Consider the following 57,671-nt stretch of genomic DNA (forward strand, 5'->3'; position numbering starts at 1 on the left):
GAAAGGTCAAATTGCCACCAGTGGAGGCCGTGAAAGGCAGAGCGGGGGAAGGCATGATGGTTGTTGTGCCAGCCCTCGCCCATCGCGAGCAAGCCGATCAGCCACTCGTTGCGGCTCTGATCGTTGGTCTCAAACTCGCGTTTCCCGAAGGTGTGGCAGACAGAGTTCACGCTCCAGGTGACATGGTGCGCCAGGAAAATGCGGACCAATCCGCCCCATAACAGTCCGCTCCATCCGCCAATCGCAAAGGGGATAAGCAGTGAGAGCGCAACCCATAAAAGGAATGTACGGCTGACAAACATAACAATGGGATCTTTGAGCAGGTGGCGACAATAGATTTCTGGATCGGCCATTCTATCCTTGAAGAGCCAGCCCAGATGAGCGTGGAAAAAACCTTCTACAGGGCTATGAGGATCGCCTTCACGATCTGATTGAGCATGATGTTTTACATGTGTGGCCGTCCACTCAAGCGCCGGACCTTCCAGGGCCATTGAGCCAAGCACGAGGAAGATAAATTTCACGACCGGGTGAGGTTGGAAACTGCGATGCGTTAACATGCGGTGATAACCAACGGTGACGCCGAGAGCTACGAGGGTATACAACACCAGCATCAGCGTGATGTCTGACCAGTGAACGGCGCGGTTCCAGAGCAGGTAGATTGCGTACATGGTAGCAATCAGGGGACCAACGACAGCCACGAGGACTGCGGCCTTGTAGAGGTTACTCGAATTCATGTAGAAAGCAACACCTTTTCAATTTTAAAGAGGGCGTTGCCTCTCCTTTCTCAATACATTCCATTGTTTTATAGGAGGAGCATAGAGCTGCTCAGACCATACTTGCTGATGTCTGTAATTCCAGTCTGCCTGTTTTCATCGTCATCGTCTGGACTTCTCAGGTTTTCAGCGCGGGAACTCTCGTTTTCCGGCGGTCTGATATATAAGAGAGACGAAGTTTCATTATTGTTTCGTGAATCTGGCGAAATTTTACCTGTGTTGCACGGTCCTGATTCATATATCTGATAGCATGGGTATTTATTTGTAGATCCGTATTTCTGGGTTCCGTAATGTTACTTTGGAAAACACAAGTTTTATGGCGCAACCCACACACGAACAAATCCAGCATCATCAGATGAAGCCATTAGCCTGCCATCAGGCGACCATGCAATATTGTAGATACTACTTTTATGCTCTTTATAAATGAATAGCGTCTTGCCAGTATTAGCCTCAAAAACGTGTACTGTTTGATCTTTGCCTGCCAACGCAACTAGCTTGCCATTGGGCGACCATGCAGCACTGTATATATCGCCCGTTTGTTCTTTGTGGAGCAGTCGTGTTTTGCCTGTGGCGACATCCCATATCATCACTGTTTTGTCACGGCTGGTTAATAGCAAACTGGAGCTATCAGCAGACCATGATAGGCTATTTATCAGATCACTATGCAGGTCATAGACAGAGGCGACATGGTGCGTGGCAGTATTCCAGATCGTTATTTCTACTTGTTGCATATTTTCAATGGCGCTGCTTTCAATGGCGTTGCTTGAGGCTATAAACTTTCCATCGGGGGACCATGCCAGATTACTCGCAAGGGGCTGATAGGAATAGACCTGCTCGCCGGTGGTACTATTCCAGATATGAATCTCTCCCTGTTCATCGAGAGATGCGATATATGCGTTATCGGGGGACCATACCAGATCTGCGACCCCTCCGTGATATTTTGTGGAAACAAGTAATATTTTCTGTGAATGAGCGTCAAGAATATAGGCAGAGGCATCTTGTGATATCGGATAAGAAGTGCCTACCGCAATGCGCTGCCCGTCGTGCGACCAGGCGATTTTGCTTGTAAAGGCGTTTTGAAATCCGCTATACGTGCGTAGCGTCTTTCCTGTCGCCACATCCCATAGCTTGACCACTCCATTAAAGCCTCCCGAAGCTATAGATTTGCCATCCGGGGACCAGGCTGCCGAAAGCGTCGGACCCGCACTACTATCCTTATAGATCATTAGCGTCTTACCGGGAGAGGGAGGCGCAGGTGTTATCTTCGTTCGTGTTGGAGTGGCGGCTGATACCAGGCCTGAACTGATGGGAGAACAGGCCGCAAGTATCAGGAAAACAGCACAACTGAATAAAAGGAAAGGCATATGATAGATGCTTCGTCGATGTTGCATTGCTTTTTGAAATCCTTTCAGGAACACTCAAAACAGAGTGTTGTTTGTTTCTGTCCCCTACTCTATTCAATTGCGATGATTATGACCATACAGAAGTCTCATCATCTTCTCACCGATCACTCATTGTGGTGCGATTGTAGTATGATAGGAAGCGATTTATAGAGTCAGGGATGCAAAAATGTCTGTAGAATGGAGCATCGGCACAGATGAAATTTGCGCAGATTTTGCGGCAGGAGCGAGAGCTACGCGGCTGGTCACAGAGCAGAGCGGCTCAAGAACTTGGCACAACGCCCAATACAGTGAGCGCCTGGGAACGCGATCTCTCTCTTCCTTCTCCCTACTTTCGCGAAAAGCTCTGTATGCTGTTCGGCAAAAATGCTCGTGAGTTGGGGCTGCTGTCTGCAAACGAACAATCTGTTGCATTACAAGTGGAAGAAACAGGCTCTGCACCTTGTACCGATGATAAGATGGCGATACCAACTCAGGAGGAGGCTGTTCTCGCTGAAGTTGACGGGAAGAAGAATGATGTGGTTTCGTCGGCTCAAGCTGTTCCCATCTTTTCAGCCAGCAGGCTTCGTAGTAGGTACAGTATGATATTTCTCCCCTGCCTGCTAGCGTTGCTCATTGGCGGCGTGGTTGTTTCGCTGCTCTGGCCTTTGATCACTGCCCCCAATCCCTATACATCTGGTCGGGGCCGCCTCGCGCTTTTCGATCCCTTGAAAGATCAGGGGCAACATCTCAATTGGCAAGAGGGCTGGAATGAGAATGGAGCCTCCTGCCAGTTCAAGCGCGGTGCCTACTACTCCACGCAGCCCCTTGCAGGCTATTTCCATGCCTGTCTCGCTCAGGCTACCACTTTTCACAATTTTACCTATGAAGTGGAGGCTTTTCTGTATCGTGGAGACTACCTTGGCATTATTTTTCGGGCGACCAGTGGCCTCGATTCTAAATACTACCTCTTTCGTGTCTATAGCGATGGCACCTATATGCTCAAACGCTATATTGACCGCGTTGATGACCATGCTATCCTGCTCGACAGCGGCACAACTGAGCGGTTCCATAAAGGCCCGGGACAAATGAATACGCTGGCCGTCGTTGCGGTAGAGCAGAATATTACGCTCTACGTCAATCGGCAGCAGGTCACTTCTGTTATCGATGGAGCGTATTCTGATGGGCAAATTGGCGTTCTGGCTGGCAACGAGAAGCATCCTCCGGCAGAAGCGGCTTTTCGGAACGTGAAAGTGTGGAGTTTGTGATGTTCTTTATTGTAAGTGGGAGAGATCAATATTGTTCCGTTGTATGCTTGAAAGTGGAGTGACAACGAAAAAGGATCAGTACCTCTTGAGCTATCAGTCTAGCCAGAATTCGGTGTCTGTGGTATGCTTGAGCAGCAATGCCATATATTGCAGTAATGTGTTATACAATCGTAGCGATACTCTTAATGAGCGTTCTTGTTAGTGTTCTAGGGCAAGATTGTGGGAAACGAAGGACAGCAATCACCTTTACCAGAGCAGGGTGCATCTGAGCAACAGGGATTTTATAACTGGCAGTATGATCAGGGAAATGCGCAAGAGGGCGGCCAGCCCTCGCCCGTGTTGCCTCCATCACCTCTGCCATATCATATGCCGTCAGGGCCATTGCAGCCACCGGTTCCGCAGGCTCCTCAATCCCCTCAGTATCCACCTTCTGAGCAGAGCGGACGGCGGGGGAATTTGCCTCCTGGCTATCAGGATCATATTCCTGATATGGGTACTTCGCTTGGCTATGGTCAGGGTATGGAATACCAGTTTTTCGATACTCCCCAACCATCTCAGCCAATGCCGCAGTTGCGACTCGAACGGTTGCAGCAATTGCGAGAGGAGCGTATGCGTCGGCAACAGCGGCGCATGCAATCGGATATTACGACGGTCATTCCCTGGCGAAATAAAGGGCCGGCAAGTACGCCTTCGGGACGGCTCGCTTCTCCCCTGCCACCGCCGAGATCTATCTCTGGCCGGCTCGGCGTTCCTCCCGTTGGTATTCCACCAACACCAGGGGTATCACCTCGTTCAGGGAGCTTACCTGCTGCCGCCCCGGTACAAAATGGGCAGGCGGCACCACAGCTTGCGCCTGCATCAGGACCGGCCCAGGATACCGCGATGATTCAGCGGGTCCGCATCGGTAAAGCCACACTTATTCTTACATTTGCCTTTGTCGCCAGCCGCATTTTAGGCTTGCTTCGTACCTCGATGTTTGCATTTGTCTTCGGTACCAGTGGCACTTCTGATGCATACTTGCAGGCTTTTCTTATTCCCGACCTCATTTTTAATATTGTCGCTGGTGGCGCGCTCAGTTCAGCATTTATCCCCGTCTTCACCAAATATATGGTTGGCGAAAAAGACGAGAAGACAGCCTGGCATATCGCCACTGCTGCCCTCAATCTCGCGATTGCGGTGATGATAGTCCTGGCTTTTGTTGCCATCGTGCTGGCTCGGGTGCTGGTGCCGATCTACAATCCCGGCATTCATGATCCGAAAGAATTGGACCTGATCGCCTCACTGACGCGCATTATGTTGCTACAGGCCATTGTGCTGGGTGCTGGCGTGATGGTGAATGCCGTTCTCAATGCACGAGAAGATTTTCGCTTGCCTGCAATTGGAACGGTGCTCTACAATGTGGGCTTGATTCTCGGCCTGATGCCGGGATTGTTTCTGGCATTTACCAATCAGCGCAATGATAATCTGGCCGTGTATTGTGCTACCTGGGGCGTGGTCCTGGGAGCGGTCCTTCAGGTTGGTATTCAGATACCGGGCCTGCGCAAAGTTGGGATGCACTATTCCTTTAAGAATTTCGACTGGCGGCATCCAGGAGTGATCCAGATCGGACGGCAGATGGTGCCCCGTATTATCAACGCCGCGATGCTCTATACCTCCACATTTGTTGACCGGGGACTGATCCAGCTTCTCGTGGTTGTTGTGGTAGCGAAGGGGGTTGATGGTTTGATTACGCAGTATTATCAATCAATGCAATTGATGCTGCTGCCGCTGGGCATCTTTGGCATGTCCGTCTCGACGGCTGCCTTCCCAACGCTGGCCGAAAATGTGGCGAAAGGGCGTCTGGACCGCGTGCGGAATACGATTCTGGAGACGTTGCGCAGCATTCTGTTTATGTCCGTTCCCTCAAGCGTTGCTCTGATCGTGCTGGGCTTTCCGATCATTCAAGCACTCCTGCAACATGGTCGCTTTAGCCTGAGTGATGCGCAATCAACCGCTGTACCACTGGCCTTTTTCGCTGTGGGGCTGGTCGGACTGGCTGCGGTTGAGATTCTGACGCGCTCCTTCTACGCGCTGCGAGATAGTAAAACGCCTGTGGTGGTGAGCGTGGGACAGTTCATTTTCAAGATTGCCTTGAGCCTGCTCCTGATTAACGCCGCCGTCTGGGGACCGCAATGGGGAGTAGGGGCGCTGGCCTTCTCGACCTCGTTTGCCGGATTGCTCGAAGCTGTGGTACTGTTCTGGCTTCTGTATCAACGCCTGGGCGATATGCAGATCAAAACGCTGTCACTCTTCATTGGACGCGTGCTGGGAGCCGCTGCTGCAATGGGCGTAGCGTTGCTCATCGCGCGCTTTATTATAGACTGGCTGTTCAAGATTTTTGCGCTGGTTCCCTTCCTATCCTGGATGGATACGTTGAGCACTCCATCGCTAGGCTTGATGGGCACGCTGGCAGCTTTCATCAAGTTGCTGATATACATATTCGTGGGTCTCTTTGTGTATATTCGCGGAGCGCGCCTGCTTGGTATTGAAGAACTGGGACCGGTTCGCCGCGTCTTGAATCGCTTCAAATTGTCCTGGATTTAGTTCTTGCCTTCGCCCTCTGCATATCTGTAACGAGGGCGAAGGTAGCAGGCTAGCATCAATCTTAATGACGCCACTGAGTAAAGATGTGTTTGGCCCAATGCCAATCTTCCCCTTTATGATATCGCAGGTCAGGACCCACAAGATCCATGCCTTTCCAGCCCTTATTGATGAGTTGTACTTACTAATGTTGAAAATGTTTCTCGCGCGCTCTATCGCGTAACTGTTTTAGTGCGGTCTCTTCCTCAATTTGTTGGCGCTTTTCTTTGTCGGATAAGGCCCAGTCAATCGCGCGATAGCTGCTGCCAAACACAATCAACCCTCCTATGGTAGAGGTGAGCAGCGTCAAAATCAGGAACACCGACAGATGGGTGATCGTGAAAAGCAGAGCACATAAGATGATGAGTAATATCAGACTGCTAATGATGACAGTTTTGCGATTGAGTGTTGCCCCAAAGTTTGTCCAGAGAAAACGTCGTAATGCGTCCACGGCTTTACCCTTTCACAAATGTTTCTTATCAGGGACTTTCTGACGTATTATCGGCAAGAAGAGCGTTTTTTGATGGAGGAACGCTTCACAAATATCTTACACTTCTTTTCTCATGAGTTCAAGGGACTATCGTTTTTGCCTTTCACATAGATAGACATGTCTGTTGGAAGGAATTTTTGGAATGATGGTTGATTGCCCTCATGTGGGAGCGCAAACATGCATGAGGGCGAGTCCATATGAAGGTGGATGCTACTATGCGCGACTGCCATCACATCGTCGATGGGGAGGGAGAGAAAACACCCTCTGTTAGGAGATACTCCTAGTGTTCGTGATCGGTAAACCCTCTGCCTATCTCGATATCGATGAGCAGTTTTTGTGTCTTGACGATGACAAAATCGACGACATAAACGACCAGAATCATCAAGGCATTGAATACTATGAGGGAGGAAGCAAAATCCAACTGCACCGTCCCCACTGAAAACGACAGATGATTGGACAGGATGGACAGATTGCCAATCATGTCAAAGAATAAGAAGATCACTCGCACAAGCAATTGCGTCATGATATTCACCTCTTCATCGAGTTCCTTATTTCTCTAACCACTAAAACAACGCTGTACTGCGACACAATGCTTTATTATTAGAAACAATAAGATATAGTCATCTCAATTTGCTCATAATTTGCTGGTAAATAATCACAAATATGTATCAACGGCTTCTTCTATTATCAGGCGACCAGGGGGAATAAAAAGCTTGAGGGGTAGCAACTCTTTTTACTTCTCGGTGGACAGCGATCTCAAGACCCTGTATACTGGAGCGACGACCGCGATAACACTATTTGCTATTCTGAATACAGGTTGGTACTATCTCATGAAACATCTACGTCTCTCCCTTGTGGGATTTGGAGTTGTCGGCCAGGGGTTGGCAGAGTTACTGGTCTCGAAGAGAAAGTTACTCATGCAGCATTACGACCTGGATGTGAAGGTCATCAGTGTTGCCACCTCCAGGCATGGCTTTCTCTATCGAGAAGAGGGGCTGAATCTGCCTGCATTGTTAGAGTTGGCAACTCAGAAGCGCCCTCTGACCGAGCATCCCGGGGTGCGGCATTGGGCAAATGTGCTGGAAGGATTGCAAGCGACCGGTGGCGATGTGCTGGCTGAGGCGACGTGGACGAATTTGCGCGACGCCGAGCCTGCTATGAGCCATATTCGCGCCGCCCTCTCTCAAGGGATACATGTAATTACGGCCAACAAGGGGCCAATGGCGCTGGCGGCCAATGAGTTGCTGTTGCTGGCGCAGGAACATAACGTGCAGCTGCGTATGGAGTCAACTGTGATGGCGGGGACGCCGGTGCTGAGTACTGTGCGAGAAGGTCTGGCGGGTGCGCGCGTACGTGCTGTGCGTGGGATTCTCAACGGTACAACGAACTATATTTTGTCGGCAATGGCAGCCGGGCGCGGCTATGCAGAAGTCCTCAAGGAGGCGCAGGAGAAGGGCTATGCGGAGGCTGATCCTACCGCAGACGTTGAAGGTTATGATGCGCTGGCCAAAGCGCTCATCCTTGCCGCTGTCGTATTCGGTCATACGCTCAAACCCGATCAGGTCAAACGCGAGGGGATTACAGGTGTGACAAAGGAGCAGATGCAGCGAGCCGTTGATGAGGGTAAGCGTATCAAGTTGATTGCATCCATACAGGCGGTTTCCGATATCGGCAGCGCACCTCTGGAGGCGCGCGTTGAGCCGGTTGCTTTGCCGCTGAGCGATCCACTGGCGCACGTTGAGGGAGCGATGAATGCGCTCACGTTCGAGACGGATACGCTCTCGCAGGTGACGATTATCGGGCCAGGAGCTGGTCGATTAGAGACAGGGCAGGGCTTGCTGGCCGATCTGATAGCGGTAGCCGGTGCTTTGAACCGGTAACACCTTTTACCGGCCAGACATTTTGGACTGATATTTCTTGGAAATGCAACTTCTTCTGATGAGGAACGTAAGGGTGATGAGATGCTGTTTTTTGTCATCTGGTGATGCTAGTCAGTATCTCTGCTAGAAACGTTCGGAAGGAGCCTATGGCCTATGTTGTATCTGCTGTTTGATCCATTACTACGGCTGCTGCTTCGTCTTTTCGGTGCGGGTGCGAATGGCATCCTTGTTTTAGCGACCATTTTCTGGATCTGGGTGCTGATTGACTGCCTGGTTAAAGAGCCTTCAGATACCAATGATAAAATAGCCTGGACGCTGTTCGTCCTCTTTGTTCCTCTGCTTGGCGCGCTCATTTACTACTTCATACGCCGCCCGGAGCGCATTAAAGCGGTTGGGCGCTGAGAAAAAAGAGGTTGAGTGATTTTGCTAAGTCGCTCAACCTCTTTTCATGCTTATTTTTATTCGTGAAAAACTGGTGGTTGCGCCATACCCGGAATCTCAAAACGTATATGTACACTCCCAAAGTGAAGCACATCCCCATGTTGGAGCAGTTCGGCCTTGAAAGGGGTCAGTGCTAGCTCACCCAGGCGCGTTTTATTGCGGCTCTTCAGATCTTCTATATAGAAAAAGGTTTCTTCAAAACGAATGCGCGCGTGCTGGCGTGAAACTGTCATCTTAGGATCAAAGTCCGTCAGATCAATGTCGGGTGTGTAGCCGCGTTTGGGATCGGTACGGCCTACAATAATGTTTTTTTGGAGGAGAGGAATGCGTTGTGGCGTTGCCTGCTCCTCGTTCTCGAAGGAAAGATATGCGTAGACATCGTACGCCGCAGCTGTTGAGTTGCTAGTTTGTGTTGAGGAAGTATGTTCCTCGTGGAGAATTGTACGCGGCGTCATCATCTCTTCGATCGAGGTCATCTCGTGCGTGAAAGAGCTTCCCAGCACGCCCGATGTTGGGCGGGACGATTCGGTTGTGGGTTGATTTGTAGGAATCGGGAGCGCTTCAAGGGCGGTGAGCAGCGCACCAGCGTTGGCAAAGCGATGAACCGGGTCTTTTGCGAGCGCGCAATCCACGAGGAGTTGGACCGCTTCCGGGGTTTCATGCGTGAATTGAATCATGCGAGGAACGGAGTTGTTACTCTGCATAATGCCTGTTTCGGCTGGCGTGCGACCAACGAAAGGCAGGCGTCCAGTGATGAGTTCAAAGAGTAGCAGGCCCAGTTGATAGACATCGCTCCACGAGCCAATCTTACCACCATTGATATATTCGGGGGGCGCGTAACGTGGATTGAGATAGCCGAGATCGCTGTTTTGCTGGCTATGGACGTACCCGAACGAGTGCAGGAGAGAACGTAGCCCGATATCGTCGATCTGTACGCGATCTGTCACATTGACCGAATCCACCGTAATCAATTGAGGACGTAGATCCAGCCCTGAGATACCCTTTTCATGCAGCAGTTTGACCCCTATGGTCATCTGTCTCGTCAACTCGATGGCGCGGGGGATATCAATGTTTTCGGTATCGATAATATGTTGGAGCGTCACCCCTCGTGGAGGATCAGTAGCGATATAGGCACGATTCCCATCGATGCCCCAGTTGTAGATGCGTAAAACGTGGGGAGATTGCAATGATCGGCGAGGTTCAAGAGCCTGTAAGAGGGGTTGTACCGCGCCTATCTGCATGGTTGGAGCAAAGGTGATGACGTAGAGTCCCACCACGTCGTTACTGATGCGGTTATAGGCGGTATAAATAGATAGCATTCCCCCACTACTGATAGTCTGCCCGATGCGATAAATGCCACCGATCAGGCGCGTATCGCGTTGTGACATAGCTGTCTCCCTTTTGTTGCGCGAGAAATCGCAGGTGTTTCCGTGCCGCGTGAGAGCATTGGATGCTTTGGTCCCCACGAATGATCCTGCCTGGTACAGTTTAGTATACACCCGTTTGCGTGACTTGCCTATAGAGGCTAAATGTCAGCATGAGAATTTGTAGGAATAGAGGAGATGTGCAAAATGTCGTAGTCGAGCGATTTATCGCGGGTGATTGCACAACACCCCGCGATAAATCGCTCGACTACGACATTACAAGGTTTATTGACTTCACACGATGATGTTGTTGCCAGTTGCTCTGGTCAGTTATAGAGCTTTTGTTGCACGTAGCTTGAGACAACATTCCAATCGTTGTTGCGTGGCACCAGGTTGAAGTTGTCATCATCGACGAGAACGTTCTGGTTGCTCAGGCCGATACGTGAGGTCTTGGGATCGTTCATGTCCATTTTCAACGCGAACTGCGACAGGTCGGCTAGCGAGAGATTGGTGCGAATGGTTTTTTCCAATGCCGTCATTGCATCAAAGAATTTGGGCCAGGTGGAAACCTGTTTCACTTTTGCCAGCACCGACTTCACGATAATCTGTTGGCGAGCAGAGCGGCCAAAGTCGGTCAGTTCGGCCAGATTTTGCGAGGTTCCCTTTCCACAGACCTCCAGTGGCTCGCGTGCGCGCGCATAGCTGATGGCTGTGGCCCCATCCATGTGCTGATTTCCTTTGTTGAACTGGACCTTGATCCAACTGGCATCTTTCGCAGCATCGTCATTCTTGGGATAACATGCATTGAAGGAGTCGGGAACATAGACATCGACGCCACCCAGCGCATCGATGAGGTCGCGAAAGCCGGTAAAGTCGATCATCATCCAGTATTTGACATCCAGGCCGGTGATCTTCGATGCTTTCGCTGCGACCGCATTAGCACCCGCTGTGGGGTTTTTGCCGAAGCTGGAGGTATATTCGTAGAGCGAGTTGATCTTGCCCACGCCTCCCGGCGCTCCTGGCACCGACACCAGCAGGTCGCGCGGGATCGATACGAGAGTGGTATGATGGCTTTGCGGTAGGACGCTGGCGACCAGCAACGAATCGGTCAGGTTGGCCCCATCATGCGTGCCGCCGCCGTAGCCTATAACGATCATATTTGTGCGGTCGCTGATATTCATATAGTTGGTTTGCGTGCTGAGCGGTTGCTGTGTTGAGATCTTTGTCCCAAAGGCCAGTACGCGCTGAGTTGTTGTCACGGTGAAGCTGCCCACAACGCAGGCCAGGACCAGCACAACGATTGTGGTAATCAAGCATCCTTTGCCGCGACGCTTTCTCGTCACTGGCGGCTTTGCTGACATCTGTCCCGCTTGGTAGTTGTTATAACGGGGTGGTGCCATCGGTGCCTGTTGTTGCCAGGGGGGAGCAGCATGCTGCTGGCGAGGCGGGCTTACCGGCGGCTGGTGTGATGGTGCAGGATTCTGATATGGTCGGCGCTGAGAGGGCGCTGGCTGATTCTGAAAACCACCGAGAACCAACTTGCCCTGGGGCGCATGGCCTTGCGGCGGTGGCTGCGGTGGCGGTGATGAATGTGGCCGAGCTGGAGCCGTCGGATCATCGGGATTATAATGATTATTCGGCATAGCATATCCTTTTCTGGATAAGTTCTTTTTATGAGCATATGCTGCACGATATTCCCTCCCTCTCCACCTATCCGCTTTTTTGCAATGAAATGGAATAGCATGCTCTTTAAATAAGAACGGTCCAGCATACCAGAAGTTGCAGCTTTCCCTGTTATCTTATTCACAAAAAGAAGAATAGAGACGTTGCCGTGCTACTTTTTCTTCCAGTCCAGGACTGCCGAACTATCCTTGCCGTGCCGGGTGGCGACGATTTCGGCCATGATTGCCAGTGCCATCTCTTCTGGGGAAGTGGCACCGATATTTAGCCCAATTGGGCCATGTATGCGGCTCAACTGTTCGTCGCTGAGTCCCTGCTGTTTGAGGCGTTCGGCTCGTTCGGCTCCGGTCTTGCGGCTCCCGATGGCACCAACATAACCGACGCGACGGGACAGCACAACTTTGAGGGTTGGCTCATCAAATTTGGGATCGTGGGTCAGGACCGCGATAGAGGTTGATGGGTTGAGGTCCATCTTTTCCAGCACCTCGTCGGGCCACTCAACGATCAATTCGTCTGCATGGGGGAAGCGTTCGCGCGTGGCGAAGGCGGCTCGTGCATCGACGACGACGACACGATAATTGAGCGTTTTGGCAAAGGTTGTCAGGGGGATGGCGATATGGCCTGCTCCAACGATGATGAGCGACGGTGGAGGAGGGAAGCCCTCAATAAAGATCTCGTAGGGCTGAGCTGCTCCCAGGCTATAAGTGTGGATGCTGGCGTCTCCAGTCCAGATGGCGCGGTCGGCATCCGTCGCGACCTGCTCGTTGAGGGCAGCAGAGCCGAGCGTGCCATGCGTTGAGCCGTCTGGGAAGACAAGCAACTTGGCTCCTATCTGATCCGGGCCGCGCACCACCGTTGCTAGCGCGACCCCTTTCTCCGCATGCAGCATCTCTTTCAATTCTGTGTATAATCCACTCATAACGTTCCCTCCTCCTGACAAAATCTGATAGGCTTACCAATCGAGGCGTTCGACGAACACATGAATGGTGCCGCCGCAGGCCAGCCCTATCTGTTCGATATTCTCTTCTTCTGTGATGCCAAATTCAAGCATCTGCGGCTTACCGTTGGCGATTACTTCTTCGGCGGCACTGATGACCGCTGGCTCAACACAGCCACCGCTCACAGAACCGGCAATTTCGCCGCTTTCGCTGACGGCGAGCTTGGCTCCTGGCCGACGTGGGGCCGAGCCAGCCATGCTGACGACGGTTGCCAACGCGACTCGCTCGCCATGAGAGCGCCATTTTTCAATATCGGGTAATACGTCACGCATGATGGTCCTCCTCAAGAGAGCGTCTATATCTTCCGTTTGCTCCATGCTTCAACCGCTTTGCGACGCGAATAGGCATCGCGCGCGGGTCGGCTATCGTCAATCGAGGCCAGGATGTTGCCGAGGCTGATCAGGCTGTCCAGGTTGTGGGCTGGCAGGAAGTTATCGATAAACGGCAAAGCTGTTTTCATACCAATTGTTAATGGTCGATAATCGGGCGAACCGAGCAAGGGATTGAGCCAGATCAGGCGATGGCAGCTGTGTTGCAGGCGATCCATCTCCACTTGCAGCATCCCGGCTTCCCCGCGATCCCAGCCGTCGCTGATAATCAGTACAACGGCTCCATGCCCGAGAACGCGTCTGGACCACCGATGGTTAAACTCGTGGATAGCGTCGCCAATCCGAGTGCCGCCGGACCAATCCTGCACAGCTTTGGAGACATCGCGCACGGCATCATCAACGTCGCGCTTTTTCAACTGACGGGTGATACGCGTCAGTCGCGTACCGAAGACGAAAGCCTCCACGTTCATCAGGCCATTCGAGATGGTGTGGATGAAGTGTAGCAGTAGTCGCGAGTAGAGGCTCATGGAGCCGCTGATGTCGCAGATGATGACCAGTGGACGTGGTTTGCGCTTGATCTCGCGCCACGTCAACTCGATCATTTCCGCGCCATACTTTAAGTTGCGCCTCACCAGGCGTCGCATATCAGGGTAGGAGCCTTTGCGAGCTGGCGTTTTGCGGCGCGTCGGGCGCATCCCCAGATTCCAGCGCATCGCCGCCATCAAGCGTTTCGCCTCTTGCATCTCGTCCCAGCTATAGTTCTCGAAATCCTTTTTGCGCAACATCTCAATAGCACTGTACGCCGTTCCCTGTGGACTGCCAGTATCGTCTTCTTCTTCGTCGTCATAGCGATCTTTTTGCGCGCGCCGTTCGGTCTCGCGCATTTCTGTACGCATGTCTTTGCGCGGCTCTGGCGTGTTTAGATGCTCCGCCAGCCGTTTGCGCTCCGATGGCGGGAGGCGCAGCGGTCGCTCCTCGCGCTTGACGGTCCCGTTTTTATCTGGCTTCTTCTGGTTGGGATTATCGCGCACGAACCAGTAGTAGTGATACAGTTGATCGAAAACGGGTTCCTGTTCATGGCGGGTGAGCAGGCAGCATTTGAGCGTATAGTAAAAGTCGTCTTTATTTGTCAGGTCGATATCGTTCAGCGTCTCGGCGAGGTCGAGCAGCTTGCGTGGCCCGATGTTCAGTCCCGCCTCCCAGAGTAGGCGGCCAAACTCGGTCAGCCGATAGAGCAGCCGCTCTCCGCGTTCGATATCAAGTGGCCGTAGCTCCAATTGGGAGTTGCCGTTTTCCTGAGCCATAATCAGGACACTCCTCGTATCTTTTGCACCAGCCTGCCAAGCTCGCTGCCACCAACTTTGAGTACGTCGTCCTGATATTTGAGCAGCGCTCCCAACGTATCGCGGACCGGGCCTTCGACCAACTCCAGTTGATGCAGGGCCAGCAGCGAACTGATCCAATCCAGCGTCTCGGCAATGCCCGGCGCTTTATAGAGATCCATGCTGCGTAGCTCACGAACGAAGGTGCAGACCTGTTTTGCTAGCTGCTCCGGCACCTGTGGCACGCGGGCCAGCACAATCGAGTACTCTTTTTCCAGTGTTGGATAGTCGATCCAGTAATAGAGACAGCGGCGGCGGAGCGCATCGTGGATCTCACGGGTGCGGTTCGACGTGATAATGACGAACGGTGGCTCTTTGGCTGTAATTGTGCCAATTTCGGGAATCGTGATCTGGAAATCGGAGAGCAATTCCAGCAGGTACGCCTCGAACTCTTCGTCGCTGCGATCCAGTTCGTCAATCAACAGGACAGGAGGTTTGGAATTCGCCGGATCGATAGCCTGGAGCAGGGGGCGCTGCATCAGGAAATCTGGACCGAAAATTTCTTTCAACTCCTCCTGTTGGCGATTCGTGCTGCCTGCCTCCATCAAACGAATATGAAGCATCTGACGCGTGTAGTTCCATTCGTAGACGGCGGTACTTACGTCGATGCCTTCGTAACACTGCAAGCGGATCAGCCGGGTGTCCAGAGTTGCGGCTAGCACTTTGGCTACCTCTGTTTTGCCTACTCCTGGCTCGCCCTCTAACAGGAGTGGTTTGCGTCTTTTGAGCGCCAGGAACACAGCCGTTGCCAGGCTACGGTCGGCGATATAATCCTGGGCGAACATGGCTCGCTGGACATCTTCAATTGTGGTAAAGTTGCTCAATAATTCCTGCTCCAACAGAAGCCTCCAATAGAAAACTAGCACCTTGTGTTATGTATGAGGTGGCATCATTATTCTATGCTATGAAATTGGAAGTTAGCAAGAGGTACATTTTGTCATTTGCTTTTACGGAACTCCGGGAGGAGTTCTGGTAAAGTTTATTTGGCCTGAACGAGCATAAACGCTTCTTTTTTTTCTAGTTTCTAATAAACGGCAATGCAGTATCGATTGTCCCCTCATCCCTCTTATTTTCTCCGGTATTGCAGGTATGTTTTGATTCTACGTATGTTTAGTGAGCTGAGCGAAAGGAAGGAATGGATATGACTGGCGAACGCCCGGAAAAACGTCGACGCATAGAGGTCCCCCAAGGATCTAGTACGTCATTGCCAACAGGTGATAGTAATATCCAACGATTGCAGTTGGCTGAGCAAGGCGCATTGGACCAGGGTGGGCCAAGTAAGCGAGAAAGCGGCGATCCGGTGGCTGCCATGCTTGCTCGGAGACTTGAAGAGTCGAAAAGTGCAAATAATGATAGTAAAGCGGTATTGCCGTCATCATCGAAATTACAAGAAATGGGAGCAAGGCTAGGAGACACAAAGCAGAAGGCAGTAGAAGGATTAGAGCAAGTAATAACAGATATACAGGCACTAAAGATAGAGTCAGAGGCAGCATCGCCGTCATTATCGAAATTACAGGAAATGGGAGCAAAGCTAGGAGACACAAAGCAGAAGGCGGTAGAAGGATTAGAGCAGGCAGAGCAGGAAATAAGCGGAATACTGACAGATTCGGATAAAGTAGAAGAAGACCTGCCGGAAGAATTCAGGCAAGCATTACAGATAGAGCGAACAAAATTAGATAAGGCGTTGGCGGAACAACAGGAAAAATTAAGTAAAGCATCGCCAGAAGAAATAAGAGAGGGATTACAACAAATACCAGAAGAAATGAGAGGAGTATTACAGCAAATGTTAGGAGAATCGAGTGATACGATAAAATTACAAAGGGAAGAATTGGATAAAGAAGATAAAGAATTACATAAAATGCAAGAAGGGCTAGATGATGCTTCTCCGTCAGAGCGGGCCAAATTAGAGAAGATATTAACGGCGAAGAGGGCAGCATTAGAGGAATTAAGAAAAACTGTACAATCACTGGAACAAATGGAGCAAATCATGAAGAGTGTAATGGAGCAGGGACAACCACAGTCCCCAGGACATCCAGAACAAGGAAGTCGTTCTTAGTAATAGGAATCTGGTAGATTTCTATGCACGCTGATGATGCTATCATCTCCTCATACAGTTACCCAATGGCTCTACCCTGTACCAGATCGATAATGCATGAATAGATATGAGCTTACCTGATGCTGAGTTTGCACAACCAGGATCGGGAATGTGGTTCGTAGTGAAGCGATTGATCGCGTTGGTTCGGCTTCACAAGCGGCTTCAACAACGCAATCAATTACTCCACTACGAAAGTTTCCCGGACTTGTTCGTAAAAATTCGGCATCAATTATCGCGGACCACGATATAGGTTTAAATGATAATAGTTCCATCTTTGAAGAAGAGCGTATCGTCGATCCAGACTTCGCCGGAGGTGCGCAGATCGCAGATCATATCCCAGTGCAGGGCTGATTTGTTGAGGCCGCCCGTCTCTGGATAGCTGGCACCGAGCGCGAAGTGGACGGTCCCGCCCATTTTTTCGTCAAAGAGGATGTTCTGTGTGCCGCGAGTGACGCGCTGGTTGTTGCCGAAAGCGAACTCGCCCAGGAAGCGTGCGCCGGCATCCATCTCTAACATTTGCAGGAGATAATCCTGGCCCAGTCGCGCGCTGGCCTCAATTACCTTGCCATCGCGAAACACCAGACGAATCCCTTCAACCGCTCGCCCATCGCGTGTGGAGGGGATATCAAACTGGATGACGCCGTTTGCGCTGTTCTCGACGGGACTCGTGAAGATCTCGCCACTGGGAAAATTGCGCTTGCCATCACTATTGATGAAGATGCGGTTCTCGATAGAGAGGGTGAGATCGGTGCCGTTGCCGATCACGTGCGCCTGCTTATGTCCAACGAGCCAATCGACGAGGCGTTGCTGCTGCTTCGAGAGTTCCTGCCACTTCGCGCTAGGATCGGGATCGTTGAGGAAGCAAACATCGAAGACAAATTCCTCGAATTCGCTGAGAGACATGCGGCTATCCTGGGCGTAGCCGATAGTGGGATAGAGCGTCAGGCACCAGCGAAATTTGCCCTCCTGCTCGCGTCTGTGATAGATATCGCGCAATTGAGCAGCGGCGCGACCACGTTTTGCCGAGCGAGCGGGATCGATGCCGTTCAACGCTTTGGTATTGCCCAGTGATTCGATAAAGAGCCGGGCGTTTGCCTGCTCTGCCAGCGCGGGCAATGCAGGTGAAAGCGTGCTGAGTTGGGCATCATTGCCTTCGCGTAGCAAGATCTCGTCAAGCCCTTCCAGGCTGATTTGCGGCACCGGGCGTGCATCTGCATGCAAGAGTTCGCGATAGACAGCTTCAATCAGCGGTGTTGCCAGCGGTGTTGCCTGAATGATGACAATATCCCCTGGTTTAACGGCCAGCGAGTAATGGACCAGCGTATGCGCCCAGCGATCAATACGGATATCTTTCATACAAACAAATTCCTTATCTGAGAGCATTGTCTTTGCGTTTTAAATACGCCTTAGAGGGAACGGCGACGCAATTATAGTTGTAGCTAGCATGGTAGCACGGCGTTGCCATCGATGCAACTATTTCTCTGGATCGAGGCGTTATGCTACCGCGCTCACCGGCTCCTGAACGCCGAACCGGAGCAGCCCGATCACCCCTGCCGCCACCATGATAAGCGCACAAACCGCGATGCCCAACGGAATGCTCATCAGATTGAATAGCGGCACAGCAAGCAGCAGGCCCAGCGAGATGCCAGCATTTTCAATCAACATCAACAGGCCAAAGACCTTGCCGATTTGCTCAGAAGGAAGCTCTGTTTGCATCATTGTTATCAGCATAATATCGCCCATCGGACCGCCAACGGCTGCAAAGGCAGAGCCAATCAGCGCCACCAGGAGATGGGGAGCGAAGGCGAGCAGGAGGAATCCGGCACCAACGACGATCTTGCCACTGAACAGGACAGGTACTTTGCGCCGAATCACCAGACTGCCGATGACCAGATTACTCACGACATTGCCCACGCCATAGGCACCAACAATCAAGCCATACGCGCTGATGTTACCCTGCAAGATACGGGAAGCCAGCAAGGGAACGCCGATTGTGAAGGCCGCACTCCATGTCACACAGATCACGCCCATGAGCGCCATTGCCCAGGCCAGCGGACGATGCGCCCGGACGAGTTGCAAGGCACCAACGATCTCTGTTGCTATTCCCTTGATGCCTTTCGCTGCTGGTTGCCTGTGTTCGGGCTTCCAGGCGAAGCGTCGTCCCAGCGAGAACACGGCGACGGCAGAGATGAGAAAGCTAATGGCGTCGAGCGTGAAAAAGTGGAACAGCGGTATCCAGGCGATCAGGAGTCCAACCAGACTGGGGCCGATGGCGCGTGCCAGGCGGCGCGTGATATCCATCAGGCCGTTAGTGGCCTGGAGCGTTTTCGTATCGCCAGCAAGCGCGGGCAAACTTGCCTGTAGCGCGGGATTGAAGAGCGCGCCAGCACCACCAACCACGATGGCAACTGCGATCAGGTGCCAGAGTTGCAACATTCCCAGTTGCATGAGGATTGGCAGGATCGCCACCGCCAGGGTACGCAGAAGATCGACCGCAATCATCGTGCTGCGGCGATTCCAGCGGTCCGCATACACGCCGCCGAGCAGACTGAAGACCAGCGTTGCCCCCGCCTCAGTTGCCGCAACTAGACCGGCCTCGCTGCCTGCTACCTTGATCGCCAGCCAGATAACGGCGATCTGATAAAAATAGTCGCCTATTGCCGAAAGTACTTGACTGACCCAGAGAATAGCCAGATGCCGCATACGTAAGACTTTTAGAAAAACCATCGATTATATCTCTCTTCTGATGAATAATATGATTGGTGCATCCACAATTCTTCCGAGGTGAGGCCGAATATGGCAGGGGCGATGGCTTGTCCTCGCCCGGCTTCCCAGGCGGCGCGATACGGGTTCCAGGGAGAGGACAAGCCATCGCCCCTGCCATATTCGTGTGGCCCTTTCCGCCCCATTTCCCGGAGGTGCCAATGATGTGCGTGGATGTGAGTTTGTATCTCTTCTTTATAGTATAGTGTGCATCATTTCACCTCATTATTCAATCCTATAACTGCTATAATAGCTATTGAGATTTTCTATGGGAGAGGAGCGTCAAGAAGCTATGGATATTGAGCAATTGCAGGCGTTTGACCGTATTGTACGCGATGGCAGTTTCAGTCGGGCAGCTCGCGCGCTCAATATAGCGCAACCAACCATCAGTGCGCGCATTCAAGGGCTGGAACAGGTCGTGGGTGGCACGCTCTTTGTGCGTGGAGGTCGGAGTATCGTCCTGACTGAACTGGGCGAGAGCTTTTTGCCCTATGCACGACGAGCGCTGGCCGTGCTGACGGAGGGGATAGAGGTCGCGCAGGGCATGCAGACTGGGGCGCATGGTCGAGTGACAGTTGGCACGATTCAATCACTGGCGGGCGGTTTTCTGGCATCGAGCATTCAGCGTTTTCACAACGCCTATCCACAGGTCGAGTTCTTTGTGCGAACCGGCCATAGTGATCAGGTTGTAGAGATGCTCTACGATGGTCTGGTCAAACTGGGCCTGGTTAGCTGGCCCTTCTTCAACCTTGACCTGAAGCTGTTGCAACATTTTCGCGAGCCGCTCGTCTTCGTTGTGGGGGCAGAGCATCCACTCGCCAGCAAAAGATCAATTAAGCTGGATGAAGTGCACAAGGTAAAGGGACATTTGCTGAAAGTGCGGTGGGGATATACCACGAGCGAATTTGAGTCGTTTCTCGAAAATCAGGCAAGCCCAATGATCGATCTGCCCATCGACACGGTGCGCTACATGCTCTTACGCGGCATAGGGGGAGCCTTTCTGGTGAGAGCGCTGGTGGCCGACGATCTGGCGACAGGCCATCTTATCGAAGTCGTTGTTGAAGATTTTCCGACGATCTATCGTGAAAGTGCGCTGGTGTGTCTGCAAAAAGGGGCGATGAGTACGGCCCTGCACAATTTTGTTGATGTGTTGCGTGAAGAGGCGGGCGAGCTAGCCATAAAATCTGAAGTATAATTTATTATACAGCATTTAACTGATAACGATCATATCAGTTAAATGCTGCTATACCATTTATGCTGATCTCTGTTCTCACTCATCGCTCATTCTGATCAGGATGCGCCCTCGTGTCTGCCCCTGGAGCATCGCTTTCGTTACACGCGGAATATCCTCCATGGCGGCCTCTGATGCAATCGTATCCACCAGACTCAATACTTGCTTTTCGTGAATCACCTCTTCCCAGAGTTCTTGGCGCATATGTAAGGGTGTTGACGGCATATCGATGCCCAGAATCTTGATCCCCCGCAGGATCAATGGAAAGACCGTTGCGCGAAATGTAGCTCCTCCAGCTACACCAATAGCGGCAATAGCTCCTCCTTTTATTGTGGTACGCATCAGGTAGGCCAGAGTGGTCCCCCCTACAGTGTCGATGCTCCCTGCCCATCGCTGTGCTTCAAGCGGGCGGGAGCTTTCGGCTTCGACTTCCTCACGGCTCAAGATCTCGCTTGCACCCAATTGTCTCAGATACTCATGAGCATCAGCTTTACCCGTACTCGCGGCTACTTGATAGCCTCGTCTTGCCAGCAAACTGATTGCCAGGCTTGCAACTCCCCCTGTCGCTCCTGTGACAAGGATTGGCCCTTTCTCTTGAGTCAGGCCATTCATTTCGAGTTGACGCACTCCCATTGCGGCGGTGACTCCAACTGAAAGTACAAGAGCCTGCCTGAAGTCAAGTCCTCTGAGAGGGAAAAGAAAATCACCAGGCAGACATGCATACTCCCTATACCCACCATGTCGAGAAACGCCCAGAGTGTCGCCAAAATCACTAGCAAGCACCGCGTCACCTGGTTGAAAGCGGTTGTCTTTCGACTCGACAACTATCCCTGCACACTCTATGCCGGGCACCAATGGGTATGTCCGCGCCACCTTCCCATCAGGAGTACATACAAGAGCATCTTTATAGTTCACTGCGGCATATGTCACCTTGATGACTACCTCTCCAGGTGGGCATTCCTGCTGTTTCAACCGCTCGATCCCCATGTTGAACCCATCACTGGTTTGATTTACAACGAATGCTCGGAAATCTTGTTGCATCTCGGTTCCTTTGTTGAAAAATGCTGAGTGATATGCCTCTCTTCAAACACTCTTCACGCTCCCTGGCTTGTATGCGCGTATGAGAAAAGTGAGATCAGGAATGAAGGGCTGCACAGTCACCTGGTGATACCCGGCCTCTTGCAGAGCCGTTTTAAGTTCGTCGGTGGTGTAGGCTCGCGTTTGGGCTGAAACTGTCAGTTGGCCGAAAAGAAAGAGCGCTGCATTGCGTGGACCGCTCCGGTCGGCAGAGATGGCAAAATCGTGGATCAGCAGTTGGCCATCAGGAGGCAGGTAATCATAGGTGCGAGCCAGTACTGTGTGCAGTGTCGTAGGGTCATAGCAACTCACGATATACGACATCAAAATCAGATCAGCACCGGAAGGCCAGGGATCGCTTCGCAGATCGCCACTGGCGCAGGTGATCCTGCCCGTCAATCCTGTTTCCTGGAGAATTTTTTCTGTTACGGCAACCACCTGTGGCAGATCGAAGACCACAGCCGACAACTCAGAAGAGCGTTTGACGAGTTCTATGGCGAATGCCCCTGAGCCTCCACCAAGATCAAGCAGTTGGGAGAACCCGGAGATATCCAGGGAACGAGAAAGCAGGATTGCAGGGCCAAGCGACCCTGCATGCTGGCCGCGCACGAACTCCTCAGTTGTCCAGGGATCGGCAAGCGTGCTGGCGTAATCGCGTGCTATTGGCTCGGATTCGCCGCGCAGCAGCGAGCGCACCTGGGGAAGACTGGAATAGATGAGAGAGCTGATCTGGCGCAGGTAATAGTCGCCAACATAGCTACGAGTGGTTCGCACCAGAAAGCGCTGGGCAGCCGGGCTATTAGAGTAGCGTTGCCCATCCCACGTCAGAAGCCTGAGCGCCACGCAAGTCGAGAGCAACACACTGAGCGGCCCTGATGGCATCTGGAGCTTTTCTGCCAGGGCCTCAAGCTCACAGGGTTCATCCGACAACGAGGTAAAGAGGCCAAGTTCTAAAGCGGCGAAGAGAGCCTGAGAACCCATAAACCCGTAAGCAATGGCAGAAATGGAACGAATGGCATCATCACCTTCCACCTCTGCCCTTTCCTTTGAGGAATGTTCATGATCTTGAAGCATTGTTTCTCCTTGTTTCTGCCGATTCCTTTCAGGGAACGCGTAGCTCATCCACTCTATAGAGGGAGAAGAGCATAGGCCGTGTGACATAACATATCAACGTGGGGATAGATGATCCTCATCGCTATAAGATTGCTCTCTATGAGAGTAGTATAATTAGCAAAATCGTCAGAGAAGGTCCGTAAAATTACCTGGAAAATTACCTGTTTCGAACCGGGGCGGGTTGATCATATCATCTGGTAGAATGACGGGAGGGAGCGGACAGGCGGCAGCACAATCCCAGGTGTCCCAGCTATCCGCCTCGCCCATAGTTGTCAGCATTTTTTGAAAAACTGAAGATCAGTTGATTGAGGAAAATATAAATATCATAATAGTGGAAGTTTATTGGGAGAATAGCAGTGCAATATGTTAAAAGAAGAACGAATGGCTCCATTCGTTCTTCTTTTAAAAAGACTAGCTTGTTTATGCGCGTTCGAGGGCGCGCAGGATGGCGCGGCGAGTGATGACGGCGGTCATCTGGCGGCGATATTCCTGTGAACCGTGAATATCGGCGACCAGTTCCAGTCCATCGGTTGCATGACTGGCAGCCTCAGCAACGGTGGCCTCGTCCAGCTTCTTACCGACAAGAGCAGCCTCAACAGCGCTGGCTCGGGTCGTCTGGATGGCGGCACCCGTGATGGCGACACCAGCTGAAGTGCAGGTGCCATCGCTATCGAGCGTTACCACAGCTGCGGCACCAGCGACCGCATAGTGAGAAGCTTTGTTGGCAAGCTTTTCATAGGCGCTGCCTGTGCGGGCTGGTGGAACCGTAAAGCGAATCTCAAGGAGGATCTCGTCGGGTTCCAGGGCTGTTGTGAACATGCCAACGAAGAAGTCGTCGGCCTTGATGGTCCGTTTGCCATTTGGACCCTGAGCAACGATCTCGCCTCGCAGCGCCAGGACGACGCCGGGCATATCTGAGGCTGGATCGGAGTGCGCGATGCTACCACCGATAGTGCCGCGATTGCGTACCTGCTGATCGGCAATCACCGAAGCGCATTCGGGAATGATCGGGAAATCGCGTTTCAGCACGTCGGAGCTCTCGATCTGGGTGTAGGTTGTCAGCGAACCAATGGCCACAACGCCCTGCTCCTCGCGAATGTAGGAGAGGCCAGAGATGCGCCCGATATCGACCAGATGACCCGGCTGCGAGAGGCGGAGCTTCATAGCGGGGATCAGGCTATGACCACCGGCCAGCACCTTTGCCTCGTCGCCATATTGCTGTAAGAGAGCAATTGCTTCATCCACCGTCTGCGCGGGATGGTAATCAAATGGTGCGGGAACAGACATAGTATTTTCTCCTCTTCACCGTCAACATTGAGTATTTAGGGAACAGATGGCAGCGCCATCTGTTGTGATGCAACTTATTTCTGATGAATGACTTTCCAGAGTTTTTCCGCTCTGAAAGGCATATCAACATGTGGTACATCCAGAGCATCGGCAATAGCCGCCGCCACCGCCGGAGTTGAGCCAATCGTGCCCGCCTCGCCGACACCTTTGACGCCCAACGGATTAACTGGGGTCAGCGTAACGGTGTGGTCAAGCTCGAATTGAGGGAACTCTTTGGCAATCGGCATGGCATAGTCCATCAGCGTTGCCGTCAACAACTGGCCGTCCTCGCCATAGACAACCTCTTCCCACATGGCCTGACCGACGCCCTGTGCGATGCCACCATGCACCTGTCCCTGCACAATCATCGGGTTCAGCTGGCGTCCGCAATCATCGACGGCGACAAAGCGCATCAATGTGGCCTCGCCGGTATCTTTATCAACCTCGACTGCACAGATATGGGTGCCGAAGGGGAAGACGCAGGCATCTGGCTCAAAGAAAACCGTCGTTTCCAGGCCCGGCTCGATGCCCGGTGCCAGCGTGTTAGACAGGTTCGCAGTTGCCGCCACTTCAGCAAATGAGACAGCTTTCTGTGGCGAGCCTGCGACCGAGAACTTACCGTCCTCAAGCTCCACATCGGAAGGGCTGGCCTCAAGCATATGAGAGGCAATCTGCTTCATCTTTTCTTTGAGTCGCTGGGAAGCGTTAAAGACCGCCGAGCCACCAACCGCCGTCGTGCGACTACCGTAGGTGCCACGTCCTTCGGGAGTTGAGTCGGTATCGCCATGCATGATTAGCACGTTCTCAACTGGGATCGTGAACTCCTCGGCCACGATCTGGGCAAACGTCGTCTCTTCTCCCTGTCCATGTGGAGAAGCGCCGGTGTAGACCATGACGGTGCCGCTCTGCTCGACACGCATGCGCGCGCTTTCGTAGAGGCCGACCGGTGCCGATCCCTTCGGCCCAAATCCACAGATTTCGATGTAGGAGGAGATGCCGATGCCCATCAGCTTGCCTTCTGCGCGCTTTTGCGCCTGTTCCGCGCGTAGCTGCTCATAGCCGATGATCTGCATGGCCTTCTCAAGCGCTGGCGCATAGTTGCCGGTATCGTAGACTGCGCCAGCCGACGATTTGTACGGGAACTGCTCAGGCTTGATGAAATTGATTTTGCGAATCTCCGCTGGATCTTTGCCCAGTTCACGCGCCACAAGATCCATCGCACGCTCGACGGCATACGTTGCCTCCGGGCGACCCGCGCCACGATAGGCATCGGTGGGGGCCTTGTTGGTAAAGACCACATCGGCGCTGAGATGAACGGGGATGTCGTATGAGCCGCAGGCAACGGGGAAGCCGAAGGCGATCATAATGACATCGGTAAAGAGCTGCGAATAGGAGCCAAGATCTGAGATGCCATGAACCTTCAGCCCGGTGACGCGCCCCTCTTTCGTTGCCGCCACCTCGATATAATCGACCTGATCGCGTCCATGAACCGTCACAGCCAGATTTTCGCTGCGATCCTCGATCCATTTCACTGGTCGGCCAAGTTGCATCGTCGCAAATGCGGCCACCATCTCCTCTGGATAAACGTTCAGCTTGGAGCCAAAACCGCCGCCAACCTCCGGTACGATGACGCGCACCTGGTGTTGAGGAAGACCAACCTGGCTGGCTAAAATATTGCGCAGCAGATGTGGTATCTGGGAGGAACTCCAGACGGTCAGCGTTTTATCCGATTTACGATATTCCGCGACCACGCCTCGTGTCTCCATCGAGACGGGAGCCAGACGTTGATTGACGATGCGCGTCTTGACAACAACGCCGCCATTGGCCTTCGTCTGCTCGAAAATCTTGTCCATCTCTTCAGATGGAGGATGAATACTGTGAGCGATGTTAGTGCCGAACTCCTCATAGAGCAACGGCGCATCGGGCTGCATGGCTTTTTCAACGTCAACGGCAGCCGGGAGTGGTTCGTAGTCAACCTCGATCAGATCGATAGCGTCGCGAGCTGTGTAGGGATTGTCGGCGATAACGACGGCAACAGGATCGCCATAAAAGCGAACCTTGCCCTCTGCCAGTGGACCGCGCGTTCCCATGCCGTTTGCAATGTGGCCGAGGGGAACGGCAACGGCGATATTGGCTACTTTACCTTTGAGATCCGCCGCTGTATACACCGCAACCACTCCGGGGTGGTCGAGAGCTGGTTGTGTATTGATGCTGTTGATGCGTGCATGTCCATAAGGACTACGAAGTACGGCCATGTGAAGCATCCCAAGCAATTTGATGTCATCTACATAGGTTGCCTGCCCGGTAATCAGCCGGGGGTCTTCACGTCGCTTGATCGATGTGCCAAGCATAGCTGCAATGCCCATACGTACTCACATCCTTTCTCAACTATGAGAAATGAAAGCAGGTCAAAAACAGTGGCTTGATATTTGTATGTTATTTGTGCGTCAGGCTAGTCGCCAGCGCTAACGGGTTCACTTGTGCTGGCCTGGAGCTTTTCTGCGGCATATTGCACGGCCCGAACGATATTCTGATAGCCAGTACAGCGGCAGATGTTGCCCTCCAGCCCCTTGCGGATCTCAGCCTCGGTGGGATTGGGGTTGTTTTTGAGCAATTGATAGGAGGCCATAATCATGCCAGGGGTGCAGAAGCCGCACTGTAAGCCATGCTTTTCCCAGAAGCCTTCCTGAATCGGATGCAGGCTGCCCTCTGGTGCCAGCCCCTCGATTGTCGTGACCTCGCCGCCATCGGCCTGTACCGCCAGAACGGTGCAGGATTTGACCGCCTCACCATTGAGCAGCGTGATGCAGGCTCCACATTGAGAGGTGTTGCAACCAACATGTGTGCCTGTCAGATCCAGGACATCACGTAAATAATGCACCAGCAATGTACGGGGTTCGACTTCTGAATGATATTGTTTACCATTCACTGTGACTGTAATTGCACGCTTCATCGTCATTGATGGTACCTCCATCTTTCTAGTTGCATACATTTCGCCACTTCAAAAAATGAAGGGCGAGCGACAACACGTTTAGAAAACTGTGAAAGTGCGTTGAAAGTTATGGGAGTGGTAATCCCTTCTGGCACCTACATCTAGTGTATCTCAACTAGTTTAATAGGTCCAACTCCTTTCTGGAAGTGACCAGAGAGAATACGGAGATAGTGGATGCGTCCACCGGCATGATTTTAGTTGGATTGAAGAAATAAACGGTTTTTCTACTCGACGCCTATAAAAACATCGCCATTGCACGCGCTATCCCCTCAATGGTCAGAAAAGACGAGCAGCAAATTTATGACCACAAAGAGCGTAGCACAAGAGAGGTTGTATTGTCAATTGTAGAATAAAGCTGAGTTTGTGGCAATAGCTTTCTCAATTTGACTCGATTGATGGAAGAATACGCTTCTTGAGAGCTGGATCTGTGGAGATGATCGGGATGGTCAAATATATGAGGGAAAAGTGTAGGTGAGATGCGCAGTTACGCGCATCTCACATCTATATGTGTCTAATTATTGTTATTATCGTTATTATTGTTGTCGTTATTGTTATTATTATCGTTATTATTGTTGTCGTTATTGTTATTATCGTTGTTTTTATCTTTATTGTTGTTTTTGGGATTGACAAGCGTAAAGAACGCAGCGCGATCTTGATTGACTGTACAGGGGGTCACGCCATCTCTGGTGAAGGAGATGACAACGAGGGTCACACGATTAATCGCGTTATTCTGGTTATCGGTCGGGATTTTAAACGTTGCCAGTCCGTCACGTGTGGTAGTTGTGTTGTATGATGCAGTAGCACCGCCTGGCCAGTAGACGGTTGCTGTGGCGGTCGCGCCATCGACTCCAATCGGGTTGCCTTTATCGTTCTGCACAAACTTGCCATAGACGATAACTTTGGTATCGCCATTATTGAAGCTCGGCGTGGCTTGAGCAGCCCAGGCACCGCACCAGACAGGGGATAATGTAGGCGTCGGCGAGACGCGATTGTTGTTCATATTGATTGTCACCGTGACGACGGGACCATTGAGATTGACAGCTGTCGTATTGGCATTGGCTCCGCAAGCGACAACTACCACGCTTAATACAAAGAGCATGAGAATTGCACCCGCTTTAACAAACAGGGAGTAGCGGGGATGAGATCTCCATGAATTCTGTATATGTAACTTTATAGTTTGTCGCATAGTTTGTTGCGCTTCCGTTTCTTGTAACACTTTCCGCGAATCGGGTAAGAGCGTATCTGTGAAATAGTGGTGTTTCCAGGCAAATTATAGAGTTTTCCAGGAGATTTGCCAAGCTTTGCTATCTTATTGGCTATTGGCTTTTGCATAGATAAAGTGGGAGAAAAGAAAAAGGCAGGGATATTACAATCGTTGCTTGTAATATCCCTGCCAGTATATGGAGAGAACGGCGCATTATTGCACGATAATCTCCAGATTCATGCCGGGGTGAACGGTGCAATAGAGGTGAAATGTGCCAGCCGTGGTAAAGGGGCCGACATTGCGCGATTCGCCTTTACCGCTAACGGTGAAGTGGACCTGTGGAGCGCCTGCTTCCACTGCTGGTTTTGCCTGGGAACCGTCCCAGGTGCCGTTGGTGATGGTATGCAGGGAGGCAACCTCATCAACAAGGGTGACGCTCTCACCTTTTTTCAGCGTGACTTTCGTGTCGATAAAGTTAGAGGAACCCATTTTTGCCTCAATGCCGGATGCCGTTGCACCTTCTTTGATCGAGCAGGCAGCAAATAAGACTGTGACCAGTGCGAAGGCAATCATACCAAATACAAGTTTTTTATACATAAGTAGTCCTTTCAATTCGCCTGTAATGTATGTTATCCCATGTGGATTGTATGTATGATATCGCTACATCCCAGGGTGTACTTCTACTATAGCAAAATGTTACCTACAAAGCAAAGAGACAAGGGAAACGTCCCCTTGTCTCTTATAATGGGTAGCGCATACGGGATTCGAACCCGTGATCTCCGCCTTGAGAGGGCGATGTCCTGAACCGCTAGACGAATGCGCCATGTGTTGTCATAAAGACAGCTTGATAAGTTGTGATCTGAACCTGATGTATAGAGTAGCGCATACGGGATTCGAACCCGTGATCTCCGCCTTGAGAGGGCGATGTCCTAAACCGCTAGACGAATGCGCCATAGATCTGACGGGGTATATAATATCGTGACTCTACCTTCTTGTCAATAGGGAGAAAGGCTTATTTGAGAAGAATTCAGGTGGCGAATCAAGGAGAGGTTGAGAAGGCCAGAATGGAAACTATGGCGTTCACATCCTGGCCTCTTTTTGACGGTCAGAACTGGCTATTTGCGCAGATCGACGTGGAACTGCTCGCCCTTATGGAAGAAGGTAAAAGCCAGCCTGGTCCAGCCATCGGGCCAATGAGGGTCTGTAGTATAGCCGTCGTTGTTGAGACGTAACCCGGCAAAGCCCAGAATGGTGGCCTGCCAGACAGCTCCTGAACAGGCGAGATGGATACCTTCCGGGGTATTGCCGCGCAAGTTTTCCAGATCAACCAGTGCGCCTTTTGTGAAAAACTCATAGGCTTGCTCGATTCGTCCCAGCTCGCACGCCAGAATGACGTGAAGGGCCGGAGTGAGCGACGAGCCATAGTCGTGATCCGTAATGGGATAGTAATAGTCCCAGTTGGCCTCTTTGGTTTGCAGATCAAATTCCTGGTCGAGAACTGTCAGAAGCATGAGGACATCGGCCTGCTTGATGATGCGGTACTTTTGCACTTGCTCTACGCCCAGAATGCCCTGATAAGAGTCTTTCCTTCCTTTATATTGGGATTGATCGAGCAGTTCGAGCTTAAAGAAGCCGTCGAATTGCTCGAACACCTTCGTTTGTGGATCTTGCAGAATGCGCATATGTTGCACTACATCCTGCCAGTGCGAGGTGATTTCATTCGTCAGATCCATCTGCTGCTCAAGTTGTTGAGCCTTTGCCGGGTTGGTTTGCCTGAGCCAATCTTGTATGTAAAGCGCGTAGCGGATGTTTTGCCGGGCCATATAGTTGGTGTAGGTATTGTTATTGACGTGTTCGTGCCATTCGTCGGGGCCAATAACGTTATTGATTTCGTAGTCGTCATGCTGCTCATTTTTCTCTGCCCGGCTACCCCAGAACTGCGCTGTACTCAGCAAGATCTCTGCCCCATAGTCGCGCATGAAATCGTCATCGCCTGTCACTTGCCAGTATTGCCAGACGGCATGAGCGATGCTGGCTGTGATGTGAAGTTCGATAAAGCCGTTGAGAACCGGGATGACCTCGCCGGTTTCCGGGTGAATGATGGAGCTTGGCGTTGTTTCTTCGCCGTTCAGGGTGCTTTCCCAGGGATATTGCGCGCCCTCGTAGCCGTTGCTGGCCGCTTTCTTGCGTGCCGCGGGGAGCAGATGGTAGCGGTAGAGCAGCAGGTTGCGCGCAATGTTGGGCATGGTATAGGTATAGAAGGGTAGCATAAAGATCTCGGTATCGTGGAAGATGTGTCCACGATAGCCAAAGCCAGTCATGCCTTTTGCCGCAGTGCTGTAGCGATCATCGTGCGACGAAACATTAATGCGCAACTGGTAGAGATTGAAGCGTACCGCGCGTTGTGCCGTATCGTCGCCCTCGATGATGATATCCGCCTTTTCCCACACTGGCTGCCAGGCGGCGCGTTGTTGCTGCAACATTCGCTCATAGAGAAGCGATTGGGCTGAAGCCGCTTTGGGGAGATTCTCTTCCTGAAAACGCGCATGGTTAGTTGTTTGAGCGCTACCCGCATGATAGCCGGAAAGGTTTTGATGATGTTCGAGAGCTGCGTTGACGGGATCGGAGGTGTCACGCGAGGTGTACATCACCACGACTTTCTCGGCGCTAAAGGTTGCGCCAACAGCCAGCGTACCGGCGAAACTAATGCTGGGAGAGACATCCGAATCGACGATTTTCTGATGTACGTCCGGCGATGCGCTTCTAAAGCTCATGGTTTGAGCAAGATGGACCAGGCTTTTCTTTGTTTCGCAATGATACCAGATGATATCGTTCTGATGGCCCTGATCGACATTTTCCCAGTGTATGACATCGTAGTTGCCTTCGGCGATGTTGAGCGAGGCGCGAACATCAAGTTCACATTCCTGATCGCTGCCAGCATCTTCGAGCGTTACATTGTAGCGGATAATACCGACATGCTCATCGGCCAGACTTGCAAAGCGTTCGCTATGGACGAGAATACGCACGCCACGAGGACTTTTCCAGCGCACAGTACGATGTAGCACGCCGTCCTGCATACTCAGCCAGCGATGATAGCTCAAGATGGTTCCTCGGTCGAGTCGGAAACGTTCGCCATTAATAAACAGCTTGATTGGTAGCCAATCGGGAATGTTGGCTAACTCTTCTTTTGCAATAGGAATGGCATCGAAGACGCCGTACAGCAAGGTGGCTGTATTGTCTCGTGGATAGCCTTCTTCAAATGTGCCACGTGTACAAAAATAGCCATTACCAATAGTGAAGACAGATTCCTGACTATGAATCGTTTTGAGATCCGGGTGAAAAGCATCTTCGCTAATGTGCCAAAGATTCACAAAAGCATCCTCCCTAATTGTGTGTAGGCTTCTTTCTCATATCTCTGCAAAGGTATATCCGCTTAGCCTAATAAATCCTGTAAATGCTTATGTGCAAGGGTTGGTAATACTTTGTCCGCTCCATGAAAACGATCTGCCGGGCCGATTGCCAGCGCACGCATGCCAGCGGTTTTGATAGCTTCGATGCCAGCATCCGCATCTTCCACGCCCAGACAATCAATGGTGGGAACATTGACCAGGCCAGCGGCGTAGACGAAAATATCGGCTGCGGGTTTGCCATTGGTGACGCTGTAGCCGTCGGCGATGCCATCAAAATAATCGACAATCTCCAGGCGTTCCAGCACGGTGCGACAGTTTTTGCTGGCGGAAGCAATGGCGCTTTTGATGCCGGCCTTGCGGATTTCAGTGAGCAGCTCTTTGCCGCCCGGCACGATTTCTTTTGGCGACATTTGTTCGATCAAAGCGTTATAATAGCGGTTTTTTCGATCCATCATTTCCTGGATCTGTTCTTCGGAATACTGTCGTCCACGAATCAGGTAGGCCAGCGAGTCGCGCCTGCCAACGCCGCGAAGATGGGCGTCGTTCTCTTCGTGGGTAAAGGGGATGCTCTCGTCATCTGCAAGGTGTTTCCAGGCCTGGTAGTGATATTCAGAGGTATCGGTCAGGACACCGTCGAGATCAAAAATGATAGCCTTTGGGTTTGGCATAGAAGTACTCCTTTATGTTTCAGCATGAGAAACGCTAATCTCTAGTAATAGGTGAAAGTCAAGGTAAATTTTGACTCCCACTTCCTAAACGTACGAACAGTGGCTAAGGGGTACAGAAGTGTCTTCTGTAGTAGTATTATATCGATTATGCATCTTTGAATGGTAGGGATGAGGACGAAGTAGCTCTCACTCATCCATTGATGGCGTAGTGAACAGGTGAGAGCTAGTGGAAAAAGTTGCTGAAGTGCTGTGAATTTTACGCGTGATTGTAAATTTACTGCTTATTAACTTCTGCTGTTTCAGAAAGAGTTTTATGTGCAGGGCGGACTTCAAAGATCGGGTGATAAGGAGAGAGCGCATCGCTATAAAGCGATGAGATCATGCTCTCTTTGCACGGCAGAGCCTGCCATAAATGAAGCGGTGATGGCTACAAAGCCAAAGAGCATGATGCTGCCAAATGCCAGCAAGAAGTTGCCCGTCCGATCCACCAGGAAACCAATGAGTGGCGGTCCGATAATCACGGTGGGACTGGAGATCACGCTAACCAGCGCTTGAGCGACCCCTTTGCCAGCTGTGCGCAGACGGGCGGCAGCGTTGAAGACGGAGGTATACGGGGTGGTGGAACCGATAGCGATCAAGGTAATGCCTGCGATGGCGAAGGGCGGGAAGCGCAGAGGGATGGCGAGCAGACCAACACCCAGACAGCCCATGATGGCACCAAGCTGCAACAGCGGCATGGCCCCGATGATGCGCCGGGCCAGTAAGATACCTCCCAGTGGGCGAAAGAACATGCCAGCCAGCAAGCCGATCGCGCCGATAGTTGCTGCTTGAGCCAGTGGAAGGTTGTATTGCGTGACAAGATAAATCGTGATCCAGGCAGCGATGGCATTACCCAGGCCAAACGTGCCCAGGTGTGACAGCCCAAGCGTCCAGATTGCCCGGGAGTGCGTCGCCGTTTTGAGATCGATGGGCGCGGGCTGACGTGTTTCCTGTCCATCATTGACGAGTAACCAGATGACGACGGTGAAAGTGCCCAGCAAGCCCCAGCAGAGGAAGCTGCCGCGCCAGCCGAAGTGTGATTGGAGCATGGGAGTAATGAGCAGTCCTATGCCGGAGCCGATCTGTGTTGCCCCACCGTACAATCCCTGCCCGAGCGAGGCATGTTTGCCCAGGCCAGCGGCAACTCCAGCACCCGTCACAAATGCGCCGCCAACACCCAGGCCCAGGATGATGCGGCAGGTGAGGAGCCAGGGCAGGTTTGTGAAAAGTGGCAAGAGGACACCACTCACAGTACAGAGAATGCACGAGCCGACCAGGACAGGCTGCGCGCCGAAGCGATCAGCCAGGATACCGGCGGGAATATAGGCAAGTGTCAATCCTAAGAAAAGGAGCGTCGAAAATAAGCCAACCTCTCCACTGCTGACATGCAAATCAGCCTTGAGAAACGGGATGAGAGGGCTATAGTTGGTGTAGTGGGCAGCAATGGCGGCTGCCATGAAGCAGGTTGCGAAGATGCGCATGGGAACGCTGCTGGGAGTGCGATGGGACAGTGAGTGTGAGCGAGCAAAGGGTTGTAACCGATTCAAACGAATGCTCCTTCTATCCAGATAGCAAAAAAATAGCGCCGAATCGCTAGCTCATCATAGCACAAAACTGGAAAAGACGTGGCACGAGACAGGGAAAATCTTGCTGTCAGGCAGTTCTTTCTAGTAGGATGGTAGAGGTAGTTGGAAGCTGTTGAGGGATGTGCTGTTCGGTCATCTTCTGGGGGCCTGAATTGAAGCGCCTGAATAATCCGTATAATATGCAGGAGTGTATGAGTCGAAATCGGCCTGTCATGGCAAGTAAGCTGTAATAGCAAAGAATGAAAGCAGAGAATACAAGATGATGATACCTGTGATTTCTGGTTGGTTCCAACTCGTCCTCTGGTTGGCGGCGGCGGTTGGAGTTGCGCTGCTCCTTTCGTCGATCGTGGGATTGACGCGCGGGCATACCGTACGATTTATCGATGAGCATGGGCGACATGTCCACTTGCGGCGCAGACAACTGGGGGCGAAGCGAGTATCGGGTGGTGTTCTGTTGCTGATCGTGGCACTCGCGCTGCTCTGGGTCACATCAATGGCACAATCCTATCTGGGGTTAACGGCGGATATTCCCGTTGCGCAGGTGCGAGCCACCCAGATTGAGGGCATGCCTCATATGATGAGCCTTGAGCTAACGCAACTGGATAGTAGCGGCCACGAGCTATCGCATAAAACCTATCTGGTGAAGGGCGATAGATGGCTGCTTCAGGGCAATATCATGAAGTTCGCGCCCTGGATGAATATGCTTGGTATTCACTCCGGGTATAAATTGACGCGACTGAGCGGGCAGTATGACGATCCCAACATGGACAGTAACGAGAAGCATACGGTAGTCGTCCTCAACGGCGGTGATGACGACTTCTTTAAAAGGACATATAAGGCTGCGTGGTCATCGCCATTTGTCGATGCGGCCTATGGAAATGCTGCAATTGCGCCCGCTGATGGGTTGCCCTATAACATCTTTGTGTCGCAGACTGGATTTTATCCCAAGCCAGCGAAGTAGTCAGGTGTTGAGCATACAGATGATTTCGGGCAGGATCTCGCCAGCTTTCTCGTGAATAACCACATCTGCACTAGCATCGAGCGAGGTTGGTTGTAAGTTGATGATGATCAGTGGGATGTTGCGTTTGAGCGCCAGACGTGGCAGCGTGGAGGCTGGCGTCACCTTGAGCGAGGAGCCAATCACCAGAAAGAGATCGCAGGCTTCCGCGATCTCTTTCGCACGAGCTAACTCTGCATCAGGAACGCGCTGTCCGAAGAGGATCGTCGCCGCTTTGAGGTAACCTCCACACAGATGGCAGCGTGGATCAACCTCGCCAGAATTGATGCGCTGTTGGAGAGCAGGCATCGAGGAGCGAGAGCCACAGAGGGTGCAGGCGGCGAAACGGGAGGTGCCATGTAGCTCAATGACGCGCTCTGGTGGCAGTCCTGCATCCTGGTGCAAGCCATCGAAATTTTGCGTAATCACACCCTGCAAACTGTGACGGCGTTCTAGCTCCACCAGCGCATAGTGGGCCGCATTGGGGCGCGCCGCCGTCACCTGTTTGATCAGGCTGTTGCGCGTGGCCCAGTAGCTTTGACGTGCTTCTGGCTTGTGGAGAAAATCGCGATATCGCACTGGTGGGTGCTGCTGCCAGATGGAGCCGGGGCCACGAAAATCCGGGATGCCCGATTCGGTACTGATGCCAGCGCCAGTCAGCGCAACGATCTGCCGCGAGTGCTGGATGAGTTCGGCGGCATCATAGAGTTGTTCTTGCAAAGTTATCATATGTCTAATGTGTGCTGATACATAATCACGAGCGTTGTTAGTAGTATATCTTTCGTTTCTGTTGATCGCAAGAGGCGATCTAAGGTATCGCTAGCTGTACCTTCGTGACTGTAAAGCTGGTGCTGGGGCCAGCGATGAACAATCCTGGCTCCCCGGTGGTATAGGTTGTGTCGGAGAGGGTTGTCTGTCCTGGTTTGAGCGGCACGGTCTGATCGTTGATAGTGAAACTGTATTGGCCGTTGCGCGCTATCACCTGAAGCCGATTTTTGCTGTGGAGTACCCGCCGAATGGCCGTTGAATTTCCTCCCCAGAGCTGCTTGAATGGAGCATTGCCTCCATCGTAGCGCAAGATCTGGTAATTGCCGCTATTGTTGATAATGAAAGCATAGCATTGTGCGCGTTCTGGTTGTAGATAGAAGACGAGACCATAAAATACCTGAAGTGATCCCTGGTCCTGTGCGATTTCGGTTGTAAAGGTAAAGTTGCTGGGCAAAGGGCCAACGGCTTTAGGATAGGGAAAGTGCGTGTTCTGTTGATTATCTGTCGTGAGCGTATAGCGTCCCTGCTCGATAGAGGCGGTGAGGCCATCGCTGCTGGCCTGGGGCCAATCATAGTTGTTTGAGCTAAAGGTATCGGTGAAGGCTCCCGCTGGTGTGGGCGTCGCAGCGGTTAATGGCAAGGGAACGGATGAGGTGGGCCATTTGATGATCGTGAAGGTCACAAGGAGCAGTGCCACAAGTATGGCACCAACCGTTGGAAGCCAGCTTTTCCGGCGTGATGTGGGGATACTATAAGGAGGCGCGTTGCCAGCTGATGGGTGATAAGAGGGCGGTGCCTGAGATTGCGAGGGCGTGTTGTAGATAGGTGGCGTTGGCGCGCTTGTGTGGGTTGAGGAGTGCGACGTATAAGGATTGCTTGTCTGTGGGTTTGGAACGGTGAAAGTAGGGTGAGTGAGAGCTGCGCGGGCAGATTCCAGCGCTACTGCCATTGCCTCTGCCGATGGGAAGCGCTGGGCTGGCTTCTTTGCCAGCGCTCTTTCCGTGATGCGCGCCAGAAGTTCAGGGGCGTTTGGGTTCACCTGTCGCACGGGCGTTGGCGGCGTATGAACATGTTGATACATCAGACCAACGGTGGTGGTTGATTGAAACGGCACGTTGCCCGTGAGCATTTGATAGAGGACAACGCCGAGCGCGTAGACATCGGTGCGAGCGTCAACGGGCTGGCGCTCAACCTGTTCCGGGGCCATATATGCAGCAGTTCCCACAATCTGTCCCGTGCTGGTTGTCAGCGGATGTAATGGGGCAGCTGGTAGCGTTGCATCCCCTGTGCGCGTCTCTTCCTGGCCTCTGTCGAAGATCTTGGCGATCCCAAAGTCTGAGAGAAGCAACTGATGGGGATCACTGGTCGAGATAAGCATATTTTGTGGTTTGACATCGCGATGCACAATGCCATGCTGATGAGCGTGATGAAGTGCGCGTGCCATCTGAAGGATGTAGTGTATGGTGAGAGCGGCTTCCAGCGGTCGTTGGTGCTGAAGGCTCTGACGGAGGGTGCCGCCGCCGACATATTGCATCGCCAGATAGGTCAGGCCGCGATCCTCGCCAAAATCGTAGATCGATACGATGTTGGGGTGATCCAGCGTGGCGGCTAGTTGTGCCTCCTGCTCAAAACGCGCGTTGAACGTTGCGTCATGAGCGATATCGGGCAAGATGATCTTGACGGCATCCTCACGACGCAGACGCAGATGATATGCCTTGTAAACGCGCGCCATGCCCCCTTCGCCCAGGCTGGAGCGGATCAGATAGTCTCTTACCTGTGTGCCGATCAAAGGATCTTGTTTCATAGACTACTCTTACCGCTCCTCCCCGGATCTCAGTGACGCTGTACAACTGCTACTTTACCTGTGGCGTTTCTTGCGTGTTGCTGCAATCTATCGGAACAGCAACGCTATTTGCCGGTCCTGTGAAGGTCAGCGTGAAGTTGGCCGCACAGGAAGCGGTCGGTATTGCAATAGAAACAGACGTGGTTTGACCATTTGCGATTGTACCACTAGTGGGAGTCATTGTCACTGTGCCGCTGGCATTGCTGCTTGCGGTCCAGTCGAGGCTCACCTGCGTGCTTGAACTGCTCAGCGTCTCGGTGCAGGTCCAGGTTCCCGCGCTCAACTGGCACATCTTCGCGACCGTTATGCTTGACTGGCTGACGGCGAGTTGTGGTGCCGATTGGATGGTCAGGGTGATGGGGATTGTGACCTGGGTGGTGCCATTGCTCAACACAACCTGCCCCTGGTAGCTCCCTGCGGCAAGTTTCTGGCTGGTTACTGCAACCGCTACATCCTGAGTCCCGTTCTGAGCAATGGCACCGCTGGTCGGTTTGATGCTCAGCCAGGTGCTATTGGCTGAAGTAGTGGCGCTCCATTTGCTCGCCTGACCACAGGTGTTGATGGTCACGGTCTGAGGTGTTGGGTCAGCCGCTCCAATTGTACTGGTGAAGGCCAGGCTGGTTGGCGTTGCTTTGAGGCAACTGGCCTGAATGGTCAGGACGACGTTGAGCGTGACCGTCTGAGCGTTCAGCGTATTGGTAAATGTAATCAGCGCTTTGTACGTGCCTGCTTTGAGATTGGCTGGCGAGGCGCTAACCGCGATTTTTTGTGAGGCTGGGGCCTGAATCTGTCCGGTGGTCGGCTTCATCTGGAGCCAGGGAGCTTGCTTCTGATCCCAGGAGGCGTTCCAGGTGATTAGCGCGGTTCCTGTTGTAGCCAGCACCACACCCGATGTCGAAGCCTGTTGATCCCCTTCATTGGCCGGACCAAATGTGAGGAGGCCTGGGGCAACACCGCTCAATCCACTAGCGACGAGGGTTTGTGGCGTGACGACAGCCGTAATGGATGGTGGTATACCTGGTGAATCTGTCTTTGTGGTTGGAGTAATGGTTTCTATCTTCGTTGGCGTGACCGTCTCCTCGCTCGGAACAGGCGTCGGTTGCGTGACTGTAAATGCGAGTGAGGCGATACGTGCCCCCGAGCCTTCATTGGCTTGAATGCTATGGTCGCCCAGCTTCCAATCCAGACCGACTTGAATATTGACGCGAAATGAACCATCTTTGCTTACTTTAATTGAATTGCCTGCAATAGTCCTCTGAGTGATTCTATTGTTCAATAACAGAGTATTTATTGTATAGAGGTGACTTGATGTAATTGTATTTTCTGGGCTATGATAAGCAGAATACAGTGGTGTTGTATGGTCAAGTGTTAATATAACAGTTCCACCAGAAAGGAAATGACTGCCACTGAGATGGAGCGTGCCGCCTTGCGCAACAGTTGTGCCGCCATCGAGTGAGAGGGCAGGCGTTGAGCTTATGAGGGTGAGTCCCATCCCGCCGAGCAGAAAAATCACCAGGACCAGCCCTGAGATTAGCCCGATTCGCAGCCATTTCTGATCGCGAAGAGAACGTGCTGTTCGGGGTATCATCGATGGAGGCAACGGCGTCTCTGGTGGTTGCCGGGCGGAGGGCATATGAGCAGAGGGCTGTTCGCCCATGAAGCCTGCATTGTGCCCCATACCCGGCGGTGGAACCGCTGGAGGATAGGGTTGCGGTATGGTGCCGTGACCCGCAACGCCGCCTCTGAATTGAGGGGTTCCCTGTATCTGCACGGCGTTTGTGACTTGAGGCGTTCCTGTCACCTGTGGAATGTTTTCATGTGTCGTGATATCAGCTAGAGGCGAGATCGGGAGCGCGTTGTTTGCTGCTTGCTCTTCTTCGTCAAGTGCAGCGAAATTAGGATCGAGCATGGCGATGCGTCGCCGCCGCTCTTCGGCGTCCTCCTGTTCGACGATATGGATCGGGACCGTCGAATATGCTTTCGGCTCTATCGGTATTGGGACGGTTGAGTGGCCTGTCTCGCCTGGCGATTCAGAAATAGATTTGGTGTTGGCGTCGTTCTGGTCATTGGCATCGGTACGTGTTGAAGCCTGGATGAATGAGCCAATTGTGTGATGTGATGCGGTAGTACTGCTGGCTTTTGTGCCACAGGATTGGCAGAATATCCACGTTTCGGACATTTCTGCGCCGCAAGATGTGCATGTATGCATGCTGTTTTAGCCCCCCCACAGGAGTAGTTTCTTTTATATAGACGCGTAAAATGTAAAAGTGTTCCCGATGCCCTTATATGGTAGTACTTAGTAGTATTTAGGAAGTTCTGAAGAGAGAGTACTCAGGGTTGCTACGAAGGACGAATGAGTGTCACAACAGCTTGCATCTGCATAATAGACGCAGCATTGCAACAACTTTTGAAGATTATTCTTCAGGTTCACCTTTTATGCCCATACGATACTTGATATCATAGTGAAGAATGAAATCCAGCTCTTCCTCAGTGAAGTGATAGTGTTGTGCCAGTAAGCGATCTATATCGTTAATGATGCGTTTAGATTTTCTAGCATAAATGGTATAACTTCCTGTTTCGCCCCTTTTAAGATGACACGCATTTTTTTGAAAATCGGCCATCAGGTACTGGCACTGCGTCTTTAATGCCCGGAGCAAGACGGGATCTTGCGGATAGGTGAAGCGAAAGCCGAAGAGCATGTAATCTTTGAGGTTAAAGGTATCAAACGTGGCAGTATAATACCACCAGAATAGCGAGCTATTGAACAGTGCCACAAAGATATCGCAATCATATTGATGCTGAAAGGTGCATTGCTTATTGGAGGTGGTGTGATAAGGCCAGGCGAAGTTCACAAATATCTTCCAGTATAGTCCACCAGCTGAGCGATAGGACATGGCGCGCATTGGCGTTCCCGATCTATTTTTTGCCAGATATTTACTGACTTTTTGTTGTTGCAAGACTTTGCTCATAATGCTGTTCTCGATGTGCGAGCCAAACTTGGGGTAATAGTGGCGATTATCGGGATCGCGCGGAACAGTGATCCGGCAATAGGAGAGGAGTGAAAAGAGCAACGGTCGATCCTCCGCCGACCATTTCATCACGCTGGTACTGAAGCGTTGTTCCGGCCCGGCGTTTTTTGCCAGAGAGATAGCGGTGGGAATGCTGGCGATTTTGCCGCCTGAAAAGAGCATAGACGGGCGAAAATGGTAGAACGAGAGCCATGTGCAAGGGAACCAGCGCAGAAATCCTTCGATAAAAGGGATCATGTTTCTGGTGGCGAAGGCGGCCAGGGGAAGAATCATGCCCTGACGACCAGCTGGATTGAGCAAACGCTGGCTCCGCTCGATAACGCACGGGTAGAGATTGGAGCAAGCAAGTGTCGTAAAATCGAGCAGGCGATAGGGAAACTTTTTATGGTCATACTCAACGTAAGGAGGGTTGCCAATAATGACATCGAAGCCGCCTCGCGCGAGGATATCCGCAAATTCGCAGCACCAGTGGAATGGTTGATGGCTCTCGCGCCAGTGCATGAATGCTGAGGTATCCTGCGGATCGAGCGCGTATGCCCGTGCGAGCTGTCGGTCGAGTGTTGCGCGATCAACTGATGCGTCATCGCTCGTCAACAGCCCAACCAGAGCATTGCCGACGCGAATATTATGTTCGATATGGGGGAGCGGCTCGATATCTTCTACCTGCTCGATCTGCGCAATCAACTTCAAAAAAAGGCGCAACTTGCAAATCTCCGCCGCCTCCGCCATCATATCGACGCCATGAAGGTTGTGCGTGATGATCGTTTTGAGGACGCTATAGCGATTTGGGGCAATTTGCAGGCGTTTGAGGCAAGCCGTATACAGCGGTTCAAGGATATTGAGTGCCGCAAAAAGAAATGCCCCGGAGCCACATGTTGGATCGAGAATCGTGATCTGCTGCAACTGCTCATACACGGCTTGCACGCAGCGAATATCTTCCAGGCTGTCTATCACATCGAGCGCAAATCGACACAGATCGAGGTTATGGGTGATGAAATCGTCGATGCTATGCAGCTTTCCCGCTGTTATCTGCTCGATCAACAGCGCTGTATAGCGGGCGCTGCGAGTACGATGGTCGTGCGTCGTCTCGCCTGAATGCTGGTGAGCGTAGCACACCTGGGGGAAGATATAGCGCTCAGGTTGCTGTTTCAACAACTGCCAGAGCGAGCCTGTCGTGCTGAAGAGTTCAGGATATCGTGCTTCAATCCGATCAAAAAGCGCAGGAATGATCGTATTACGCGCAATATACTCCGTAACATCTTCTTCTGTATAATATGCTCCCATTTGCTGTTGATTAATATATTTCTCAAATATATAGCCTAAAATGCCGGGATGAAGGATATTCTTTTGCTGTGACGGAACCTCGCCCAGTTGCCATTGATACGTGTGAAAGAAGGCAAAGAGCCGTTCAAAGGCGGCATCATCGATATGGATCGCGGGATACTGTTCTTCGATATCGTGGCGCGTGAAGAGATCGCCATCCAGATAGGGGATCTTTCCGCAGAGCCGCTGGAAGTCTGGTGTATGAGTGGGTGATCCCAGCCCTTCGTGAAAGAGAGGAAGCAGGAAGCTGCGGTAAAACGTATCGGGCGCATGTTGTTGCGTGAGCGCGAGTCGATGAGCGAGATAGTGGGAGTCGTTGTCAAGGAAGCCCTTCTGTTGGATGAAATAGAGGAACATCAGGCGATTGAGGAGCAAAGATGTATAGCGTTCATGTGCGGCGCGTGAAGAGATGCCCTGGATGCTGTCGAGGAAGTGTTGGCGCTCGCCTTTGAACTGCTCATAGAATCGTCTGGTAATGCGCTCTACATTAACGGATCGGATCATCAAGCGTCCCGCCCATCACATAATGTTCGACACAGGCAACCCGCCTGGGGAACTGTTCTGGCTTATCATAAATCTTCTGACTGTTTTTGTAAAGCCTGTCGAGCCTGATAGATCGCTGCCTCAGCCATATCTGCTTCCCCATCGTCTTTGCCCATGCGATACTTGTGATCGTAATGAATGATAAAATCCAGCTCTTCCGGGGTAAAGCCGTAATGGTCGGCCAGGAGCGCATCTATAGCATCAATAAGCGGTTTGGAGTGGCTCATACGATATTCTTCCAGTTCGATGAGAAGCTGATCCTTATTGGGTCTGGCAGTTATTCTTGTGTTTCTGGTGCTCTTTCTGGCATGTGCTTTGATGCTCTGCTGTAAAGCCTGTGAGAGTTGCAACAGTTCTTTTTGCTCGTATAGCTGGCTGCTCACGGGAAAATCCTTTACCAGCATGTGGGAGAGGTGAAAGCCGTCAGAAAAGGTGGCGAACCAGACGTAGAAGAGCGAACTATTCATGATCGCCATAATCGCTTGAGCAGTTGAGGCCGCGTGAAAATACAGGAAGCGACCATGAGGAGGGGGCATTATGACGCCATTTTTCTTATAGTATGGGATGCCATTGACGGCCTTTGTCCAATAGTTGGTGGCTTCCTGATAATAGACGAAATGATCGGTGGGTTGATCTGAAAGCAGGATCGCGATGGTTTGGTCCTGTGCCTGGCTCAGAATTTTTTGCAAGATGCGTTCTTGCAGAGGGGAGGCCAGCTTGGGGATGACGAGTGGTTTGAGCGTGCATTGCGTTTTGGTATAGGCGATGAGATCGATCAGGTGCGGGCGTTCGGTGGCGTACCAGCGCTGTATTTTTGTGACGAAGACGTTGTTTTCGGGCCTGATTCCATGCCTGGCGAGCAAAATAGAGAGCCGTTGAAATGCTCCATCGAAGAGGCGACAGGGGAATATCTCAAAATTTGCGAACCAGTGCGCGGACGTATGTTGTTTGATGATGGAGCGCAATTGATGAAAGCGTCCACTTCCGCAAATGCTGAGGGGAACGATATAGCCGAGAAAGCCAGATCCGGGACGGCAAAGAGCCAGAGAGCGTTCGATTACGGCGGCATAGAGGTTGCCACATGTTACCGTTTCGTAGCCCTGAACGCGGTAGATGTGTCGCACCTTGCTATATTCGACATAGGGCGGGTTGCCGATGATAACATCAAAGCCGCCGCGCTGCATAATCTCGTGAAATTCGATGCACCAGTGGAAGGGTTGATGGCTCTCACGCCATTGCTGCATGGCCTCGTGTTCCTCCGCTGGAATGTGTCGCGAGGCGCTGGCAAGATAAGCGTCGAGTTGTACCCTCTGTTCTGTATCGTGCGGCAGGGTACGATGGCTACTATGATTGGTGATGGCTTTTTCGGCTTCTTGCGTGCGTACAAAGCCCACCAACGTATTGCCGCAGCGAATATGGAATGTGACAACTGGCGCGATCTCGTCGGGATGCTTGAGCCGGGCGGCAAGCGTGAGAAGCAGGCGTAACCGACAGATTTCGGTGGCCTCTGGCATAATATCGACGCCATACAGATTGTTGCTGATGATAGTTTTCAGAATAAAGCAGGTTGGATCGGCGTATCGGTCAGCCTGGTTCAAGATTTCACGAAACTGAGCCAGATATTCAGATGGATAACGGTTATGTTCGGAGATCATCGTGCGCATTCGTTCGAGGCAAGCGGTATGGAGGGGTGTAAGGATATTCAGCGCGGCAAAAAGAAAGGCTCCTGAACCGCAGGTGGGATCGAGAATGCTCATGCTGGCGAGACATTCATAGAGGGTGTGCAGGAGCCTGGTGCTGTTAGATGTGCAGATGATATCGCGTAGAAAACAGGTGATGTCGAGGTTATAGGTAATAAAATCGTTGATAGAGACGATCATACCGCTGGCGAGCATAGTTTTCAGATCGGCATAGCGTTTGCGGCGCTGAGCATATTCACGTTCCGTCTCAGTTGCGAGATAGCTCTGACAACAAAGGGCGGTTGAGATATAGCGATCTGGATCAGTGTGTAGCAACTGCCAGAGCGGTCCATCTGGTCGAAAATCCTCTTTGCAAGTCTGTTGAAGTGTATGCAAAATATAGGTAATAATGGTATTTTTGCTGATATATTCAGAAACGTCCTCTTTTGTGTAATATGCTCCCATCTGCTTCTGGTTGATCGATTTCTCAAAAATATAGGTGAGTAGCGCAGGATTGAGCGTATTAGGCGAAAGTGGAGCGTCGAGCTGCCACTGAAAGGAATCGAAAAGCGTGAAAAGCTGTTCAAATGCTTCGTCAGGTATCTGAAAGTTGCTATCATCGTTCTTCAATGAAGTGATATCAAAAAGTGCAACCTTGAAGCGTGGAATGGTAACGAGCAACTCGTCGAAATCGGATGGTGGGGGAGTCTCGGAGAGATGGAGCAGCAGATGGCAATAAAAAGAGTGAAAACTCTGCTTATGGCCGTGCTTTTGCAGAAGCTTGAGCATGTCAAAGAGATAATGAGGGTTGTTGTCGAATACATGTTGTTTTTGTAGAAAATAGAGAAATATCAGGCGGTAGAGAAGTAAGGAAGCGAAGCGTGAACACTCTGCTGGCGAGGCGATATCATGCAGGAAGGAGAGCAGGTGGGCATGTGCTGCGCGGAAGCTCTCATAAAAGCGTTTGAAGGCATCGAGTATATCCTGTCTATCAGGCCCGTCTGATGGCACGTATCTTGTCCCCCTTCTGGATAATACTGTATTGTGGGTAATATCAGGCTTTCTCTCTTATTGTACTCCACATATCTTCTCTTGCGTAAATGAAGCAAACGAATAGTACTGTGAGGGCGCTATCATCTGCGAAAAGACCGTGATACTGTTCACTTGTTGTCCAGCTTCTTAAAGTGGTCGGATCATCGAGAGCAGTGAACCATTTGAGCCTCCTATGGGCGTATATAGTATAGGGGAAAGAAGCGGCGAAGGGCGTCAGGGATGGCTGTTTTGTGGTATCATTTTGCCAGCAATCCAGGATGAAAAGCGTTGAAAAAAAGGGAGTAAAGAGTATCTTATGGGCAAAGAGATGGGTGACGCGCATGTCATCAAATTAGGTGGATCGTTGATCGTGCCCGATGATGGCATTGATATTGAATATATCAAGAAATTTAATACTTTTATTAGAAGGCAGGTATTGGAGAAAAATCGCCGCTTCTTTATTTTTATCGGCGGCGGGCGTCTTGCCAGACATTATCGCGATGCTGGAGCGGAAGTAACTGGCCACGAACTGGCGAACGAAGATCTGGACTGGCTCGGCGTGCATGCTACGCGGCTCAATGCCCATCTATTCAGAACAATCTTTCGTGATCTGGCACATCCCGTGATCCTCAAAGACTACGGCATTATCCACAAGCCGGATAAACCGGTCGTGATTGCGGCGGGCTGGAAGCCAGGCTGGTCTACGGATTATGTTGCGGTGGTCCTGGCGCAGGACTATGCGATTAAAACGATCATGAAGATGAGCAATACCGACTATATATACAATCGCGATCCCCGCGTCTACCCCGATGCAACGCCGGTCGAGCGCATCTCCTGGCACGACTACCGCGCCATTGTGGGCGACGAATGGAAGCCGGGGTCGAGCGCCCCGTTCGATCCGGTTGCCTCAAAGCTGGCAGCGGAGATTGATGCCAGAGTCCTCTATCTTAATGGCAACGATCTGGAGAACGCTGAAAAAGCGCTGGATGGTGAACACTTTATCGGCACCACTATTCTTTAAAGAAGTTCAAGACCTGTTCTCTTGTCTTATCGTCTCTGAGAGATCGGGTGTTTTTTTGTCCTGTTGCAGCACGGGTAATTGGCGGCGGTCTGTATCGTTGGGTAGGTTTGCAACGTGCTATTACGTAGTAGCCTCGTAAAGCGCTTCTACGGGTCGTTACGCTTCAGCTTGCCGTTCTTGAATGAAACGGCCACAATAATATGGAACGGCTACAATTGATTCGAGTCTGAAGTGGAGACTGTAGCGCTTTTTCAATAACTGAGGAGCTTTTTTTATGACAACAACGCAGACACAACCACAGGTGCAACAATGGACAAACCTGGCTCAACAATTACGTGTGGATAGCATTCGCTGTACGACCGCAGCTGGCTCGGGACATCCCACATCGTCGATGTCGGCGGCTGATTTAATGGCCGTGTTGATGATCAGTTATCTTCATTACGACTTTGACACCCCTAAACTGCCGAATAACGATCATCTCATTTTCTCGAAGGGGCATGCATCGCCACTCCTCTACTCGATGTATAAAGCAGCGGGAGCCATTAGCGATGAGGAATTAATGACGCTGCGTAAATTTGGCAGTCGGCTTGAAGGGCATCCTACTCCTGCATTGCCCTGGGTCGATGTGGCAACTGGTTCGTTAGGGCAGGGCTTGCCAATAGGCGTTGGTGTGGCGCTCTCCGGCAAATATCTGGATAAGCTGCCCTATCATATCTGGGTCTTGCTGGGTGATAGCGAGATGGCGGAAGGCTCGCAGTGGGAAGCCTTCGACCACGCCTCCCACTACAAACTGGATAACCTGGTGGGTATTCTGGACTGCAACCGTCTGGGACAGCGAGGCGAGACTGAGCTTGGCTGGAATACCGAAGCATATGCGGCGCGCGCCAAAGCCTTTGGCTGGAACGCCATCATCGTTGATGGGCATAACTACGACGAGATCAACAAGGCATACGCGCAGGCCATTCAGCCCAATGGTTCGCCAACGCTGATCATAGCGAAGACCATTAAAGGAAAAGGCGTTTCGTTCCTTGAAAACGTGAATGGGTGGCACGGCAAAGCGCTCAGTAAAGAGCAGGAAGCGAAAGCGCTGGATGAATTGCATCCAAATGTGCGGAGTATGACCTTCCCGGTCCAAAAGCCCGAGAACAAGCAGCCAGCTCCCTTGCCAGAGAAGAAACCGCTTGAACTGCCCCGCTATGAATTGAATGGAGGAGCGGTGGCGACGCGTAAGGCTTATGGCGATGCATTGAAAGCGCTGGGAGCAGCCGACCCGGAGGTGGTAGGACTGGATGGTGAGGTCAGTAATTCGACCTATACTGAAGAGTTTGCGAAAACCTATCCCGATCGCTACTTTGAGCAATATATCGCCGAACAGCAAATGATCGCGGCGGCGGTTGGCATGAGCGTGCGTGAGAAGAAGCCCTTTGCTTCAACCTTTGCAGCGTTCTTGAGCCGTGCCTACGATTTTATCCGCATGGCCGCCATTTCGCGTGCGAATATTCGCCTCTGTGGTTCGCATGCCGGTGTGTCGATCGGTGAAGATGGTCCCTCGCAGATGGCGCTGGAAGATCTGGCGATGCTGCGTGCTGTCTATGGTAGCACCGTCCTCTATCCGAGCGATCCTAACCAGACGGCGCAACTGGTCGCGGAGATGGCGCAGCATGATGGCATTGTCTATCTGCGCACGACCCGTGAGAAGACGCCCGTGCTCTACGGCACGGATGAGAAGTTCGAGGTTGGCGGGAGCAAGGTTATTCACCAGTCGGCGCAAGACAAAGTAACGGTGGTTGCCGCAGGAATTACCCTGCATGAGGCTTTGCAGGCATATGATCAGCTCAAAGATCAGCATGTGTTGATTCGTGTGATCGATGCCTACTCAGTGAAGCCGATCGATGCTGAAACGCTGATTACGGCGGCTCAGGAGACCGGGAAGCTTATAGTTGTCGAGGACCACTGGCCCGAAGGTGGCCTGGGCGATGCGGTGCTGGAGGTCTTTACGGAGGCAGATGGCCCATTGCCGCAGGTGGTGAAACTGGCCGTCCAATCGATGCCCGGCTCTGGCACACCTGCCGAACTCCTGGAGGAGGCAGGCATTAGCGCTCATCATATTGTGCAGGCTGTTCGCGCATTACTCTAATCTCTGGTTCCTTATATCAAAATCGAGGAGGAGCTTCGTAGTGGAGCGATGTATCGCGTTAGTGGAAGTTTTCTCTTATACTGCCCCACACGCGATACATCGCTCCACTACGAAGCTCCTTGAGTTGAGAAGGACTGGCTGAGCATAGCAGCCAGTCTTTTTATATGCCTATTTTGTTGCAACTGTTCGTAGAGATCATCCGTGATATACTCAACAACCACGAACGCCACAACTTCAGGATGCCAGGAAATATATATAGACGTGGCGCAATGAGAGAATAGGGAAGGGATATTGATATGCATTGCAAGAAAGCGGCATTGGTGATTAATCCTCGCACTGGACAAAATCTGGCAAAGATTACGGATGTTCTGGCGGTATTGGCGGCGGCAGGTTGGAAGACAGAGATTGGTATTAAAGAGTATGGTGGGCATAGTATGCTGCTGGCGAATGAGGCCGCGAAGGGGAACAGCGATCTGGTCATCGCATATGGTGGCGATGGAACAGTCAATCAGGTGCTTAATGGAGTGGTCAATGCGAAGCAACATAGTGTTGTGGGCGTAATCCCCGGAGGAACGGCCAACCTGTGGGCTGGCGATACAGGCATTCCAAAAGATCCTGTCGAGGCTGCCCTCGCGCTGGTGGACAGTGAGCCGCGCAAGGTTGATATCGGGCGCGTTACTGTGCAGGAGTTGACGTTTCCCGATGGGCGGCGTGTTTCGGTCAAAGGGGTGAGCAAGCGACTGCTTAAAAAGGAGCGGCACCACTTTTTGCTGATGGCCGGGTTGGGGATGGATGCAGCTGTGATGAAGGGAGTTTCCAAGCCTTTGAAATATCAGCTTGGGCCGCTGGCCGTTGGCCTTTCGGCGGCAAAAGAGTTGCCCGAGCAACGCCCTTTCCCGGTGGAGATCGTGACGACGGGCGAGCGTGGGAAAGATGAACTGGTATGGACAGGTGAGGCCTCTCAAATCATTGTCGGCAACACGCGTCGTTACGCCATTGTGTTGGAGATGACACCCAATGCCTATATCGATGATGGCGTGCTCGATGTGTGTGTCATAACAAACGGCGGGGCGCTATCAACCATGCAGCAATTATCATCGTTGTTGTTACACCGCAAGCCTGATAACGTCTCAAGCGAGTTCTTTCGTGGAGCGCATATTGGGATCAGAGTTCCTGCCTCGGTTCCGCTTGAACTGGATGGTAGCACGATCAATCTGAAAGATTACCTGAGCAAAGCGGACTACGCAGCACTCCAGGAAGAGAGTGATCTGGAGCACGTGAAGGTGACGTATCGTTTCGATTCCTTGCCAGAGGCTGTTGAGATTGCGATCCCGCGTACATATAGCGGTAAGCTATTTGAGCATGACAATAACGCTGAGAAAGAGCACTCCCACAAGGTAGATGAGGTGGAAGAGCCGGCGAAGCGTACAGGGGAGCAGGAGCCGAACGAGCAAACAGAATTGCAGGAACATACAACTCATCATGTCACGCAGGCTTTACACAGTGATCGTTTGCAAAAAGAGACGCTGACGGAACCGGCCAATCGTGAGACGGTGCAACTGGTTGATGTGTTGCTGGATAAGGGCCGCAAGGTACAGGTGGTTGGTAAAGCTCCCAATCCGGCTGAGACGCACACCTATATCGTTGCGGGCCATACGCCAAAACGCAGCTCAAGGGCCGGTGATACAACGCCTGTGGCAGTTGTGATTAATCAGAAGACGAGGCTCTTTAATCGTGAGGGCGCGCACGTCTCTCAGGACGCGTTGACGCAGCTCCAGCAGGGCGATGTGCTGATTGTGGAAGGGAAAAAGAGCAAGCGTGGTGTCATTGCCGCAACCCGGCTTATTCTTTGAAGATAGCTCTTGTTACGACGAGGTGGATATAGCAGGGGCGAGGACAAGCCATCGCCTGCCATATTCACCTCGTCGCTTTATGCTTTGGATGAACCAATTATGCAGTTGCTGTTACTTTGTTTTGTATATCTTTTTTGCTGGTGTGTATGCGTGAGCGTTGTCGATGCATGTAACGGGGTTTGGCCGCCAACATGCTCAGAGTGAAGAAAACGATGGTTGAGAGCGCGCTGAAGAAGGTGTAAATAATCCACTGGTTAATGCGTATACCGGCGAGATTATAGGTAATGCCGGGAGTGTAAGTACTGATGAGAGCCACGACCGGATGCCAGATAAAGAAGAGTTGAACGTAGGTGGTGGAGGAGGAAGTACCGGGTCTGATGATGTAGAAGAGGTAGAGGGCAAGCACAGGGAAGACCAGCCAGAAAGCACCGCCCAGATAGGTAATCACGGTCGAGATCGTCGGGCGTTTGATGATGGTTGAACAGAGTAACCCGAAGGTGCCAGCCTGGAGCGCGGTGATGAGATAGAGCAGGAGGGCAGCGAGTTCCTGTTGCGGTGAGACGCCACCAAAGAAAAAGACCAGACTGAAGAGAGGAATCGTGCCCGCCACTAGCAACAGCGCATTAATCAAGCCTGCAATGAGCTTACCAGAGATAAGAGCAAAAGACGAAAGACGTGAACAGAGCAGTAACTCAAAAGTTTGCCGTTCTTTTTCACCATTAACAGCGGTAGAAGTAAAAGCAGGAGTAACGAAGAGGATGAAAAACAGTTGGATCATGGAAAGAAAGATATAGAGAGTGGTGCCAGCATCGCTAAAACCGCTGCTACTATAGTAATAGCTTGACGTATTTGTCCAGCGGCTCACGATAACCCATCCCAACAAGCTCATAAGCAGGACGTAGACGATAATCACCCAGACGGTCCGTTCGCGGCGCAGGCGGGATCGTAACTCTTTGGTCAGCAGTGCAGCAAAAGGCATACATTTGATTCCTTCCAGCTTTATGAACGATTTTTAGTGACGTGATGTGATAGTTTTCATAATCCTTTTGGGCGCATTCTATCAAGTTGCTCTGACGACGTCAATGAGATACATCACAAAGCAGGCTATTCAAAGAAGCGAGACTATGTTAGACTACATGGGCAAGAAGCTTACGATAGATGCTGAAAGGTTGTAGGTGATGAGCAAAGGACAAGGTTTTGACGTGCAAGAATCTTTAGAATGGCGCTCTGTGCTGAATGCTGTAGTGGATGTTTCTATTCGTGCCTCCCTCCCAACCTTAGATCAGGCTGGTATTCTCGCTTATACTGATGGAGCCTGCATTAAGAACCCTGGTGGTCCTGCTGGCTGGTGCGCTCTGCTGTGGGCGGCAGCTGATAGCAATAGCGATGGGTTGGTGCGAGATGGTGCGTCTTGCTTCGAGTGCTACGGACATATCCCCAAAGCGCAGACCACAACCAACAATCGCGCAGAGATCTCCGCTGTGCTGGCCGTCTTATCCCTGGCCCCTCCAACGTTGCCGCTGAAAATCTACAGCGATAGCGAATATACAATTAAAGTGGCGCAAGGGGTCTATCAGATGAAGGCCAATGGCGATTTGTGGGAACAGTATCGCCAGTTGCTCAAGTATCGCACAACGCCGCCCGTTTTTGAGTGGGTGCGAGGACACGCGGGACATCTGCACAATGAGCGTGCCGACGAACTGTCAGGCCTGGGTGCATTTAACAATGATCGCGCTCGTTATGAGCAATGGCAGGCATCGCAGGCGGCAGAGGCACGCAATAGCTTGCCTCCTGCCGAGCGTGCGACCCTGCGTGCGCAAGCTCAGAAGCTCAAGACGTACTTTGATTCGCTTGATCCAGCACGGACCTCAGAGCAGGAGCGCAAATTTGTGAACGATATGACGAAGCGATTGGCAAAAAACAACTTTGTACCCACAGAAAAACAGACGAGGTGGTTAAAAGTATTGGTGGGAAAGTACAAAGTTTGAACTAGTAGAACCTGTATAAACGATGAAAAGGAAAACTATCTTACGACCGCGAGTAGTATAATTGAGACGTAGTAAACCATAGAGACCTGAGAGGGAGTATCATCTTGTATCAAGATTTGACGAAACGGTTTGTTGAGGCGTTGCAATTGCAACATACGCCGGTCGGATTGGCTTTTGTCGAGACGGTGCCTGAAAATGTGCAGCATGTTGCGAGGCGCGTTCCGTCTGCCTGTACCTTCTGGCGTCTGGGTGAGCAGGGTGTATTTTATGCCAACGCGGAAGACCATCAGGAATGCCCAATTGGAATGATGACTATGGGCTTTACGATGCCCGCCTCGGCCCAGGAGCGTGCGCAAGGGCTGGTGCAGACGATGGCAAGCGTCAAGTATTTCTCTCCTGATGAAGTGAGCGCGCTGCCTGTCGTCAAGAAGCCGCACGAGAGCATCGTCTATGGGCGTCTGGACCAGTTGCCGGTCGAGGCAGACGTGGTGCTCTGCATTTTGAATACGCAACAGGCGATGCTGGTTGCAGAGGCGTTGGGACAGGTCAACTGGTTACAATCCGGGCAGAGCGCTTTTGGTCGCCCGACCTGTGGCGTCATTCCGCGTACCTTGATGACAGGTGAGACCTCGATGAGCTTTGGCTGCGTGGGTGCGCGCACTTATATAGAGCTGTCGCCAGCTGAGGTGGTTTTGACGATTCCGGCAGCTCAGTTTGCTGATCTGGTGGGGAATTTGGAGACTATTGTTGCAGCTAATGCCGCCCTCGCTCCATTTCATCAGCAGCAGAAGGCGAACTTTGGTGGCTAAGGACTCATGAAATCAGCACAGGTAGCCTATCTCTGTACCGCCTGCGACCTGGGTGTGCCTCTTGGTACTCCCCGGGCGGTGCCGGGAGGGTCTTTACATGAAACATGGCGTCTCGATACAACTCAAGGGGCGTATGCGGTCAAACAACTAAACCCCGCGCTGCTAGGTCAGCCGGGCATGACCGATCTTTATCAGCAAACAGAGCGTATCGCGGCGAAGATAGCGGCGCATGGATTGCCGGCAGTCACAGCTATCGACCGTCAGGGGGAAGTTTTGCAGCGGTACGAGGATGAAGTCTTTCTTGTTTCGCGCTGGATGGATGGCGAGGCGTTGCTCCCGGACGATATCACGCCTGAGCGTCTTCAACAGGTGGGAGCGATGCTGGCGCGTTTGCACGCCTTGCCGTTGCCGCAGACCGAACTGCCGCCGCTGAACTGGAAACCCTTCTCCGATGACGATTGGGATATGCTCACGATTCACGCCGCCGATCTGGGTGTTTCCTGGGCCTATCAGGTGCGCGCGATGATGCCCCGGCTGGTCGAGTGGGGGAAATGGTATGAGGAGGCTAGCGAGCATTTAAACTATACACTGGTCGTCAGCCATCGCAACCTTGATCCTGAGAACATCTTATGGCGAGGCGAGGATGCGTTTAGCATTGTTGATTGGGAGTCGGCGGGACTGATTAATCCGGTGGTGGATCTGGTGGAAACGGCGCTAATCTGGAGCGGATTGACCACAGGTGCGCCATCTGAAGAACGTTTTGCCGCGTTGATGCAGGGCTATGTGCAGGCCGGAGGGATGGTGCAGGAGACCGGTCGCAACGCGTTACGCGGCTGTCTGGGCATCTGGCTGGGATGGCTGCTTTTCACTATGTATCGTTCGCTGGGCATCGCGGTTGCCAGCGATGAAGAGCGGCAGCATGCGATCAAGCAAACGCCTCATGTACTGGCTGTCGTGCGCGTGCTGGCGGGGCACCTTGAGTTATGGGCTGATTGGGTGGATAAGTGGCTCTAGTGTGAAAATCATTCATCCATGAAGGAGGGGCTCATGAATATTCACCCACTTACACGTCGAGCTACCTTCGACGACGCACACTGGATCGTTGACCTTTCCGTGCGCGTGCAAGCAGCATTGACCGCATCGGGTAGCCTGCAACAGATTGGTCCTTTGCCTCTGCAAGAGGTGGAACGCGTGATCCGCCTGGGATATCCTTGTGTCCTGGAACTGGAAGACCGACGTATAGGTAGTACACTGATCTATCCTCTTGAGAGCGATCATCCCGAACTGGTTCAGACCAATCTCCACCATTTGCCCGGCCCCTTATGGAACTTGCGTGCCCTGATGCTGGAGCCAGAAGAACAGGGCAAGGGACTTGGCCTGCACTTCCTGGAGGGCATCTGGCATCTGGTGATCCCAACGGCAGGCTCCATCGTCTTAGGGTGCTGGGCCGGGAACGCCAAATTACGTGACTTCTATCATCGGGCGGGCTATACCTTTCGCGGGGTATTTCCTGAGAAGGATTATGAAATCGCCGTCTTTTCTCTCACTGCGTCTGCTTCCCCATCGCCGTGAGCGCCAGTGCCAACCTTTTGAAGCGGGTGCATATGCGAGGAAGTTTTGCTTGACATACTCCGATGTTATACATGAAGATATCCTTAAAGCTTCGATGTGTATCGTCTCGATTAAGCAATATTTGAGGAATCTGTGCTATGACCACGACAGAGCAACGAACGGATCTGGTAGAGGAGCAACGGCCCGGCTTCAAGACGCCTGTTCGTAATCCGGGGATGGACCTGGACCTTGATTGGATACATCAGGTGCATGTGAATCGCAGTGCGGTGGAGCGCCGCGCCGCCACGCTTTCCACGCGCCGCACCGTCAAAAAGGAGTGGCAGGCGGCCTGGCTGCTGCGGGCCATCACCTGTATTGATCTTACCACGCTAGCGGGCGATGATACGCCAGGCAACGTCCTGCGGTTATGCGCGAAAGCAAAGCAGCCGTTGCGCGCCGATCTTTTGCAGGCGATGGGCATGGAGCATGTGGAGGTAGGAGCGGTCTGCGTATATCACAATCTAGTGTCGGTCGCGGTGGAGGCGCTGCGCGGCTCACATATCCCGGTGGCAGCGGTCTCGACGGGCTTTCCCGCAGGACAAACCCCCTTTGATCTCAAATTGAAGGAGATCGAAGCGTCAGTGCAAGCGGGTGCCAGTGAGATCGATATTGTGATTTCGCGTGTCCATGTACTGACCGGCAACTGGCAGGCGTTGTATGACGAAGTGAAGGCGTTTCGTGCCGCCAGCGGTGAGGCGCATATGAAGACGATTCTGGCGACGCACGAACTGGCAACCTTGCGCAATGTGGGCATGGCAAGCCTGGTCTGTATGATGGCCGGGGCCGATTTTATCAAGACCTCAACGGGCAAAGAGCCGACGAACGCGACGTTGCCAGTGAGCCTGGTGATGGTTCGTGCCATTCGTGACTACTACGAGCGGACCGGCTATCAGATTGGCTTCAAGCCTGCCGGTGGCATTCGGACTGCGAAAGCCTCGCTTGACTGGCTGATCTTGATGAAAGAAGAATTGGGCAACGAGTGGTTGAATAACACGCTGTTCCGTATCGGAGCAAGCGGCCTGCTTTCGGATATTGAGCGCCAGTTGGAGCATTTTGTCACCGGCCATTATTCAGCGGCGCATCATCATCCAATGGTGTAGGGAGGCAATTGCATGAACGTAGCGGAAATTTTTGAGACGATGGAATATGGTCCCGCGCCAGAGGCGGCAGCGAGTGCGCAGAACTGGCTCAAAGAGCATCAGCCGTTTCAGCTTTTTATCAATAATCAATGGATGCCACCTGTCAGCGGGCGCTACCTCGATAGCATCAACCCGGCGACTGGCAAATCGCTTGCTCAGATAGCGGCGGCCAATAGCTCCGATGTCGATGCGGCAGTGGCGGCGGCAAATGCGGCTCAGCCCGCATGGGGTGGCCTGTCCGGTCATGTACGAGCGCGTTATATATATGCGATTGCGCGGCAGATTCAGAAGCACTCGCGTCTGCTGGCCGTGTTAGAGTCACTGGATAATGGAAAGTCGATCCGCGAGACGCGCGATATCGATATACCGTTGGTAGCACGCCATTTCTATTATAATGCTGGCTGGGCGCAACTGATGGAGACGGAAATGCGCGGCTACGGGCCGGTTGGCGTGGTGGGACAGATCATCCCCTGGAATTTCCCGCTCTTGATGCTGGCCTGGAAGATCGCGCCAGCGTTGGCGATGGGCAATACTATTGTCCTCAAGCCCGCACGCTACACACCCTTAACCGCGTTGAAGTTCGCTGAGATTGTGCAAGAGATTGGCCTCCCGTCAGGAGTGGTAAATATTGTGACGGGCGAGGCGTCGCAGGTTGGCGAGGCCATCGTCAAGCATCCCAATATCGACAAGATCGCCTTTACCGGTTCGACCGAGGTTGGTCGGAGCATTCGTCGGGCAACGGCAGGCTCTGGCAAGAAGCTCTCGCTGGAACTGGGCGGCAAATCGCCGTTTGTGGTGTTTGACGATGCCGATCAGGATAGCGTTGTTGAGGGCGTGGTCGATGCCATCTGGTTCAATCAGGGCCAGGTTTGTTGTGCGGGTTCGCGGCTGCTTGTGCAGGAGAATATTGCCGAGCGCCTGATCGCGAAATTACGGGCGCGCATGGAGCGTTTGCGCGTCGGTGATCCGCTGGATAAGGCAATTGACATCGGCGCTATCGTTTCGGCGGCGCAACTCAAGGAGATTCAACGGCTGGTGGATCAGGGCGTTGCTGAGGGGGCCGAGATGTGGCAGCCCTCCTGGGCCTGTCCGACTGAGGGCTATTTCTTCCCGCCTACGCTCTTTACCGATGTCTCTCCGGCGGCCAGCATCGCTCAGGTTGAGATCTTTGGCCCGGTGCTGGTGGCGATGACCTTTCGCACGCCTGCCGAAGCGGTGGCGTTGGCAAACAACACGCGCTATGGGTTGGCGGCGAGCATCTGGAGCGAGAATATCAATCTGGCCCTGGATGTGGCACCGAAGATCCAGGCTGGCAGCGTGTGGATTAACTGCACGAACCTCTTCGATGCATCCAGCGGCTTTGGTGGCTATCGAGAAAGCGGCTTCGGACGCGAGGGAGGGAAAGAGGGGCTGTATGAGTACGTGCGTCCCGCCTGGGAGAACGAAGAGGCAGCACAACAGGAGGAACCTCGTGCTGATGAAGATGAGGCAGTAGAAGTTGAGGAGCATGGATTAAATGGTATGAACGGTTTGCCTGCGATAGATCGTACGCCGAAGATGTTTATTGGCGGCAAGCAGGCGCGACCCGATTCGGGGTATAGTCGCACGATCTATGGTCCCGATGGGCGCAGCATTGGCGAGGTTGGTGAGGGGAATCGCAAGGATATCCGCAATGCTGTTGAGGCAGCTCACGCGGCGAGCAAGTGGGCTGGCAGCACGACGCACAATCGTGCCCAGATCCTCTATTATATCGCCGAAAATTTGTCGGTGCGGGCGCAGGAGTTTGCCCGCA

44 protein-coding genes and 2 tRNA genes (2 of these 46 only partly in view) are annotated in these 57,671 nt (G+C 52.3%); 16 read left to right on the forward strand and 30 right to left on the reverse strand.

Features of this window, described 5'->3' with window-relative positions:
* On the reverse strand, positions 1-734 hold the 5' portion of the coding sequence (locus K3T83_RS34265; protein ID WP_220207406.1) for an acyl-CoA desaturase. It extends 172 nt beyond the left edge of the window; only the first 734 of its 906 coding nucleotides appear in the window; it begins with the start codon at positions 732-734; its stop codon lies off the left edge, out of view.
* A gap of 353 nt (positions 735-1,087) precedes the next feature.
* Positions 1,088-2,164, reverse strand: coding sequence for a WD40 repeat domain-containing protein (locus K3T83_RS34270; RefSeq protein ID WP_220207407.1), 1,077 nt, complete (start codon positions 2,162-2,164; stop codon positions 1,088-1,090).
* A 206-nt stretch (positions 2,165-2,370) separates the two neighbouring features.
* Between K3T83_RS34270 and K3T83_RS34275 the strand changes: the two genes are divergently transcribed.
* Positions 2,371-3,420: a helix-turn-helix domain-containing protein gene (locus K3T83_RS34275; RefSeq protein WP_220207408.1), complete on the forward strand. Its 1,050-nt coding sequence runs from the start codon at positions 2,371-2,373 to the stop codon at positions 3,418-3,420.
* Positions 3,421-3,639: 219 nt separating this feature from the next.
* A complete protein-coding gene (gene murJ, locus K3T83_RS34280; protein WP_220207409.1) occupies positions 3,640-6,003 on the forward strand; it encodes a murein biosynthesis integral membrane protein MurJ in 2,364 nt (787 codons plus the stop codon).
* A 181-nt stretch (positions 6,004-6,184) separates the two neighbouring features.
* Here murJ and K3T83_RS34285 read toward each other — a convergent pair whose 3' ends face one another.
* Both K3T83_RS34285 and K3T83_RS34290 read right to left on the reverse strand, forming a co-directional pair.
* Entirely contained in the window at positions 6,185-6,490 is a 306-nt protein-coding gene (locus K3T83_RS34285; protein WP_220207410.1) for a hypothetical protein, read from the reverse strand.
* Between the two features lie 319 nt (positions 6,491-6,809).
* Positions 6,810-7,052 (reverse strand): hypothetical protein, encoded by a 243-nt coding sequence (locus K3T83_RS34290; RefSeq protein WP_220207411.1) that lies wholly within the window; start codon positions 7,050-7,052, stop codon positions 6,810-6,812.
* A gap of 190 nt (positions 7,053-7,242) precedes the next feature.
* On the opposite strand from K3T83_RS34290, the gene K3T83_RS34295 reads away from it, so the two are divergent.
* Positions 7,243-8,409: a homoserine dehydrogenase gene (locus K3T83_RS34295; RefSeq protein WP_220207412.1), complete on the forward strand. Its 1,167-nt coding sequence runs from the start codon at positions 7,243-7,245 to the stop codon at positions 8,407-8,409.
* A 153-nt stretch (positions 8,410-8,562) separates the two neighbouring features.
* The gene (locus K3T83_RS34300; protein WP_220207413.1) at positions 8,563-8,811 is read left to right on the forward strand and encodes a PLD nuclease N-terminal domain-containing protein; all 249 of its coding nucleotides are present in this window, start codon (positions 8,563-8,565) and stop codon (positions 8,809-8,811) included.
* Positions 8,812-8,867: 56 nt separating this feature from the next.
* Here K3T83_RS34300 and K3T83_RS56510 read toward each other — a convergent pair whose 3' ends face one another.
* From K3T83_RS56510 to K3T83_RS34330, 6 genes are all read right to left on the reverse strand, one after another.
* The gene (locus K3T83_RS56510; RefSeq protein WP_236065046.1) at positions 8,868-10,238 is read right to left on the reverse strand and encodes an FHA domain-containing serine/threonine-protein kinase; all 1,371 of its coding nucleotides are present in this window, start codon (positions 10,236-10,238) and stop codon (positions 8,868-8,870) included.
* Between the two features lie 302 nt (positions 10,239-10,540).
* Positions 10,541-11,857: an LCP family protein gene (locus tag K3T83_RS34310; protein WP_220207414.1), complete on the reverse strand. Its 1,317-nt coding sequence runs from the start codon at positions 11,855-11,857 to the stop codon at positions 10,541-10,543.
* 191 nt (positions 11,858-12,048) lie between these two features.
* Positions 12,049-12,813, reverse strand: coding sequence for an XdhC family protein (locus K3T83_RS34315; protein WP_220207415.1), 765 nt, complete (start codon positions 12,811-12,813; stop codon positions 12,049-12,051).
* A gap of 33 nt (positions 12,814-12,846) precedes the next feature.
* A complete protein-coding gene (locus K3T83_RS34320; protein ID WP_220207416.1) occupies positions 12,847-13,164 on the reverse strand; it encodes an XdhC family protein in 318 nt (105 codons plus the stop codon).
* A 23-nt stretch (positions 13,165-13,187) separates the two neighbouring features.
* Positions 13,188-14,525, reverse strand: a complete 1,338-nt coding sequence (locus tag K3T83_RS34325; RefSeq protein WP_220207417.1) for a vWA domain-containing protein — start codon at positions 14,523-14,525, stop codon at positions 13,188-13,190.
* Between the two features lie 2 nt (positions 14,526-14,527).
* Positions 14,528-15,388: an AAA family ATPase gene (locus K3T83_RS34330; RefSeq protein ID WP_220208354.1), complete on the reverse strand. Its 861-nt coding sequence runs from the start codon at positions 15,386-15,388 to the stop codon at positions 14,528-14,530.
* Positions 15,389-15,744: 356 nt separating this feature from the next.
* On the opposite strand from K3T83_RS34330, the gene K3T83_RS34335 reads away from it, so the two are divergent.
* The gene (locus K3T83_RS34335) at positions 15,745-16,659 is read left to right on the forward strand and encodes a hypothetical protein (RefSeq protein ID WP_220207418.1); all 915 of its coding nucleotides are present in this window, start codon (positions 15,745-15,747) and stop codon (positions 16,657-16,659) included.
* A gap of 291 nt (positions 16,660-16,950) precedes the next feature.
* Here K3T83_RS34335 and K3T83_RS34340 read toward each other — a convergent pair whose 3' ends face one another.
* Both K3T83_RS34340 and K3T83_RS34345 read right to left on the reverse strand, forming a co-directional pair.
* Positions 16,951-18,054: an aminopeptidase gene (locus K3T83_RS34340; RefSeq protein ID WP_220207419.1), complete on the reverse strand. Its 1,104-nt coding sequence runs from the start codon at positions 18,052-18,054 to the stop codon at positions 16,951-16,953.
* A gap of 138 nt (positions 18,055-18,192) precedes the next feature.
* A complete protein-coding gene (locus K3T83_RS34345) occupies positions 18,193-19,425 on the reverse strand; it encodes an MFS transporter (RefSeq protein ID WP_220207420.1) in 1,233 nt (410 codons plus the stop codon).
* A 328-nt stretch (positions 19,426-19,753) separates the two neighbouring features.
* Between K3T83_RS34345 and K3T83_RS34350 the strand changes: the two genes are divergently transcribed.
* Entirely contained in the window at positions 19,754-20,656 is a 903-nt protein-coding gene (locus K3T83_RS34350; RefSeq protein WP_220207421.1) for a LysR family transcriptional regulator, read from the forward strand.
* A gap of 75 nt (positions 20,657-20,731) precedes the next feature.
* Here the strand turns inward: K3T83_RS34350 and K3T83_RS34355 are convergent, their stop codons facing one another.
* The 12 genes from K3T83_RS34355 to K3T83_RS34410 form a co-directional block, all read right to left on the reverse strand.
* Positions 20,732-21,733 (reverse strand): acrylyl-CoA reductase family protein, encoded by a 1,002-nt coding sequence (locus K3T83_RS34355; protein WP_220207422.1) that lies wholly within the window; start codon positions 21,731-21,733, stop codon positions 20,732-20,734.
* A 42-nt stretch (positions 21,734-21,775) separates the two neighbouring features.
* Positions 21,776-22,843 carry a methyltransferase gene (locus K3T83_RS34360; RefSeq protein ID WP_220207423.1) on the reverse strand — a complete coding sequence of 356 codons (1,068 nt, stop codon included), beginning with the start codon at positions 22,841-22,843 and terminating at the stop codon, positions 21,776-21,778.
* 459 nt (positions 22,844-23,302) lie between these two features.
* The gene (locus K3T83_RS34365; RefSeq protein ID WP_220207424.1) at positions 23,303-24,169 is read right to left on the reverse strand and encodes an FAD binding domain-containing protein; all 867 of its coding nucleotides are present in this window, start codon (positions 24,167-24,169) and stop codon (positions 23,303-23,305) included.
* Positions 24,170-24,243: 74 nt separating this feature from the next.
* Positions 24,244-26,574 carry a xanthine dehydrogenase family protein molybdopterin-binding subunit gene (locus K3T83_RS34370; protein WP_220207425.1) on the reverse strand — a complete coding sequence of 777 codons (2,331 nt, stop codon included), beginning with the start codon at positions 26,572-26,574 and terminating at the stop codon, positions 24,244-24,246.
* A gap of 86 nt (positions 26,575-26,660) precedes the next feature.
* Positions 26,661-27,167 (reverse strand): (2Fe-2S)-binding protein, encoded by a 507-nt coding sequence (locus K3T83_RS34375; RefSeq protein WP_220207426.1) that lies wholly within the window; start codon positions 27,165-27,167, stop codon positions 26,661-26,663.
* A gap of 544 nt (positions 27,168-27,711) precedes the next feature.
* On the reverse strand, positions 27,712-28,299 hold the full coding sequence (locus tag K3T83_RS34380) for a hypothetical protein (protein WP_220207427.1): 588 nt from the start codon (positions 28,297-28,299) through the stop codon (positions 27,712-27,714).
* 318 nt (positions 28,300-28,617) lie between these two features.
* Positions 28,618-29,001, reverse strand: coding sequence for a cupredoxin domain-containing protein (locus K3T83_RS34385; RefSeq protein WP_220207428.1), 384 nt, complete (start codon positions 28,999-29,001; stop codon positions 28,618-28,620).
* Positions 29,002-29,153: 152 nt separating this feature from the next.
* A tRNA-Glu gene (locus K3T83_RS34390) sits at positions 29,154-29,227 on the reverse strand.
* 55 nt (positions 29,228-29,282) lie between these two features.
* A tRNA-Glu gene (locus tag K3T83_RS34395) sits at positions 29,283-29,356 on the reverse strand.
* 163 nt (positions 29,357-29,519) lie between these two features.
* A complete protein-coding gene (locus K3T83_RS34400) occupies positions 29,520-31,775 on the reverse strand; it encodes a glycoside hydrolase family 65 protein (RefSeq protein WP_220207429.1) in 2,256 nt (751 codons plus the stop codon).
* 62 nt (positions 31,776-31,837) lie between these two features.
* Positions 31,838-32,482, reverse strand: a complete 645-nt coding sequence (gene pgmB, locus K3T83_RS34405) for a beta-phosphoglucomutase (protein WP_220207430.1) — start codon at positions 32,480-32,482, stop codon at positions 31,838-31,840.
* Between the two features lie 362 nt (positions 32,483-32,844).
* Positions 32,845-34,068, reverse strand: a complete 1,224-nt coding sequence (locus K3T83_RS34410; RefSeq protein ID WP_220207431.1) for an MFS transporter — start codon at positions 34,066-34,068, stop codon at positions 32,845-32,847.
* A 298-nt stretch (positions 34,069-34,366) separates the two neighbouring features.
* Between K3T83_RS34410 and K3T83_RS34415 the strand changes: the two genes are divergently transcribed.
* Positions 34,367-35,068: a hypothetical protein gene (locus K3T83_RS34415; protein WP_220207432.1), complete on the forward strand. Its 702-nt coding sequence runs from the start codon at positions 34,367-34,369 to the stop codon at positions 35,066-35,068.
* Here the strand turns inward: K3T83_RS34415 and K3T83_RS34420 are convergent, their stop codons facing one another.
* The 5 genes from K3T83_RS34420 to K3T83_RS34440 form a co-directional block, all read right to left on the reverse strand.
* Positions 35,069-35,833 (reverse strand): SIR2 family NAD-dependent protein deacylase, encoded by a 765-nt coding sequence (locus K3T83_RS34420; RefSeq protein WP_220207433.1) that lies wholly within the window; start codon positions 35,831-35,833, stop codon positions 35,069-35,071.
* A 79-nt stretch (positions 35,834-35,912) separates the two neighbouring features.
* A complete protein-coding gene (locus K3T83_RS34425; protein ID WP_220207434.1) occupies positions 35,913-37,676 on the reverse strand; it encodes a serine/threonine-protein kinase in 1,764 nt (587 codons plus the stop codon).
* A 49-nt stretch (positions 37,677-37,725) separates the two neighbouring features.
* Positions 37,726-39,924: a BACON domain-containing protein gene (locus tag K3T83_RS34430; protein ID WP_220207435.1), complete on the reverse strand. Its 2,199-nt coding sequence runs from the start codon at positions 39,922-39,924 to the stop codon at positions 37,726-37,728.
* A 205-nt stretch (positions 39,925-40,129) separates the two neighbouring features.
* Positions 40,130-42,571, reverse strand: coding sequence for an Eco57I restriction-modification methylase domain-containing protein (locus K3T83_RS34435; RefSeq protein WP_220207436.1), 2,442 nt, complete (start codon positions 42,569-42,571; stop codon positions 40,130-40,132).
* A gap of 65 nt (positions 42,572-42,636) precedes the next feature.
* Complete coding sequence (locus K3T83_RS34440) at positions 42,637-45,300, reverse strand: Eco57I restriction-modification methylase domain-containing protein (RefSeq protein ID WP_220207437.1); 2,664 nt, start codon at positions 45,298-45,300, stop codon at positions 42,637-42,639.
* 337 nt (positions 45,301-45,637) lie between these two features.
* Here K3T83_RS34440 and pyrH point away from each other — a divergent pair, with 337 nt between their 5' ends.
* The 3 genes from pyrH to K3T83_RS34455 all read left to right on the forward strand — a co-directional run bounded on the left by pyrH (position 45,638) and on the right by K3T83_RS34455 (position 50,332).
* Positions 45,638-46,342 carry a UMP kinase gene (gene pyrH, locus K3T83_RS34445; protein WP_220207438.1) on the forward strand — a complete coding sequence of 235 codons (705 nt, stop codon included), beginning with the start codon at positions 45,638-45,640 and terminating at the stop codon, positions 46,340-46,342.
* Between the two features lie 274 nt (positions 46,343-46,616).
* Positions 46,617-48,479: a transketolase gene (locus tag K3T83_RS34450; protein ID WP_220207439.1), complete on the forward strand. Its 1,863-nt coding sequence runs from the start codon at positions 46,617-46,619 to the stop codon at positions 48,477-48,479.
* A 296-nt stretch (positions 48,480-48,775) separates the two neighbouring features.
* Positions 48,776-50,332: a diacylglycerol/lipid kinase family protein gene (locus K3T83_RS34455; protein WP_220207440.1), complete on the forward strand. Its 1,557-nt coding sequence runs from the start codon at positions 48,776-48,778 to the stop codon at positions 50,330-50,332.
* 97 nt (positions 50,333-50,429) lie between these two features.
* Here the strand turns inward: K3T83_RS34455 and K3T83_RS34460 are convergent, their stop codons facing one another.
* Positions 50,430-51,311: an ABC transporter permease gene (locus K3T83_RS34460; RefSeq protein WP_220207441.1), complete on the reverse strand. Its 882-nt coding sequence runs from the start codon at positions 51,309-51,311 to the stop codon at positions 50,430-50,432.
* A 199-nt stretch (positions 51,312-51,510) separates the two neighbouring features.
* On the opposite strand from K3T83_RS34460, the gene K3T83_RS34465 reads away from it, so the two are divergent.
* From K3T83_RS34465 to K3T83_RS34490, 6 genes are all read left to right on the forward strand, one after another.
* Positions 51,511-52,320 (forward strand): ribonuclease H family protein, encoded by an 810-nt coding sequence (locus K3T83_RS34465; RefSeq protein ID WP_220207442.1) that lies wholly within the window; start codon positions 51,511-51,513, stop codon positions 52,318-52,320.
* A gap of 104 nt (positions 52,321-52,424) precedes the next feature.
* A complete protein-coding gene (locus K3T83_RS34470; protein WP_220207443.1) occupies positions 52,425-53,129 on the forward strand; it encodes a DUF169 domain-containing protein in 705 nt (234 codons plus the stop codon).
* 6 nt (positions 53,130-53,135) lie between these two features.
* Positions 53,136-54,143 carry a phosphotransferase gene (locus tag K3T83_RS34475; protein ID WP_220207444.1) on the forward strand — a complete coding sequence of 336 codons (1,008 nt, stop codon included), beginning with the start codon at positions 53,136-53,138 and terminating at the stop codon, positions 54,141-54,143.
* Between the two features lie 33 nt (positions 54,144-54,176).
* Positions 54,177-54,701, forward strand: coding sequence for a hypothetical protein (locus tag K3T83_RS34480; RefSeq protein ID WP_220207445.1), 525 nt, complete (start codon positions 54,177-54,179; stop codon positions 54,699-54,701).
* 137 nt (positions 54,702-54,838) lie between these two features.
* Positions 54,839-55,840, forward strand: coding sequence for a deoxyribose-phosphate aldolase (deoC, locus tag K3T83_RS34485; RefSeq protein ID WP_220207446.1), 1,002 nt, complete (start codon positions 54,839-54,841; stop codon positions 55,838-55,840).
* A 12-nt stretch (positions 55,841-55,852) separates the two neighbouring features.
* Positions 55,853-57,671: the 5' portion of an aldehyde dehydrogenase family protein gene (locus tag K3T83_RS34490; RefSeq protein ID WP_220207447.1), read on the forward strand. 590 nt of this gene lie beyond the right edge of the window; 1,819 of the gene's 2,409 nt are visible here — the first part of the coding sequence; the start codon lies at positions 55,853-55,855; the stop codon falls past the right edge of the window.

The sequence above is a fragment of the Reticulibacter mediterranei genome (assembly GCF_016587455.1).

What these genes read in the sequence shown, in the direction of transcription:
- K3T83_RS34360 (WP_220207423.1), bottom strand. Translation starts at nt 22,843, where the DNA reads ATGCTTCAAGATCATGAACATTCCTCAAAGGAAAGGGCAGAGGTGGAA.
- K3T83_RS34480 (WP_220207445.1), top strand. Translation starts at nt 54,177, where the DNA reads ATGAATATTCACCCACTTACACGTCGAGCTACCTTCGACGACGCACAC.
- K3T83_RS34380 (WP_220207427.1), bottom strand. Translation starts at nt 28,299, where the DNA reads ATGCTCTTTGTATTAAGCGTGGTAGTTGTCGCTTGCGGAGCCAATGCC.
- K3T83_RS34370 (WP_220207425.1), bottom strand. Translation starts at nt 26,574, where the DNA reads ATGGGCATTGCAGCTATGCTTGGCACATCGATCAAGCGACGTGAAGAC.
- pgmB (WP_220207430.1), bottom strand. Translation starts at nt 32,482, where the DNA reads ATGCCAAACCCAAAGGCTATCATTTTTGATCTCGACGGTGTCCTGACC.
- K3T83_RS34350 (WP_220207421.1), top strand. Translation starts at nt 19,754, where the DNA reads ATGGATATTGAGCAATTGCAGGCGTTTGACCGTATTGTACGCGATGGC.
- K3T83_RS34450 (WP_220207439.1), top strand. Translation starts at nt 46,617, where the DNA reads ATGACAACAACGCAGACACAACCACAGGTGCAACAATGGACAAACCTG.
- deoC (WP_220207446.1), top strand. Translation starts at nt 54,839, where the DNA reads ATGACCACGACAGAGCAACGAACGGATCTGGTAGAGGAGCAACGGCCC.
- K3T83_RS34340 (WP_220207419.1), bottom strand. Translation starts at nt 18,054, where the DNA reads ATGAAAGATATCCGTATTGATCGCTGGGCGCATACGCTGGTCCATTAC.
- pyrH (WP_220207438.1), top strand. Translation starts at nt 45,638, where the DNA reads ATGGGCAAAGAGATGGGTGACGCGCATGTCATCAAATTAGGTGGATCG.
- K3T83_RS34330 (WP_220208354.1), bottom strand. Translation starts at nt 15,388, where the DNA reads ATGTTCGCCCAGGATTATATCGCCGACCGTAGCCTGGCAACGGCTGTG.
- K3T83_RS34320 (WP_220207416.1), bottom strand. Translation starts at nt 13,164, where the DNA reads ATGCGTGACGTATTACCCGATATTGAAAAATGGCGCTCTCATGGCGAG.
- K3T83_RS34325 (WP_220207417.1), bottom strand. Translation starts at nt 14,525, where the DNA reads ATGGCTCAGGAAAACGGCAACTCCCAATTGGAGCTACGGCCACTTGAT.
- K3T83_RS34425 (WP_220207434.1), bottom strand. Translation starts at nt 37,676, where the DNA reads ATGAAACAAGATCCTTTGATCGGCACACAGGTAAGAGACTATCTGATC.
- K3T83_RS34435 (WP_220207436.1), bottom strand. Translation starts at nt 42,571, where the DNA reads ATGATCCGATCCGTTAATGTAGAGCGCATTACCAGACGATTCTATGAG.
- K3T83_RS34465 (WP_220207442.1), top strand. Translation starts at nt 51,511, where the DNA reads ATGAGCAAAGGACAAGGTTTTGACGTGCAAGAATCTTTAGAATGGCGC.
- K3T83_RS34420 (WP_220207433.1), bottom strand. Translation starts at nt 35,833, where the DNA reads ATGATAACTTTGCAAGAACAACTCTATGATGCCGCCGAACTCATCCAG.
- K3T83_RS34345 (WP_220207420.1), bottom strand. Translation starts at nt 19,425, where the DNA reads ATGGTTTTTCTAAAAGTCTTACGTATGCGGCATCTGGCTATTCTCTGG.
- K3T83_RS34300 (WP_220207413.1), top strand. Translation starts at nt 8,563, where the DNA reads ATGTTGTATCTGCTGTTTGATCCATTACTACGGCTGCTGCTTCGTCTT.
- K3T83_RS34275 (WP_220207408.1), top strand. Translation starts at nt 2,371, where the DNA reads ATGAAATTTGCGCAGATTTTGCGGCAGGAGCGAGAGCTACGCGGCTGG.
- K3T83_RS34475 (WP_220207444.1), top strand. Translation starts at nt 53,136, where the DNA reads ATGAAATCAGCACAGGTAGCCTATCTCTGTACCGCCTGCGACCTGGGT.
- K3T83_RS34355 (WP_220207422.1), bottom strand. Translation starts at nt 21,733, where the DNA reads ATGCAACAAGATTTCCGAGCATTCGTTGTAAATCAAACCAGTGATGGG.
- K3T83_RS34430 (WP_220207435.1), bottom strand. Translation starts at nt 39,924, where the DNA reads ATGCATACATGCACATCTTGCGGCGCAGAAATGTCCGAAACGTGGATA.
- K3T83_RS34415 (WP_220207432.1), top strand. Translation starts at nt 34,367, where the DNA reads ATGATGATACCTGTGATTTCTGGTTGGTTCCAACTCGTCCTCTGGTTG.
- K3T83_RS34385 (WP_220207428.1), bottom strand. Translation starts at nt 29,001, where the DNA reads ATGTATAAAAAACTTGTATTTGGTATGATTGCCTTCGCACTGGTCACA.
- K3T83_RS34375 (WP_220207426.1), bottom strand. Translation starts at nt 27,167, where the DNA reads ATGACGATGAAGCGTGCAATTACAGTCACAGTGAATGGTAAACAATAT.
- K3T83_RS56510 (WP_236065046.1), bottom strand. Translation starts at nt 10,238, where the DNA reads ATGTCACAACGCGATACGCGCCTGATCGGTGGCATTTATCGCATCGGG.
- K3T83_RS34455 (WP_220207440.1), top strand. Translation starts at nt 48,776, where the DNA reads ATGCATTGCAAGAAAGCGGCATTGGTGATTAATCCTCGCACTGGACAA.
- K3T83_RS34335 (WP_220207418.1), top strand. Translation starts at nt 15,745, where the DNA reads ATGACTGGCGAACGCCCGGAAAAACGTCGACGCATAGAGGTCCCCCAA.
- K3T83_RS34365 (WP_220207424.1), bottom strand. Translation starts at nt 24,169, where the DNA reads ATGTCTGTTCCCGCACCATTTGATTACCATCCCGCGCAGACGGTGGAT.
- K3T83_RS34460 (WP_220207441.1), bottom strand. Translation starts at nt 51,311, where the DNA reads ATGCCTTTTGCTGCACTGCTGACCAAAGAGTTACGATCCCGCCTGCGC.
- K3T83_RS34310 (WP_220207414.1), bottom strand. Translation starts at nt 11,857, where the DNA reads ATGCCGAATAATCATTATAATCCCGATGATCCGACGGCTCCAGCTCGG.
- K3T83_RS34315 (WP_220207415.1), bottom strand. Translation starts at nt 12,813, where the DNA reads ATGAGTGGATTATACACAGAATTGAAAGAGATGCTGCATGCGGAGAAA.
- K3T83_RS34270 (WP_220207407.1), bottom strand. Translation starts at nt 2,164, where the DNA reads ATGCAACATCGACGAAGCATCTATCATATGCCTTTCCTTTTATTCAGT.
- K3T83_RS34290 (WP_220207411.1), bottom strand. Translation starts at nt 7,052, where the DNA reads ATGACGCAATTGCTTGTGCGAGTGATCTTCTTATTCTTTGACATGATT.